The sequence below is a fragment of the Actinoallomurus iriomotensis genome, assembly GCF_030269445.1.
In the GTDB taxonomy this organism is placed as follows: Bacteria; Actinomycetota; Actinomycetes; order Streptosporangiales; family Streptosporangiaceae; genus Actinoallomurus; species Actinoallomurus iriomotensis.
In genome coordinates this window covers 227,498-283,825 of sequence record NZ_BSTJ01000008.1, presented here as the reverse complement: position 1 = coordinate 283,825, position 56,328 = coordinate 227,498, and the positions used below count along the sequence as shown (strand labels likewise).

At 72.7% G+C, this 56,328-nt stretch carries 53 protein-coding genes (1 of these 53 running past the window's edge); 27 read left to right on the top strand and 26 right to left on the bottom strand.

The genetic code is table 11. The features are described from left to right. The first annotated feature begins 10 nt into the window (after positions 1-10). From QSK37_RS30895 to QSK37_RS30885, 3 genes are read left to right on the top strand one after another with little or no spacing between them, the layout of a single operon-like run. Positions 11-265 (top strand): acyl carrier protein, encoded by a 255-nt coding sequence (locus tag QSK37_RS30895; RefSeq protein WP_285580133.1) that lies wholly within the window; start codon positions 11-13, stop codon positions 263-265. 44 nt (positions 266-309) lie between these two features. Next, complete coding sequence (gene fabF, locus QSK37_RS30890; RefSeq protein WP_285628190.1) at positions 310-1,572, top strand: beta-ketoacyl-ACP synthase II; 1,263 nt, start codon at positions 310-312, stop codon at positions 1,570-1,572. Beyond that, a complete protein-coding gene (locus QSK37_RS30885; RefSeq protein ID WP_285580137.1) occupies positions 1,569-3,017 on the top strand; it encodes an acyl-CoA carboxylase subunit beta in 1,449 nt (482 codons plus the stop codon). The genes fabF and QSK37_RS30885 overlap by 4 nt, the downstream gene beginning before the upstream one ends. 85 nt (positions 3,018-3,102) lie before the next feature. Here the strand turns inward: QSK37_RS30885 and QSK37_RS30880 are convergent, their stop codons facing one another. The 3 genes from QSK37_RS30880 to lnt all read right to left on the bottom strand — a co-directional run bounded on the left by QSK37_RS30880 (position 3,103) and on the right by lnt (position 6,265). Then, complete coding sequence (locus QSK37_RS30880) at positions 3,103-3,885, bottom strand: SDR family NAD(P)-dependent oxidoreductase (RefSeq protein ID WP_285628187.1); 783 nt, start codon at positions 3,883-3,885, stop codon at positions 3,103-3,105. A 200-nt stretch (positions 3,886-4,085) separates the two neighbouring features. Beyond that, positions 4,086-4,580: a DUF3145 domain-containing protein gene (locus QSK37_RS30875; RefSeq protein WP_285628184.1), complete on the bottom strand. Its 495-nt coding sequence runs from the start codon at positions 4,578-4,580 to the stop codon at positions 4,086-4,088. 143 nt (positions 4,581-4,723) lie between these two features. Then, positions 4,724-6,265, bottom strand: coding sequence for an apolipoprotein N-acyltransferase (gene lnt / locus QSK37_RS30870; protein ID WP_285628181.1), 1,542 nt, complete (start codon positions 6,263-6,265; stop codon positions 4,724-4,726). 111 nt (positions 6,266-6,376) lie between these two features. Between lnt and QSK37_RS30865 the strand changes: the two genes are divergently transcribed. After that, complete coding sequence (locus tag QSK37_RS30865) at positions 6,377-7,558, top strand: S8/S53 family peptidase (protein ID WP_285628178.1); 1,182 nt, start codon at positions 6,377-6,379, stop codon at positions 7,556-7,558. Between the two features lie 57 nt (positions 7,559-7,615). Here QSK37_RS30865 and QSK37_RS30860 read toward each other — a convergent pair whose 3' ends face one another. Beyond that, entirely contained in the window at positions 7,616-8,209 is a 594-nt protein-coding gene (locus QSK37_RS30860; RefSeq protein WP_285628175.1) for a hypothetical protein, read from the bottom strand. Between the two features lie 261 nt (positions 8,210-8,470). Here QSK37_RS30860 and QSK37_RS30855 point away from each other — a divergent pair, with 261 nt between their 5' ends. The 4 genes from QSK37_RS30855 to QSK37_RS30840 are packed head-to-tail and all read left to right on the top strand — an operon-like array spanning position 8,471 to position 12,324. After that, positions 8,471-8,995, top strand: a complete 525-nt coding sequence (locus QSK37_RS30855; RefSeq protein WP_285580145.1) for an RNA polymerase sigma factor — start codon at positions 8,471-8,473, stop codon at positions 8,993-8,995. Continuing rightward, positions 8,992-9,417: a hypothetical protein gene (locus QSK37_RS30850; protein ID WP_285628173.1), complete on the top strand. Its 426-nt coding sequence runs from the start codon at positions 8,992-8,994 to the stop codon at positions 9,415-9,417. The genes QSK37_RS30855 and QSK37_RS30850 overlap by 4 nt, the downstream gene beginning before the upstream one ends. Then, a complete protein-coding gene (locus QSK37_RS30845; RefSeq protein WP_285628170.1) occupies positions 9,410-11,905 on the top strand; it encodes a CHAT domain-containing protein in 2,496 nt (831 codons plus the stop codon). Before QSK37_RS30850 ends, QSK37_RS30845 begins: the two co-directional genes overlap by 8 nt. Positions 11,906-11,952: 47 nt before the next feature. Further along, on the top strand, positions 11,953-12,324 hold the full coding sequence (locus tag QSK37_RS30840; RefSeq protein ID WP_285580148.1) for a DUF2203 domain-containing protein: 372 nt from the start codon (positions 11,953-11,955) through the stop codon (positions 12,322-12,324). A 13-nt stretch (positions 12,325-12,337) separates the two neighbouring features. Here the strand turns inward: QSK37_RS30840 and QSK37_RS30835 are convergent, their stop codons facing one another. From QSK37_RS30835 to QSK37_RS30820, 4 genes are all read right to left on the bottom strand, one after another. Further along, positions 12,338-13,159 (bottom strand): sulfurtransferase, encoded by an 822-nt coding sequence (locus tag QSK37_RS30835; protein ID WP_285628167.1) that lies wholly within the window; start codon positions 13,157-13,159, stop codon positions 12,338-12,340. 50 nt (positions 13,160-13,209) lie between these two features. After that, positions 13,210-14,322: an alkaline phosphatase family protein gene (locus QSK37_RS30830; RefSeq protein ID WP_285628164.1), complete on the bottom strand. Its 1,113-nt coding sequence runs from the start codon at positions 14,320-14,322 to the stop codon at positions 13,210-13,212. Continuing rightward, positions 14,319-14,909: a DUF5998 family protein gene (locus tag QSK37_RS30825; protein ID WP_285580151.1), complete on the bottom strand. Its 591-nt coding sequence runs from the start codon at positions 14,907-14,909 to the stop codon at positions 14,319-14,321. The genes QSK37_RS30830 and QSK37_RS30825 overlap by 4 nt, the downstream gene beginning before the upstream one ends. A 270-nt stretch (positions 14,910-15,179) precedes the next feature. Further along, positions 15,180-17,564: a bifunctional acetate--CoA ligase family protein/GNAT family N-acetyltransferase gene (locus tag QSK37_RS30820; RefSeq protein ID WP_285628161.1), complete on the bottom strand. Its 2,385-nt coding sequence runs from the start codon at positions 17,562-17,564 to the stop codon at positions 15,180-15,182. A 140-nt stretch (positions 17,565-17,704) separates the two neighbouring features. Here QSK37_RS30820 and QSK37_RS30815 point away from each other — a divergent pair, with 140 nt between their 5' ends. Further along, positions 17,705-18,598, top strand: coding sequence for a carbohydrate kinase family protein (locus tag QSK37_RS30815; RefSeq protein ID WP_285580153.1), 894 nt, complete (start codon positions 17,705-17,707; stop codon positions 18,596-18,598). Between the two features lie 7 nt (positions 18,599-18,605). Here QSK37_RS30815 and QSK37_RS30810 read toward each other — a convergent pair whose 3' ends face one another. From QSK37_RS30810 to QSK37_RS30795, 4 genes are all read right to left on the bottom strand, one after another. Continuing rightward, positions 18,606-19,622 carry a GvpL/GvpF family gas vesicle protein gene (locus QSK37_RS30810; RefSeq protein WP_285628158.1) on the bottom strand — a complete coding sequence of 339 codons (1,017 nt, stop codon included), beginning with the start codon at positions 19,620-19,622 and terminating at the stop codon, positions 18,606-18,608. Between the two features lie 136 nt (positions 19,623-19,758). Beyond that, complete coding sequence (locus QSK37_RS30805) at positions 19,759-21,846, bottom strand: RecQ family ATP-dependent DNA helicase (protein WP_285628155.1); 2,088 nt, start codon at positions 21,844-21,846, stop codon at positions 19,759-19,761. Positions 21,847-21,888: 42 nt separating this feature from the next. After that, positions 21,889-22,218, bottom strand: coding sequence for an ArsR/SmtB family transcription factor (locus QSK37_RS30800; protein WP_285628153.1), 330 nt, complete (start codon positions 22,216-22,218; stop codon positions 21,889-21,891). Positions 22,219-22,254: 36 nt separating this feature from the next. Continuing rightward, positions 22,255-22,830 carry a TetR/AcrR family transcriptional regulator gene (locus QSK37_RS30795; protein ID WP_285628151.1) on the bottom strand — a complete coding sequence of 192 codons (576 nt, stop codon included), beginning with the start codon at positions 22,828-22,830 and terminating at the stop codon, positions 22,255-22,257. A 112-nt stretch (positions 22,831-22,942) separates the two neighbouring features. On the opposite strand from QSK37_RS30795, the gene QSK37_RS30790 reads away from it, so the two are divergent. Beyond that, positions 22,943-24,367 carry a DHA2 family efflux MFS transporter permease subunit gene (locus QSK37_RS30790; RefSeq protein ID WP_285628149.1) on the top strand — a complete coding sequence of 475 codons (1,425 nt, stop codon included), beginning with the start codon at positions 22,943-22,945 and terminating at the stop codon, positions 24,365-24,367. Here the strand turns inward: QSK37_RS30790 and QSK37_RS30785 are convergent. After that, positions 24,360-25,490, bottom strand: coding sequence for a lactate 2-monooxygenase (locus QSK37_RS30785; protein WP_285628147.1), 1,131 nt, complete (start codon positions 25,488-25,490; stop codon positions 24,360-24,362). The two genes, QSK37_RS30790 and QSK37_RS30785, sit on opposite strands and share 8 nt — an antisense overlap. 112 nt (positions 25,491-25,602) lie before the next feature. Here QSK37_RS30785 and QSK37_RS30780 point away from each other — a divergent pair, with 112 nt between their 5' ends. After that, positions 25,603-28,116 carry a DNA gyrase/topoisomerase IV subunit A gene (locus QSK37_RS30780; protein ID WP_285628144.1) on the top strand — a complete coding sequence of 838 codons (2,514 nt, stop codon included), beginning with the start codon at positions 25,603-25,605 and terminating at the stop codon, positions 28,114-28,116. A 73-nt stretch (positions 28,117-28,189) separates the two neighbouring features. Here QSK37_RS30780 and QSK37_RS30775 read toward each other — a convergent pair whose 3' ends face one another. The 5 genes from QSK37_RS30775 to QSK37_RS30755 all read right to left on the bottom strand — a co-directional run bounded on the left by QSK37_RS30775 (position 28,190) and on the right by QSK37_RS30755 (position 33,696). Next, positions 28,190-28,546, bottom strand: coding sequence for a hypothetical protein (locus tag QSK37_RS30775; protein ID WP_285580161.1), 357 nt, complete (start codon positions 28,544-28,546; stop codon positions 28,190-28,192). A gap of 654 nt (positions 28,547-29,200) precedes the next feature. Then, positions 29,201-29,857, bottom strand: coding sequence for a response regulator transcription factor (locus tag QSK37_RS30770; protein WP_285580163.1), 657 nt, complete (start codon positions 29,855-29,857; stop codon positions 29,201-29,203). Continuing rightward, positions 29,854-31,011 carry a histidine kinase gene (locus QSK37_RS30765; RefSeq protein ID WP_285628141.1) on the bottom strand — a complete coding sequence of 386 codons (1,158 nt, stop codon included), beginning with the start codon at positions 31,009-31,011 and terminating at the stop codon, positions 29,854-29,856. Before QSK37_RS30765 ends, QSK37_RS30770 begins: the two co-directional genes overlap by 4 nt. Beyond that, positions 31,011-31,487 (bottom strand): CcdC protein domain-containing protein, encoded by a 477-nt coding sequence (locus tag QSK37_RS30760; protein WP_285628139.1) that lies wholly within the window; start codon positions 31,485-31,487, stop codon positions 31,011-31,013. The genes QSK37_RS30765 and QSK37_RS30760 overlap by 1 nt, the downstream gene beginning before the upstream one ends. Before the next feature lie 115 nt (positions 31,488-31,602). Then, complete coding sequence (locus QSK37_RS30755) at positions 31,603-33,696, bottom strand: DNA gyrase/topoisomerase IV subunit B (RefSeq protein ID WP_285628137.1); 2,094 nt, start codon at positions 33,694-33,696, stop codon at positions 31,603-31,605. Between the two features lie 168 nt (positions 33,697-33,864). Between QSK37_RS30755 and QSK37_RS30750 the strand changes: the two genes are divergently transcribed. The 4 genes from QSK37_RS30750 to QSK37_RS30735 all read left to right on the top strand — a co-directional run bounded on the left by QSK37_RS30750 (position 33,865) and on the right by QSK37_RS30735 (position 37,021). Next, on the top strand, positions 33,865-34,767 hold the full coding sequence (locus tag QSK37_RS30750) for an ABC transporter ATP-binding protein (protein WP_285628134.1): 903 nt from the start codon (positions 33,865-33,867) through the stop codon (positions 34,765-34,767). Beyond that, complete coding sequence (locus tag QSK37_RS30745; RefSeq protein ID WP_285628131.1) at positions 34,764-35,828, top strand: ABC transporter permease; 1,065 nt, start codon at positions 34,764-34,766, stop codon at positions 35,826-35,828. Before QSK37_RS30750 ends, QSK37_RS30745 begins: the two co-directional genes overlap by 4 nt. Positions 35,829-35,961: 133 nt before the next feature. Next, on the top strand, positions 35,962-36,195 hold the full coding sequence (locus QSK37_RS30740) for a DUF7455 domain-containing protein (protein ID WP_285580169.1): 234 nt from the start codon (positions 35,962-35,964) through the stop codon (positions 36,193-36,195). Positions 36,196-36,298: 103 nt separating this feature from the next. Continuing rightward, positions 36,299-37,021: a YaaA family protein gene (locus QSK37_RS30735; protein ID WP_285628128.1), complete on the top strand. Its 723-nt coding sequence runs from the start codon at positions 36,299-36,301 to the stop codon at positions 37,019-37,021. 53 nt (positions 37,022-37,074) lie between these two features. Here the strand turns inward: QSK37_RS30735 and QSK37_RS30730 are convergent, their stop codons facing one another. The 4 genes from QSK37_RS30730 to QSK37_RS30715 form a co-directional block, all read right to left on the bottom strand. Further along, the gene (locus QSK37_RS30730; RefSeq protein ID WP_285628126.1) at positions 37,075-38,706 is read right to left on the bottom strand and encodes an RNA polymerase sigma factor; all 1,632 of its coding nucleotides are present in this window, start codon (positions 38,704-38,706) and stop codon (positions 37,075-37,077) included. Between the two features lie 189 nt (positions 38,707-38,895). Continuing rightward, positions 38,896-40,953 carry a SpoIIE family protein phosphatase gene (locus QSK37_RS30725; protein WP_285580174.1) on the bottom strand — a complete coding sequence of 686 codons (2,058 nt, stop codon included), beginning with the start codon at positions 40,951-40,953 and terminating at the stop codon, positions 38,896-38,898. A gap of 757 nt (positions 40,954-41,710) precedes the next feature. Then, complete coding sequence (locus QSK37_RS30720) at positions 41,711-42,277, bottom strand: HhH-GPD-type base excision DNA repair protein (RefSeq protein ID WP_285580176.1); 567 nt, start codon at positions 42,275-42,277, stop codon at positions 41,711-41,713. A 103-nt stretch (positions 42,278-42,380) separates the two neighbouring features. After that, positions 42,381-43,469 carry an MFS transporter gene (locus QSK37_RS30715; protein WP_349498005.1) on the bottom strand — a complete coding sequence of 363 codons (1,089 nt, stop codon included), beginning with the start codon at positions 43,467-43,469 and terminating at the stop codon, positions 42,381-42,383. A 200-nt stretch (positions 43,470-43,669) separates the two neighbouring features. Between QSK37_RS30715 and QSK37_RS30710 the strand changes: the two genes are divergently transcribed. The 9 genes from QSK37_RS30710 to QSK37_RS30670 all read left to right on the top strand — a co-directional run bounded on the left by QSK37_RS30710 (position 43,670) and on the right by QSK37_RS30670 (position 50,962). Continuing rightward, positions 43,670-44,359: a molybdopterin-dependent oxidoreductase gene (locus QSK37_RS30710; RefSeq protein ID WP_285628120.1), complete on the top strand. Its 690-nt coding sequence runs from the start codon at positions 43,670-43,672 to the stop codon at positions 44,357-44,359. A 65-nt stretch (positions 44,360-44,424) separates the two neighbouring features. After that, positions 44,425-45,060, top strand: a complete 636-nt coding sequence (locus QSK37_RS30705) for a cytochrome b/b6 domain-containing protein (RefSeq protein WP_285628117.1) — start codon at positions 44,425-44,427, stop codon at positions 45,058-45,060. A 75-nt stretch (positions 45,061-45,135) separates the two neighbouring features. Next, entirely contained in the window at positions 45,136-45,387 is a 252-nt protein-coding gene (locus QSK37_RS30700; protein WP_285628115.1) for a hypothetical protein, read from the top strand. 182 nt (positions 45,388-45,569) lie between these two features. After that, a complete protein-coding gene (locus QSK37_RS30695; RefSeq protein WP_285628112.1) occupies positions 45,570-47,060 on the top strand; it encodes a hypothetical protein in 1,491 nt (496 codons plus the stop codon). Between the two features lie 99 nt (positions 47,061-47,159). Beyond that, positions 47,160-47,936: a thioesterase family protein gene (locus tag QSK37_RS30690; RefSeq protein WP_285628111.1), complete on the top strand. Its 777-nt coding sequence runs from the start codon at positions 47,160-47,162 to the stop codon at positions 47,934-47,936. A 65-nt stretch (positions 47,937-48,001) separates the two neighbouring features. Beyond that, positions 48,002-48,796, top strand: coding sequence for a putative hydro-lyase (locus QSK37_RS30685; protein WP_285628109.1), 795 nt, complete (start codon positions 48,002-48,004; stop codon positions 48,794-48,796). Continuing rightward, entirely contained in the window at positions 48,793-49,536 is a 744-nt protein-coding gene (locus QSK37_RS30680; protein ID WP_285628106.1) for a LamB/YcsF family protein, read from the top strand. The genes QSK37_RS30685 and QSK37_RS30680 overlap by 4 nt, the downstream gene beginning before the upstream one ends. Then, entirely contained in the window at positions 49,533-50,132 is a 600-nt protein-coding gene (gene pxpB, locus QSK37_RS30675; protein WP_285628104.1) for a 5-oxoprolinase subunit PxpB, read from the top strand. Before QSK37_RS30680 ends, pxpB begins: the two co-directional genes overlap by 4 nt. Beyond that, positions 50,129-50,962, top strand: a complete 834-nt coding sequence (locus QSK37_RS30670) for a 5-oxoprolinase subunit C family protein (protein ID WP_285628101.1) — start codon at positions 50,129-50,131, stop codon at positions 50,960-50,962. Before pxpB ends, QSK37_RS30670 begins: the two co-directional genes overlap by 4 nt. 188 nt (positions 50,963-51,150) lie before the next feature. On the opposite strand, the gene QSK37_RS30665 is transcribed toward QSK37_RS30670, so the two are convergent. Continuing rightward, positions 51,151-51,414, bottom strand: a complete 264-nt coding sequence (locus QSK37_RS30665) for a BON domain-containing protein (RefSeq protein WP_285628098.1) — start codon at positions 51,412-51,414, stop codon at positions 51,151-51,153. A 440-nt stretch (positions 51,415-51,854) separates the two neighbouring features. On the opposite strand from QSK37_RS30665, the gene QSK37_RS30660 reads away from it, so the two are divergent. Next, positions 51,855-53,078, top strand: coding sequence for a glycosyltransferase (locus tag QSK37_RS30660; RefSeq protein ID WP_285628095.1), 1,224 nt, complete (start codon positions 51,855-51,857; stop codon positions 53,076-53,078). Positions 53,079-53,109: 31 nt separating this feature from the next. Here QSK37_RS30660 and QSK37_RS30655 read toward each other — a convergent pair whose 3' ends face one another. Continuing rightward, positions 53,110-53,727, bottom strand: a complete 618-nt coding sequence (locus QSK37_RS30655; protein ID WP_285628092.1) for an antibiotic biosynthesis monooxygenase — start codon at positions 53,725-53,727, stop codon at positions 53,110-53,112. A 45-nt stretch (positions 53,728-53,772) separates the two neighbouring features. Then, positions 53,773-54,624 (bottom strand): DMT family transporter, encoded by an 852-nt coding sequence (locus QSK37_RS30650; protein ID WP_285628089.1) that lies wholly within the window; start codon positions 54,622-54,624, stop codon positions 53,773-53,775. Positions 54,625-54,730: 106 nt separating this feature from the next. Between QSK37_RS30650 and QSK37_RS30645 the strand changes: the two genes are divergently transcribed. Both QSK37_RS30645 and QSK37_RS30640 read left to right on the top strand, forming a co-directional pair. Next, positions 54,731-55,693, top strand: coding sequence for an NAD(P)H-dependent flavin oxidoreductase (locus QSK37_RS30645; protein ID WP_285628086.1), 963 nt, complete (start codon positions 54,731-54,733; stop codon positions 55,691-55,693). Positions 55,694-55,707: 14 nt separating this feature from the next. Further along, positions 55,708-56,205, top strand: coding sequence for an HAD domain-containing protein (locus QSK37_RS30640; RefSeq protein ID WP_285628084.1), 498 nt, complete (start codon positions 55,708-55,710; stop codon positions 56,203-56,205). 12 nt (positions 56,206-56,217) lie between these two features. Here QSK37_RS30640 and QSK37_RS30635 read toward each other — a convergent pair whose 3' ends face one another. Continuing rightward, a protein-coding gene (locus tag QSK37_RS30635; RefSeq protein WP_285628081.1) for a TetR/AcrR family transcriptional regulator crosses the window boundary here: on the bottom strand, positions 56,218-56,328 show its 3' portion. 471 nt of this gene lie beyond the right edge of the window; the window shows 111 of its 582 coding nt (coding positions 472-582); its start codon lies off the right edge, out of view; the stop codon is at positions 56,218-56,220.

Here is a 56,328-nt window from a genome sequence, read left to right as displayed (position 1 = left end):
TAATAACACCATGGCATTGTCCGAGCAGCAGATCCTCAAGGGCCTCGGCAAGATCATCGAGGAGATCGCCGGTGTGCCGGCGGCCGACGTCACCCCCGAGAAGTCGTTCGTGGACGACCTCGACATCGACTCGCTGTCGATGGTGGAGATCGCCGTCGCCGCGCAGGACGAGTTCGGCGTCGAGATCCCCGACGACGAGCTGAAGAACCTCAAGACCGTCAAGGACGTCGTCTCCTACGTGCAGGGCAAGGACGTTTCCGCCTGAAGGGCACATCCAGCGACGAGACCACCAAGGGAGAGCGTGACCGAATGAGTACCTCCGTCGTCGTGACCGGACTGGGCGCGACCACGCCACTCGGCGGCGACGTGGCGTCGACCTGGTCCGCTCTGCTCGCGGGCCGTTCCGGCGTCAAGCCGATCGAGGCGGACTGGGCCAAGGACCTGCCGGTGCGGATCGCCGCGAGGATCGCGGTGGAGCCCTCCGAGGTCCTGCCCAGGCACCGGCTGCGCCGTCTCGACCGGTGCCAGCAGTTCGCCCTCATCGCCGCGCACGAGGCCTGGCGCGACGCCGGCCTCGCGTTCGGCGACGAGGAGTCGGCGGAGGGCTTCCGGGTCGACGGCGACCGCCTCGGCGCCGTCGTCTCCAGCGGCATCGGGGGCATCATCACCACCCTCGACAACTACGACACGCTGCGGGAGAAGGGCTGGAAGCGCGTCTCCCCGTTCGCCGTGCCGATGCTGATGCCCAACGGCGCCGCCGGTCAGGTGAGCATCGAGTTCGGTGCCCGTGCGGGTGCGCACGCGCTCGCGAGCGCGTGCGCCTCCAGTGCCGAGGCCATCGGCTACGGCATCGACATGATCCGCTCGGGTCGTGCCGACATCGTCATCGCCGGTGGCACCGAGGCGGCGATCCACCAGCTCAACCTCGCCGCGTTCGCGTCGATGCGCGCCATGTCGACGCGCAACGACGACCCGGAGGCCGCGTCGCGGCCGTACGACAAGAACCGCGACGGCTTCGTGCTCGGTGAGGGCTCGGGCATCGTCATCCTCGAGTCCGAGGAGCACGCGCGGGCCCGCGGCGCGCGGATCCACGGCATCGCCGCCGGCGTCGGATACTCCGCCGACGCCAACGACATCGTGCAGAACGACGCGGACGGCATGTCCAAGGCCATGAAGCGCGCGCTGACGGACGCGGGCCTCGAACCCGGGGACATCGTCCACATCAACGCGCATGGCACGTCCACCCCGATCGGCGATGTCGGCGAGATCAAGGCGATCAAGAAGGCGCTCGGCGAGGCGGCCGGGCAGATCGTCGTGACGAGCACCAAGTCGATGACCGGGCACCTGCTCGGTGGCACCGGCGCGGTCGAGTCCATCGCCACGCTGCTCGCGCTGCGCGAGGGCCTGGTCCCGCCGACGATCAACATCGACGATCTCGACGACGAAGTCGACCTCGACATCGCCCAAGGGGAGCCGAGAAAGCTGCCCGGTGGCCCCGCCGCAGCACTGAACAACTCGTTCGGCTTCGGTGGCCACAACGTGTGCGTCGCCTTTAGGAGGCATGAGTCGTGACCGTTGTCGACAGTCGTACCCCCGCTCCGGCGGCCGAGGAGATCCCCCAGCAGGCCGAGGCCGCACCGGACCCCCGTGACCCGCTCGTCCGCCTGGGGGCGCTCTTCGACGAGGGGTCGCTGCGGCTCCTCGCCGAACAGGACGACAGCGGCGCCGTCGCGGGCGTCGGCCGGGTCGAGGGCATGCCCGTCGTGGCGTACGCCAGCGACCCGCGCGTCCAGGGCGGCGCCATGGGCGCGGCGGGCTGTGAGCACATCGTGCACGCGTACGACCACGCGGTGCGCGAGCGGCTGCCCATCATCGGCCTGCTGCACTCCGGCGGTGCCCGCATCGCCGAGGGTGTGGAGTCGCTGCACGGCGTCGGCCGGATCTTCGCCGCGATGACCCACGCCTCCGGCGTGGTGCCGCAGATCTCCGTCGTGCTCGGCCCCGCCGCCGGCGGAGCCGCGTACGGCCCGGCGCTGACCGACATCGTCATCCTGTCCGAGGGCGGCCGCATCTTCGTGACCGGCCCGGACGTCGTCCGCTCGGTCACCGGTGAGGACGTGGACATGGCGACGCTGGGCGGCCCCGAGCCGCACAGCAAGCGCAGCGGCGTCGTGCACATCGTGACCAAGACCGACACCGAGGCCCTGCTCAAGGCACGCCGGGTCGCGGCGCTGCTCGGTCACCAGGGCCGGCTGCGGCCGGAAGAGGTGGCCGAGACCGACCTCGGCGGCATCCTGCCGGAGAACCCGCGGCGCGCCTACAACGTCAAGCCGATCGTGGCCGGCCTGCTCGACGAGGGTTCGGAGTCGGTCGAGCTGCACCCCAAGTGGGCGCCGAACATCACGACCACGCTGGGCCGCCTCGGCGGCCGTACGGTCGGGGTCATCGCCAACAACCCGATGCGGCTGGGCGGCTGCCTGGACTCGGCGTCGGCGGAGAAGGCGGCGCGGTTCGTGCGGATGTGCGACGCGTTCGGGGTGCCCTTGGTCGTCGTGGTCGACGTCCCCGGCTACCTGCCGGGCATGGGTCAGGAGCACGACGGCGTCGTACGGCGCGGGGCGAAGCTCCTGCACGCGTTCGCCGAGGCGGTCGTGCCCCGGGTGACGCTGGTCACCCGCAAGGCGATCGGCGGCGCGTACATCGCGATGAACTCCCGGTCCCTGGGCGCGACGCGCGTCTTCGCCTGGCCGACCGCGGAGGTCGCGGTCATGGGCGCCGTCGCCGCGGTCCGCATCCTGCACCGGCGCAAGCTGGCCGCCGTGCCGGAGGAGGAGCGCCACGCGCTGGAGGAGCAGCTCGCGGCCGAGCACGAGAAGGTCGTCGGCGGCCTCCAGCGGGCGCAGAACATCGGCGTCATCGACGAGGTCATCGAGCCCGCCAAGACCCGCCGCGCGATCGCCCAGGCGATCGCCGAGGCCACCCCGGCCCGCGGCGCGCACGGCAACATCCCTCTCTGACGGTCGTCGGACCCGGTACGCCCCGTCCAGGAGAGACTCCTGGACGGGGCGTCGCTCTTCCGGGTCCGGCGCGGCGCCCGCCGCGTCAGGCGGGCAGCTTGGGGCCGAGGTAGCAGCCTCCGCTGGCGTCGAGCCACTGCCCGGTCACCCACCCACCGTCGGGCGAGGCGAGGAACGCGACGACGGCGGCGATGTCGGCGGGCATGCCGGTGCGTTCGATCGCCTGTGCGGCGTTCATCTGCTCGGCGAAGCCCGGGATGTCGTACATCGCGGCGGTCCGGTCGGTCCTCGTGGTGCCGGGCGCAACCGTGTTGACCGTGATGCCGCGCCTGCCCACCGTGTTGGCCAGCGTCCGGCCGAGCGTGTCGACGGCGGCCTTGGTCATCGCGTACGACGTCTCCGCCGCCAGCGCGATCCGGGTCACGCCGGAACCGATGTTGATGATGCGACCGCCGTCGCGAAGCATCGGCAGAGCCCGCTGGATAAGGAAGTACGGCGCCCGCACGTTCACCGCGAACAGCCGGTCGAAGGCCGCCGGGGTGTCCGACTCGATCGGGCCCGTGCCGCTCAGGGCGGCGTTGTTGACCAGGATGTCCAGGGCGGCCTCGCCGGTGTACTCGCGCAGGCCGGCCGCGAGCCGCGCGACCAGGGTCTCCGCGTCGCCGTCGACGCCGAGTTCGGCCTGCACCGTGAACGCCCGGCCGCCGGCCGCCGTGATCGCCGCCACCGTGTCCTTGGCCGCCGCGTCGCCGCTGTTGTAGTGCACGGCGACCAGGGCGCCGTCTGTCGCGAGCCGCTCGGCGATCGCCCGGCCGATCCCCCGCGAGGCCCCGGTCACCAGCGCCGTCTTTCCGGTCAGAACGGTCATCTTCCACTCCTTGGTCGTGTCGCCTGTGGTGATGACCAAAGATTCGCCGGAGCCGCTGACCGTCCACGCACCATCGGCGCACCGGCCCGTGGTGGCGGCCCGTGGTGGCGGCGCTCCCCGCCGCCACGCGCGTACACGTCGCGGGTCGGATCCAGGGCACGCCGGACCGGCCGAGCCCTCTCCTCACCCGCGGGAACGGGTCAGCCGGCGGCGTGCAGCCAGCGGACCGGGGCTCCGTCGCCGGCGCGGCGGAAGGGCTCCAGCTCGTCGTCCCACGGCTTGCCGAGGAGCCGGTCGACCTCGTACTCGAAGGTCGCCTTGCCCGCCATGGCGTTGGCCATCGCCGAACGCAGGCGGTCTTCGGGCACGTGGACGTCGCCGTTCGCGCCGATCACGGCGGTGAAGACTCCCAGGGAGGGCGTCACGCTGTAGCGGACGCCGTCACAGCCCGGCGTGGCGTCCTCGGTCACCTCGAAGCGCAGCAGGCGCCAGTCGCGCAGCGCCGACACGATGCCGGCCGCTGTGCCGGGACGTCCTTCCCAGCACAGCTCGGTGCGCATCGTCCCCGGAGCCGCGGGCTGATCGCTCCACGGCAGGGAAACGGGCACACCGAGGACGCCTGCGGCGGCCCACTCGATGTGCGGGCACAGCGCAGGCGGCGCTGAGTGGACGTAGAAAACGCCACGTGCGGACACCGGACCTCCTGGGAGCGTTGCGAGGTTCGTCTTCCCCAACGTCCTCGCACCAGACCGACCGTATGACCGCATGGTCATTGTGCCTCATGGTCATCACTCGCACCAGACCGCATACCCCGTAGGTATGGGTCGGCTCTACCAGATCAGTCCCGTGGGTGTCGTCCGCGCCACGCCCAGAGCCCGGCTCCGGCCACGATCACGACGGCGAGCCAGGGCACGTAGTCGCCGTGGCGGTCGTACGGCGTGCGCCCCTGTGACGGCGTGACCTCCACGACGACGGAGCCCCGCCGCGGCGTGTCCAGCCAGGCGATCCGCCGTCCTCGCGCGTCGAACGCGGCCGACACCCCGGTCAGCGCGGCCTGCACCGCGGGCCGTCCCGTCTCCGCCGCCCGTACGGCGCCGAGCGAGGCGTGCTGCGGCGGCGCCCAGCTGCCCTGGAACGACGAGGTCGCCGACTCGTACACGAGGACCCGGGCCCCGCGGTTCACGACCGTACGGGCCAGGTCGGGGAAGGTCGACTCGAAGCAGATCAGCGGTCCGAAGGTGACGTCCGCGCGCATCATCACGACGCCGGTGCCGGGTACGCGGTCCTGCTTGGCCGCCTTGCTGACGCGGGTGAGCCAGCCGAGCGTGGTCCGCAGCGGGATGTACTCGCCGAAGGGCACGAGACGGTTCTTGACGTACCGGGCCTGCTCGCCGTCCGGCCCGATGAGCACCGCGCTCTTGGAGATGCGCCCGCCGGCGTCCCGCGCGTCCTCGTTGACGAGCAGCGGGCCGTGCGCGCGGGCGAGGGCCGCCAGCCGGGCCACCAGGTCGGGCCGCCGGCGCAGGTCGAAGCCCACGCTGCTCTCGCCCCAGACCACCAGGTCGACCTTTGGCAGCGCGGCGGTGAGCCGCTCCCCCGCCTCGAAGCGCGTGCCCGCGCCGACCACGACGCCCGGCTGCACGAGCGCGACCTTCAGCGGACGGCCGGCGGGCGCGGACCACGGCCGGTACGTGAGCGGTCCGGCCGCCGCGATCAGGGCGGCGAGCAGCACGGCGGTGACGACGCGGCGAGGCGACGGCCCCGCCGATCGGAACCAGGCGCCGGCCGCGCTCGCCAGCGCGGTGTTGACCGCCACGACGGCGAAGGTGACGAGCCACACGCCGCCGATCGAGGCCAGGCTCAGCACCGTCGGGTGCCGCCACTGGGTCGCGCCGTACAGCGCCCACGGGCCGCCGAGGGACTGCCAGGAGCGCGCCCACTCCGCCGCGAGCCACACACTCGGCACCACGACGACCGCGGCGACGAGGCGGCCGGGCCGCAGGAGCGCCCAGGCCGCGTAGCCCCACGGCGCCCAGAGCGCGCCGGCGGCCACGGCGAGCAGGAGCAGGCCGGGCCCGATCGTGGGGATCAGCCAGTAGAGCGCGGTGAGAATGAACCCGGCGCCGAACCACCAGCCGCGTTTGGCCGCCTCACGGCCGGTCGGCGCGGAGCGGGCGAGCAGCAGGCCGGGCACGAGCGCCACCCAGGCGAGCAGATCGAGCCCGGGGCGCGGGAACGCCAGCACCGGCACCGCGCCCGCGACGAGGGCCGGCGCCCGGCGGCGCAGGAGGGTCAGGGCGGCGGCGCGCCGGGTGGCGGGACGCCCGCCGCCCGCCGACGGACCTCCGCCCGATCCGATCAACTCCGCCGTCGTGCTCACTCCACAAGATTGATCGTCCGCGGGGACGGAAGGCAAGGGGGCTCGGTTCGCCCGTTCCGCTGACCGCAGGCGACATCTCGGGGCACACTGCGTAACAGTCAATCGCTCTACGTGAGCGACCGGAGGTGGGCGGTGTTCGACGAGACCGTTCAGGCGGCGCGGCTCGAACGCCTGCTCGCCCGCCATCGCGACGCCGTGGTCGCCGAGCCGGTTCGCGGGCGTCCGGCCCTTCTGCGCCGCGACCAGCTCCTCGTCGCCGGCCAGGACCTGCCGGCGACGGAGGACCTGGTACGCCGCTGGCACGACGTCACGGAGGACGGCCCGGGAGTGGCCCGCGTACGCCTGCGAGCGCGCGTCGACGTCTGCGAGCTGGCCGCCGAGCTGCACGGGCACCACGGGCTCGCGGTCGCACCCAACCACCTCGTGCACGGCCAGCCGATGTGGTGGACGGGCCCGGCCGGGCGTCCGCGGCCCGCCGCGCCGCCCGCCCCGCCCGGCGCCCCGGGCGCGGGACGGCGTCCGGTCACGGTCGCGGTGCTCGACACCGGCATGTCGCCGCACCCGTGGTACGAGGCGACGGACTGGTACGCCGCACAGCGCGCGGAGGTCACCGAGGTCCTCGACGCCGACCTGGACTACGAGCTCGACGCCCAGGCGGGACACGGGACGTTCATCGCGGGCGTGCTCCTGCGGCACGCACCCGGGATCCGGGTCCGCGCGTTCCGCGTGATCGGCGGCGACGGCGTCGGCGACGAGCTCGGCGTCCTGCGCGCGCTGGCCCGCCTGTCGGACCGGGAGCGGGCGGACGTGGCCAACCTCTCGTTCGGCTGTCACACGTACGACGACCGCCCGTCCCCGGTCGTCGCCCGCGCCGTCGCCGCCCTGGCCCGGCGCACGGTCGTCGTGGCGTGCGCCGGCAACCACGCGAGCGACCGCCCGTTCTGGCCCGCCGCCCTGAAGCACGTGATCGCCGTCGCGGCGCTGGACGGTGAGCAGCGGGCCTGGTTCTCCGATCACGGCTGGTGGGTGGACGCCTGCGCACCGGGAGTCGAGGTCGCGAGCTGCTTCGTGAGCTTCGACGGCCCACGCCCGCCGGTGCACGGCATCGACCCGGACGCGTTCGCCGGGTACGCGACCTGGAGCGGCACGTCGTTCGCCGCCCCGGCGGTGGCCGGGCGGATCGCCGACCTGGCGGCCGCCGACCGGATCTCCGCCTCTCTCGCGGCCGCCCGGCTCCTCGACCCGGCGGGCCGGCGGGTGTCACCGGACCTCGGCGTCATGTTCACGGCCTAGGTCCGGACGCCGCCCCTGAACCGGAGCAGCACGCGCACGGCCAGACCGTCGGCCCGATCAAGGCGATGGGACGTCCTCAGAGTCCGGGTGCCCATCCGTCTCGCTCCTCGTCGTGCCGACGATCGTGAACGGTGGCCGAACACCGGTGGAGAAATGGGCTGCGGCTTCAAGCGCGGCGGTGGCACGGGCTTCGAGAGACATGCCGGTATCACCGGTGGCGTGGAGAGCCCCGAGGGCGATCTCCGCGGCGCATCCGACGGCGGAGTATCCGTCCGCCAGCTCACCCACCTGGTAGTCCTCGCCGATTTCGAAGAGGCGCCCACGGACGCCGACGAGGAAGGATCCGCCCTCTTCCTGCTCGTTGTTCTTGCTGGCCCATCCGCCGTCTTTGAGTCCTTCACGGACGCTGTTGATGAAGCCGGTGCACATGAAGGCGTGAAGGCCCTCATCATCCTCGGGCGGCACCGGAGCCTTGAAGGCGTATCGGAGGATCTGGCCCATGCGGAACGAGCTGGTGTAGCCGATCACGTAAGGCCCGTTGGTGAAGACCTTGGCGTCCAGTCGAGGCTGGGTGACACCCCCGCCGACACCGGCGGAGTCTCCGGCGATGACAACGGTCCTGCCGTCAGTGATGCCGACGATCGCGGTCATGCAGGCGCCTTTTCCGTCACGCAGGAATGCGGAACCGTCAGGATATGGCGGGTTCGCCTCTCCACACTGGTCCGAAAGTGGCCGACCGCGGTCTCCGGCCGCTTGGGCGGCCCCCGCCCGTCGGTGCGCCCGCACGACGTGGAGCGGGACCTCCGTCGCCGCGCCCGCGGTGGCGGGTGCCGCTGGATCCCTTGACGCCATCTTCGCGACTTAGGGTAATCAGTCGATAACAGTGCGCTAATATCCCCGTTCGTGGAGGACATGAGCACAGGTGATCTCGTGCGGCGGGCGGGGCAGGGGGACGCGGAGGCGTGGCGGGTGCTCGTCGGCCGCTACTCGCGCCTTCTCTGCGCGATCGCTCGTTCGTACGGGTTGAGCGGTGCCGACGTCGACGACGTGGTGCAGACGACCTGGCTCCGGCTGGTCGAGCGGCTCACGTTGTTGCGCGACCCGGCGCGCGCCGGGGCCTGGCTGGCGGTGACCGCCCGGCACGAGAGCATGGCCACGCTGCGGCGGGCCGGGCGGGAGCGGCCGCTGAAGGGGGCCGGGCCGGCGGTGACCGGGCCGCACCATGTCGTGTTCGGCCGGGATCTGGCCGCCGCCGTCGGGGCCGCGCTGGAGACGATCCCTCCGCGCTGCCGTGAGCTGCTGGAGCTGTTCGCCGGTTCTCCCCGGCTCAGCTACGCGGAGATCTCGGCGGCGCTCGAGATGCCCGTCGGCAGTGTCGGTCCGACACGGGCGCGCTGCCTCACCCACCTGCGCCGTCGCCTCGGCGGTCGCGCGTGAACGGGCCCAGTGATCAGGAGCTGACCGTTGCGCTGCGTCGCGCGTTTCCGCCGGTGCCGGAGCGGCTGGTGGCGCTCGGGCATGCCGCGTTCGGCTGGTTCGAGCCGGCCGCCGCGCTCGCGACGCTCACCTCCGAGACGATCGCGGCTCCGGCGGGTGTCCGCGGGGGCGGCTCGCGGCTGCTCACGTTCTCCGGGGCGCGTGTCAGCGTCGAGATCGAGGTCTGCGGCCGGGAGATCGTCGGACAGCTCGCGCCGCCGTCGGCCGCGGAGGTGATCCTGCGTTCGCCCGGCGGGGAGCGGGGCACGCGGACCGACGACGCGGGGTCCTTCGCGCTGGCCGGGGTTCCGGCGGGCGTGGTCAGCCTGCTGTTCCGGCTGGCCGACGCGAGCTCGGTGGTCACGAGCTGGATCCGTGTCTGAGTCCCTGATAACGGCGGCGGCCGCCGACCCGCGGCGGGCCTACGACGCGGCCCTCGCGCTGGCGGACCACGGTGATCCGGCGCTCCGCGTGACGGCCCGGCGCGCGCTGGGCCTCGCCTGCAAGGAGCTCGGCCGGCTCGGCGAGGGTCGTGCGCACCTCGGCGAGGCGCTGCGGGTCGCCGAGGCCGAGGGGCTGGCGTACGCGTCGGCGCTGGTCAAGATGAACCTCGTCGGGCTGCTCGTCGCGAGCGGCGACGTGGCGGGCGCGCTCGCGGCGGCCGACGAGGCGGCGCCCGTGCTCACCGGGGCCGACGCCGACCGGCTCCTGGCGAACCGCGCCTGCGCCCTGGCCCGCGCCGGGCGCATCGAGGAGGTGGCGCGGATCGCCCGTACGTGCCGCGACCCGGAGGTGGCGATCGGCCTGCGGGTCAACGTCGGGCTGGCGCGGGTGTTCGCCGGGCGGCTCGGGCGCGGCGAGGCCGACCTGCGCGGCGCGCTGACGCTGGCCGAGCGCGCCGGTCTGCGGCACCAGGCGGCGATGGCGCGACACAACCTGGCGGTGGTCGCGTCGCGCCGGGGCGACCTGCCGCGGGCACTCGCGATCTACGACGACGTCGAGGCGCGGCTCACCGGGGTCGGCGAGCGGCTGTGCCAGCTCCACCTCGACCGCTCCGAGGCACTGATCGCGGCCCGGCTGCCGGACGAGGCACGCGTGCTGCTGGCGCGGACGCTCGAACGCCTCGACGGCGCCGGTTACCGCTGCGACACCGCCGACGCCCTGCTGCTGCTCTCCCACGCCGAACTGGCCGACGGCGACCCGCGTGCCGCGGCCGCGACGGCGGGGCGGGCGCGGGCCGCGTTCGGCGCCGGACGGCCGGGGTTCGCGCTGCTGGCCGAGCAGGTCGAGTTGCGGGCCCGCTGGGCCGACGGCGACCGGTCGGCCGCGCTGGCCGCCGAGGCCGAGCGCGCCGTGCAGCGACTCGAGCACGCCGGCTGGGCGTCCGCGGCGGCCGAGACCCGCGCCCTGGCCGCGCTGGTCGCGCTCGCGCGGGGCCGCCGGGAGCACGCGCGTCGCCTGCTCGCCGGGGCCTGCGACGGCGGCACGGTGAGCACGAGGGTCGCCGTCCGGCACGCCACCGCCCTGCTGCGGGTCGCCGACGGCGACCGGCGCGGCGCGGCCGCCGCCGTCCGCGCGGGCCTGCGGGCGGTGGACGAGCACGCCGCCGCCCTCGGCGCGGCCGAACTGCGCGGGCGCGCCGCCGGCTGGTCCGCCGAGCTGGCCGCGCTGGGCGTACGCCTCGCCCGCGGGCCACGGGAGCTGCTGCTCGCCGCCGAACGCGGCCGGGCCATCGCCGACCGGCCACCCGCCGTACGGCCGCCGCGCGACCGGCGGCTGGCCGGACTCCTGGCCGAACTGCGCCGAGTCAGCGCCGAGGTGCCGCACCGGCCCGCGCTGCTCGCCGCGCAGGCACGGCTGGAGGACGCCGTCCGCGCCCGTACCCGGCGGCTGACCTCCACCCGGCACGCGGTCCGCGGCTGGGCGTGGCTCGTGCCGGCGCTGTGCGACGCCCTCGGCGACCGGGTGTTCGCCGAGCTGATCCGCGACGGCGACGACCTGCTCGCGGTGACCGTCGCGGACGGCCGCTGCCGCCGTGTGCCGCTCGGCCCGTACGCCGACGCCGAGCACGACGTACGGCTGCTGCGCTTCGCCGTGTCGCGCCTCGCGCGGCAAGGGACCGGCGAGGCGGCGGAGCGCGGCCTGGCGTCCGCGGCGGGGCGGCTGGACGCGCGGCTGCTCGGTCCGCTGCGGCTCGGCGACCGGCCGCTGGTGCTGGCTCCGACCGGGGCGCTTCACGGCCTGCCGTGGGCCGCGCTGCCGTCGCTGGCCGGACGGGCGGTGGCCGTCACGCCGTCGGCGGCGGGCTGGCTGCGGGCCCGGCGGGCGCCCGCCTCGTCCGGGCACGTGACGCTCGTGGCCGGGCCGGACCTCGGCCATGCCGCCGGTGAGGTGGCCGCCCTGCGCGAGCGGTACCCCGGCGCGGTGGTGCTGGACGGCGCCGCCGCGACCGCCGACGCCGTCCGTACGGCCCTGGACGGCGCGGCGATCGCCCACCTCGCGGTGCACGGCGAATTCCGGGCCGGGAACGCCCTGTTCTCCGGCCTCCGCCTCGTGGCCGGCCCGCTGGTCGCCTACGACCTCGAACACCTGCGCCGGCCGCCCCGGCTGATGGTCCTGTCCGCGTGCGACGCGGGGCGAGCCGACGTACGGGCGGGCGAGGCGGTCACCGGCATGGTCGGCTGCGCCCTGGCGTACGGCGCCGCGACCGTGATCGCCGGCGTGACCCCGGTCGGCGACGCCGCCGCCGGCGAACTCATGGTCGGCCTGCACGCTCGCCTGGCGGCGGGCATGCCGCCGGCGGAGGCCCTCGCCGCCGCGCCCCGGCCGCCGGCCGCCCTCGGGTTCGTCTGCTTCGGCGCGGGCTGGTGAGGTAGGAGCTGCTGGGGCGCGGCGGGACCGCCAGGTAGCGTACGAGCGTGACCGAGCGGACCTTCACCCTCAGTGAGGCACGTGCGCTGCTCCCGGAGGTGCGCGCGCGGATCGACGCGATCGTGGCGGCACGCGCCGACCTCGCCGAGCTGTCGTACGCGCTGCGGTCGGGTCAGCCGACGCGTCTCGGCGGCAAGCCGGAACTGAAGGGGTACGAGGCGCGCATCGACGAGGCCGTGGGGTGGTTCACCATCCAGGGCATCGAGGTGAAGAGCCTGACCCCCGTGCTCATCGACTTCCCCGCGTACCACGGCGGGCAGTCCGTACGGCTCTGCCTGCTGGAGGGAGAGCGGGAGCTGACCTGGTACCACCGGACCGAACTCGGCTTCGCCGGCCGCCGCCGCCTGCCGGGCGCCTGAGCGGCCGCCGAACTCAGTCGCTCTTCTCCACCGGGCGGGCGGGGTCGGTGATCCAGTCGGACCACGAGCCCGCGTACAGGGCGGCCGGCACCCCGGCGAGGGTCAGGGCGAGGATCTCGTGGGCGGCGGTGACGCCGGAGCCGCAGTACGCGCCCACCTCGGCGGCGTCGGTCGCGCCGAGGCCGGCGAAGCGTTCGCGGAGCAGGCCCGCCGGCAGGAAGCGGCCGTCGACGCCCACGTTGCCGTGGGTCGGCGCGTTCACCGCGCCCGGGATGTGGCCCGCGATCGGGTCGACGGGCTCGACCTCGCCGCGGTAGCGCTCCGGCGCGCGGGCGTCGAGCAGCACGCCGTCCTTGGCCACGGCCAGCGCGCCGTCCGCGTCGAGCAGCGGCAGGTGGCCCGGCGCCGCGGTGAAGTCGCCCTCTTTCACCGAGGGGACCTCGGTGGTGACGGGCTGCCCGGCGTCCGCCCAGGCCTGGTAGCCGCCGTCGAGGACGCGCACCCGCTCGTGCCCGAAGTAACGCAGCGTCCACCAGGCGCGGGCCGCGGCGGTGGCGTCGGCGTCGTCGTAGACCACGACGAGGTCGTCCTGGCGGACCCCGGCACGTCGCATCGCCGCCTGGAACTCCTTCGCGTCGGGCAGCGGGTGCCGGCCTCCCGCGCCCGGCGGCGCCGCGAGATCGCGGTCGAGGTCGATGAAGACCGCGCCGGGCAGGTGGCCGCGCCGGTACGCCTCGATGCCGGGCGGACCGCCGAGGCGCCAGCGGACATCGAGGAGGGTCACGCCTCCCCGGGCCGCCCGGACGAGTGACGGGACGTCGATGAGAGGGTGCACACCGCCAGTCTGACCGTTAACCGCACCGTCCGCGAGAGGTGTCTCGTCGTTCATGACTCCGCCGTAAAGGTGAGCAGGGGCACGAGCTGTTCGGCCGGTACGAGGGAGCCGTGCATCCCGACCAGGGAGGACTCCAGCGGCTCGGCCTGGGTGGCGACGATCGCCAGGTCGGCGTACGGCACGGCGACCACATCGCCGACCCGGGCCGCCATGGTGGCCGAAACCGGCCCGAAAAGACCTGCCGTTATCGCCTCGTCACGTGTCATGACCCATGCGGCCCCCTCCAGGCGCTCACGCCACACGGCGAGCACGTCGGGGGCGGCGCCGTCCCGCGCGTACAGGTGCCGCGCCCGTGGCTCGCCGCCGAGCAACGCGATGCCCTCGCGCAGCGCGGGTTCGGCGTCCACGTCGACGCGCGTGGCCGGGTCGGTCATGCCGTGGTCGGCGGTGACGTAGAGGGCGGCGTCCGGCGGCATCGCCTCGGCCAGGCGCCGGACGAGCAGGTCGACGAAGGACAGGTGGTGCCGCCAGGCGGACGAGCGCGAGCCGTGAATGTGCCCGGTGGCGTCGAGTTCGCTGTGGTAGACGGTGACGAACGACCGCTCACCCTGGCGTACGGCCCGCTCGGCGCCGGCCACGAGCGGGCCGAGCGCGTCCGCCGGGACGTAGCGCGCGCCCCGGTACACCGCCCGGGTCAGCCCGCTGTGCTCGAACGCCCGGGTCGACACGTGCGCCGCCGCGACGCCCGCGGCGGCGGCCCGTTCGTACACGGTGGCCGACGGCTGCCAGGTGAGCGGGTCGACGCCGTCGTCCCAGCGCAGGCAGTTGAGCAGGCGGCCCTCCCCCGGGATCGCCACCTGATAGCCGAACAGGCCGTGGCCGCCCGGCGCCCGGCCCGTGCCGAAGGAGCCGAGGCTGGTCGCGGTGGTCGACGGGAAGCCCGCGGTCAGCTCGTGCCCGGCCAGGGAGGACAGGAACGGCGCCTCGCCGGCGTGTGCGCGCAGGAGTTCCCACCCCAGGCCGTCGACGAGGAGCACGCAGGCGCGCGGCAGCGCGGGCAGGCCGAGGACGTTCGTGTGCCCCGGGACGCCCAGCGCGGCGAGCACGGACGGCGTGAGGTCGGCGAGAGACCGGCGCCCGTACGCCGGAACGGGAAGGCTCATCGTTCGCGCTGCGCGATGACCTCCGAGAGCGCCTGGGCGAAGGCCAGTGCCTGCTCGACCGCGTCGGCGCCGTCGGCCGCCTCGCTGACCCGCAGCGAAAGGTCATCGGCGGTCAGAGTGCCGGTGTAGCCGTGGTCGGCCTCGCAGGACTCGTCGCCGCAGGAGGCGGGCTCCAGATCGACGTGAGAGATCACGCCCCAGCCGATCGTGACCATGACCTCGGTCGGCGGAACACCAGGGACGTAGGAGGCCGGTTCGGGGACGACGCGCGTCACCGCCACGGACTGGACCCGGCCGAGGCGGACCGCCTCCGTCGTGGTCGAGGCGTGCGGATGCGGCATCGCCTCGGTGGGCGGGTGCTCGTCGGTGTGACAGACGAGCAGGCGGGTGGGCGACAGGACGAGCACGGTGACATGCCGCCGTACCTCCATCGCCGGATCGAACGTCGCCTCGTGGTGGACGACATACGCGATCACGGACTCGGTGCCCAGAACCGACTCGACGGCGTCCGCGACGAGCGCGGGGTAGTAGCCGCTCCGCTCGATCGCCGTGCGCAGCCCGTGAGCCATCGCTCGGGTTTCCCTCATGACCCCATCCTGCACTGCCCGGGCGTCACACGCACACGTGCGGGTACAGAAGCGGCATGACTGGTACAACGGCCTCCCCCACTCCGCCGATGCCCGAGCCTCCGATGCCCCCGCCGGAGCCCCCGACCCCGCCGCCGGAGCCGCCCCCGGGTCCGGTGCCACCGGCGCCCGGACCGCCCCAGCCGGTACCCGAACCGACCCCGAGCCCGATCCCGCCGGTCCCCGAGCCCCTGCCCCCGCCGCAGCCCGAGGAGTTTCCTAACCAGTTTCCTAACTAGGCCGGAGCCGGCGGGCGTCCTCGGCGGGTCGTGCGTGCGGGCCGGCCAGGCGCAGGCGCGCGCCGCGTACGACGGCGCCCGCCGGGCCGACCAGCACCGGTTCGAGGTCCAGGCGGGCGACCTCGGGCAGGTCGTCGGCGAGCCGCGACGCCCGTAGCAGCAGGTCCTCCAGCGCCCCGGTGTCGACCGGCTCGGCGCCCCGGTGGCCCAGCAGCAGCGGTGCGGTGCGCACGGCGCGTACCATCTCGGCCGCCTCCACGTCGGTCAGCGGCGCCAGCCGGTACGCCCGGTCCTCCAGGAGTTCGGCGGTCACGTCGTCCAGCCCGAACGACACGATCGCGCCGAACGAAGGGTCCTCGGACGTGCTGATCCTGGTCGCGATGCCGTGCCCGGCGCCGCCGACCGCGATGCCGTAGCAGGCGAGCAACGCGGCGGTCCGCTCCGGTGAGGGCGTCTCCTGCCCGGCGAGTTCCTCGACGAGCGCGCGGGCCCGATCGCGGTCCACCCCCGGCAGGTCGGGGATCCGCCCGTGCGGGCGGCGGCGCCAGCCCGCGTACCGCACGGCGTACGCCAGGGCGCGCACCGCGCTCTCCGGCGCCGGGTACGACGGCACGGACCCGTGCAGCAGGCCGCGTTCGCCCAGGTAGGCCGCGATGACCGGCGTGTCCGCGCGGTCGGCGGCGGCCACGATCGCGGCGGCGACGTCGGAGGTCGTGCCGCCGTGGACGGCCGGGGCGAACACCGTGACGACGGCGTCGGTCCCCTCGTCGGCGAAGGCCTCCTCGAGCGCCGCGGTGAAGTCGGCGGGGCCCGCCTCGGGCCCGAGGTCGACCGGCCGCCGCGGGCGCAGGCCCGCGACGGTGGCCGCGTCCTGGACGAGGAGCCCGATCGAGTCGGAGTTGCCGACGATCGCGACCCGGTCGCCGCGCGGCAGGGGCTGGTACGCGAGCAGCTGCGCGACGTCGAACAGCTCGCCGAGCGAGTCCACGCGGACCAGGCCGGCCTGCGCGAACAGGGCGCTGACGGCGTGGTCGGGCAGGCTGAGGGCCTGGGCCGCGTGGCCGAGCGGCACGCCCTGGGTCGTCCGGCCGCTCTTGACCGCGACGATCGGCTTGCTGCGACTGATCCGGCGGGCCAGCCGCGTGAACTTGCGCGGGTTGCCGATCGACTCGAGGTAGAGCAGGACGACGGCGGTGTCCGGGTCCTCCTCCCAGTACTGCATCAGGTCGTTGCCCGAGACGTCGGCGCGGTTGCCCGCGGACACGAACGTCGACAGCCCGAGATCGCGCTCGGCGGCCCACTGCAGGATCGTGATGCCGAGGGCGCCGGACTGGGAGAAGAATCCGATGGGCCCGTGGCGCGGCAGCGTCGGCGCGAGGGTGGCGTTCAGGCCGTCGGCGTTGTTGGCGATGCCCAGGCAGTTCGGCCCGACCACGCGCATGCCGCCCGCACGCGCGAGGCGTACGAGCTCGTTCTGCCGCGCCCGGCCCTCCGGACCCGTCTCGCCGAACCCGGAGGACAGGACGACGAGACCGTGCACGTCCTTGGCGGCGCACTGCGCGACCACGTCGGCCACCGCCTCGGCGGGGACCGCCACGACGGCGAGGTCCACGTCGCCGGGCACGTCGGCGACGGTCTTGTAGGCCCGGACACTGCAGACGGCGGTGGCGCTCGGGTGCACGGGGTAGACGGGCCCGGCGAAACCGCCCGCGAGCAGGTTCCGCAGCGCGCTCTGGCCCACGCTGTGCTCCTCGCGGCTGGCGCCGATCACCGCGACCGAGCGCGGCGACAGCAGCCGGCCGATCGAGCGGGACTCGGCCCGGTGCTCACGCGCCGCCATGACCTCACGCGAGGTCTCGGTGGGTTCCAGGTCGAGGTTGAGGGTCAGGACGCCTTCCTCGTACCGCTGCTCGGCCTTGTAGCCCGCCTCGCGGAAGACCTTGCTCATGCGGCGGTTCTCGGGCAGCACGTCGGCGACGAACCGGGTGATGCCGCGTTCGCGGGCCGCGGCGGCGATGTGCTCCAGGAGCACGCTGGCCACCCCACGGCCCTGGTGGGCGTCCTCGACGAGGAACGCCACCTCGGCGGTGTCCGCCCCAGGGCGCAGGCGGTCGTAGCGCACGACGGCCACCATCGCGCCCCCGATGGTCGCGATGAGCGCCACCCGGTCGTCGTAGTCGACCGTGGTGAAGTGCTCGACCTCCCGGTCGGTCAGCCGGGGACGCGGGGAGAAGAACCGGTAGTAGATAGACTCCGGGGAGAGCCTGGCATAGAACTCGCGTAGCAGCCCGGCGTCATCGGCCCGGATGGGGCGAAGATGCGCCGTTCCCCCATCGGCGAGGACGACGTCGGCCTCCCATTGGTCGGGATACGGCACAGGTCGAGAGTAATGCGAGATACCAAAATCGCGTCTCGTTCGATACCCATCGGGGTACTCGGAGCTGTTAGGTTTTTGCTCCGGGTCGCAGCTCCCGCTCGCCCACAAGGGCGGCGACCGCAGAACAGGGTGGTGACGTCATGACGCGCGTGGTCGTGGTCGGTGATCTTATGACCGATGCCGTCGCGCGGGCAGCATACCCGCTGGCGAAAGGCGGCGACACGCCCGCCAAGGTGACGATGCACGGCGGTGGTTCCGGCGCCAACGTCGCGTCCTGGCTCGCCGTCGAGGGCGTCGAGTCCGCCTTCGTCGGGCGCCGTGGCGCCGACATCACGGGTCGCAACCGTGACATGGAACTCATGGGCTACGGCGTGGACGCCCGGCTCGTCATGGACCCCGAACGCGCCACCGGCACCTGTGTGGTCATGGTGACCCACAAGGGCGACCGCACCATGCTGTCCGATCCGGGCGCCAACGCCGCGCTGCTGCCCGAGGACATCCCGCAGGATCTGTTCGCCCCCGGCGCGCACCTGCACGTGTCCGGGTACTCCCTGCTCAACGAGGGATCCCGGAAGGCGGCTCTGCACGCCATGAAGCTCGCGCAGAACGCCCAGATGTCGATCACGGTCGACGGCGGCGCCAACTCTCTGCTCAAGCGGGCCGGCGCCGAGCCGTTCCTCGACTGGACCCAGGGCGCGCGGCTGCTCATCGTCAACTCCGCGCAGGCCGAGGCCCTGACCGGGCGGGAGAACCCCGAACAGGCCGCCAAGGTCCTGACCGCGTGGTACTCCCAGGTCGTGGTGAAGCTCGCCGACGAAGGCGCGCTCTGGTACACCAACGGCCGCGCCGAGCCCGTACGCGCTCCGGCGGAGCCGGTCGAGGAGGTCATCGACGGCACGGGCGGCGGCGACGCGTTCGTGGCGGGCTTCCTGCCCGCGTGGCTCGACGGCAAGCCGCCGGCGGAGGCACTGGCGGCGGGATGCCGCCTCGCGGCCCGCGCGATCGGCCACCTGGGCGCCCGGCCGATCCTCTGACGACCGCTCAGCCGGTACGGCCGTCCGGCGGTGAGGGCACGAAGTCGTACGGGGCCAGGGGGCCCTGCACGCGAAGCCTGATCCGGCCCGCCCAGCGATACCCGAGCTCGTCCACGGCCTTGCGGAAGCTCGCCCGATCGCCGTCGGCGACGAGGAAGGCCGCGTCCGCGGCGGTGTCCTCGTCGACCGGCGGGCGCGGCGCGACGGACACGGCGTGGGGCGACAGCGTCCGCACGAGTTCGTCGGTGTCGGCCTCGCGCTTGGCGTCGAGCGCGTGGACGATCAGCTCGCCGAGGCGGACGCGGTCGTGGTACGCGGCGTCGTCCGGGAGCCCGCGCAGGCTGTCCCTCAGCCGCATCACCTCCGGCTCCTCGGCGAGGACCTCGCGCAGCACCGTGTCCTGGACGTAGATTCCCGACACGCTGTACTCCGCCCGGCCCTCCAGCTCGGCGAGGACGCCGGTGAACCAGTCGTAGTACGGCTCGAGCATCTCCTCCACCGCGCCGGCGGCCGTGGTCACCACGGCGCTGAACCGCAGCGGCAGCATGGTGGTGTGCGCGGCCAGCGACGCGACGACGTTCTCGTGCGCGAGGAGTTCCTCGCGGGTGCCCAGCGCCCCGGTGGGCGGGATCTCGCTGATCACGGCGGCGAGGTCGCCGCACCGGACCAGGCGGACCCGGCCGCCGCCGGTGCCGCGCAGGCCGTCGGGCAGACGCGTGGACGCCGGGACGACGCCGTACACGTAGCAGACCCGCGCGTCCGGGCACTCCGCCTCGGCCTCCCGCGGTCCGGCCACGACCCGGCCTCCCCTCAGGGCGGCGACGTGCGGGCCGTCGAACTCGTGGCGCCCGTCGCCGGCGTCCTCCGTACGGGCGGGCGGACCGGTGCGCGCGGGAACACCCGTGCAGGTGACCGCTGAGGCATGCGGGAGCTCAGGCGCCGGGCCGATCGGCGCGACGGCCGGCCGCATCCACCGGGTCAACCCCAGCAGACGGGCCCCGAGAGCCGCTCCCGTGGTGTGCATCCCCTGTCCCCCGCGTCCAACGATCAGTGCCCGGCAGAACCGGACACCGTTGGTCACTCGCCGCAAACCTCACTTTACCTGCGAGGAAAGCGGCGAGAACGGTCGTTTCGGATTCGCGAATCGTGCGGGTCCGGGGTCAGGACGTCACCGCGAGGGCGAGCGGCAGCACCGCGGGTGCTCCGGCCTCCCGCAGCAGCTTCGCCGCGACGGTCATCGTCCAGCCGGTGTCGACCTGGTCATCCACGAGCAGCACCGGACCGGTGAGCTCGCCGAGCCCCTCCGGTACGGCCATGGCGGTCCAGAGCGTACGGACCCGCTGGGCGCTGTTGTGCCGGCGCGGCCCCGGGCCGCCGGCGGTGTAGGCGATCTCGCCGAGGTAGGGCAACCGGCCGATCGTCGCGACGCGCCGCGCGAGGTCGGCGATCATGCCGGGCCGGGTCGCGGACGCCATGGCGATCACCCCGGCCGGGCGCTGCTCCCAGTCCCAGGCGGACAGCACCGAGACGACGGCGGTGAAGACGTCGTCGGCCACCGGGGCGTCCGGCGCGCCGTCGGCCAGGAGACGGCGCAGCCGGGTGCCCCAGCCGAGGTCGGTGAGCCGCCCCAGCGCACGGCCGGGCGCCGCCTGCAGGCCCGGCGGGATCCGGCCTGCGATGCCCTCGTCCTTCATTCCCGTGGGCCACATGCGGCGCGGCGTCACCTCCACTCCCGGGCGGCTCAGCCGGTCGCGGGCGGACGCGGCGCCCGCGTCGGAGACCTCGGCGGAACGGCGGCTGCCGGTGCAGTTGTCGCAGCGTCCGCAGGGGGCGGCCTCGGGGTCGTCCAGCTCGCGGCGGAGGAACTCCATGCGGCAGGCGCCGGTCGCCTCGTAGTCGAGCATGGCGCGCTGCTCGCGGGAGCGCTCCGCCGCGACGCGCTCGTACCGCTCGCGGTCGTAGGCCCACGGCTCGCCGGTGGCGGTCCAGCCGCCGCGCACCCGGCGCACGGCGCCGTCGACGTCGAGGACCTTCAGCATCATCTCCAGGCGGCTGCGCCCGAGGTCGACGCGGGTCTCCAGGGCTGCCGTGGACAGCGTGCCCTCCTCCTCCAGCACGCGCAGCGCCAGGCGCACGACCTGCTCGGCGGGGAAGGCCAGGCCGGCGAAGTACGCCCAGATCTCGCGGTCCTCGGCGCCCGGCAGGAGGATCACCTCGGCCCGCTCGACACCGCGGCCGGCCCGGCCGATCTGCTGGTAGTAGGCGACCGGCGACTGCGGCGCGCCCACGTGCACGATGAAGCCGAGGTCGGGCTTGTCGAAGCCCATGCCCAGGGCGCTGGTCGCGACGAGCGCCTTGACCTTGTTGTCGAGGAGGTCCTGCTCGGCCTGCAGGCGCTCGGCCTGCTCGGTCTGGCCGGTGTAGGCGGCGACGGCGTACCCACGGTCGCGCAGGAACGCGGCGATCTCCTGCGCCGCCGCGACGGTGAGCGTGTAGATGATGCCGGATCCGGGGAGTTCGGCGAGCCGCTCGGCGAGCCAGGCCAGCCGGTGCTCGGCGCCCGGCAGGCCCACGACGGACAGGCGCAGGCTCTCGCGGTCGAGCGGCCCGCGCAGGACGAGCGTCTCGTCTCCGGTGCTGAGCTGGTCGGCGACGTCACGGGTCACGCGCGCGTTGGCGGTGGCGGTGGTGGCCAGCACCGGGACGCCGGGCGGCAGGTCGGCGAAGAGCGTGCGGAGCCGGCGGTAGTCGGGCCGGAAGTCATGGCCCCAGTCGGAGATGCAGTGCGCCTCGTCGACGACGACCAGGCCCGCACCGGCCGCGAGCTTGGGCAGGACCTGGTCGCGGAAGTCGGGGTTGTTGAGGCGTTCGGGGCTGACGAGCAGCAGGTCGACCGCACCGTCCTGGACGTCGGCGAAGATCCGCTCCCAGTCGTCGGTGTTGGAGGAGTTGATCGTGGCGGCGTGGATGCCGGCCCGCTCGGCGGCGGCGATCTGGTTGCGCATGAGGGCGAGCAGCGGGCTGACGATCACCGTCGGGCCGGCGCCGCGCTCGCGCAGCAGGGAGGTGGCGACGAAGTAGACCGCCGACTTGCCCCACCCGGTGCGCTGGACGACGAGGGCGCGCCGCCGCTCGACGACCAGGGCGCGGATCGCGGTCCACTGGTCCTCACGGAGCCGGGCGTGCTCCCCGGCGAGCTCGCGCAGGCGCGTCTCGGCGCGCTGCCTCAACTCGATGTCGTCGGCCATGGGTCCTTGGTATCAGCACCCACCGTCGGTTGGGGACGCCGTTCAGTGAAGCCGGGCGAGCTCGGGCTGGGTGACGGCGTCCAGCAGGCCCGGGAAGCGGGCGTCGAGGTCGTCGCGGCGGAGCGTGAGGAGGCGGCGGGCGCCCTGGACGCGGGACTGCGTGATGCCGGCCTCGCGCAGGATGCGCAGGTGGTGGGACATCGTGGACTTGCTCACCACCAGGCCGGCGTCGTGTTGGATCTGCCCGCAGGAGGACTCGCCGACGCGGGCCAGCGTGCGCACGGTGGCCAGGCGCGCGGGGTCGGCCAGCGCCGCCAGCACCCTGGGCAGGCTCAGCGCCTCCGCCGGGGGGTGGATCGCCTCTTCGCTCACCGGTCAAGCATAAGTCGGATCGACCTTACGTTCGACTCACGTCGAACCAGTGGGCAGGCGGAGGCCGTCGAGCATGGTCTGGATCATCGGCTCGAGGTAGTCCGAGTCGCCGTGGATCTTGGCGATGGCGACGATCATGTCGAAGATCTGCTCGAGCGTGAGATCGTCGCGGACCTCGTGGGCCTGCTGCGCCGCGGCCAGCAGCGGCCGGCCGGCGGCGAGTGCCCGTGCGCGCTGGCCATGGATGGCGGGGCGGTCGTCGTCGGAGTGTTCGAGCAGTTCGGCGACGATGAGGCGCTTGCCGGGGATGAAGGCGAAGACCCGGCGCAGCCAGGCGGCGAACGCCGCGCCGGGGGCCTGTCCGTCCGCGGAGCCGGCAGCCGCGCAGAGCGCGTCGACCTCGTCGACGTAGAGGGCCTCGAGAAGCTCCTGGCGCCCGGGGAAGTTGCGGTAGAGCGTGGCCATGCCGACGCCGGCGCGCCGGGCGATCTCGGCCATCGAGATGTCCGCGGCGGGGTCGGCGAAGGCCGCACGGGCGGCGGTCAGGATCCTGTCGCGGTTGCGTGCGGCGGCCGCCCGCCTGGCGGGAAACGAGGTCTGGTCCGATGCCATCGATCTCCTCTCAAGTGGACAGCCTATCCGGCATCGGCCTATCGTTGGCGGATAGCCTATCCGGCAACTCGTGGAGGAGCGTCTCATGCCGCACCATCGTCAACGTGAGGAAGTGGCGAAACCTCCCTCCCCAGGGCATGAGGCGCAGGATGTCGCCAAGCCGGGAGTGAGCCTGGCGATCATCGCCGTGATCGCGTGCGTGGCGCAGTTCATGGTGGTGCTCGACTCGAGCATCGTGAACGTCGCGCTGCCGTCGATGAAGACCGGGCTCGGCCTGTCGGTCGACGCGCAGCAGTGGGTCGTCAACGGCTACCTGATCGCCTTCGGCGGTCTGCTGCTGCTCGCCTCCCGCGCCGGCGACCTGTTCGGCCGCCGGCGCGTCTTCCAGCTCGGCCTGGTCGCGTTCACCGCCGCCTCCCTGTTCGGCGGTCTCGCCCAGGAGGGCTGGATGCTGCTGGCGGCGCGCTTCCTGCAGGGCGCCGGTTCCGCCGCGCTCGCCCCGTCGAGCCTCAGCCTGATCACGGCCAGCCACACCGATCCCGGCCGGCGCACGCGCGCGATGACCTGGTGGGGGGTCGCCGCCTCCAGCGCGGGAGCCGCCGGCATCGTACTCGGCGGGCTCCTCACCGCCACCCTCAGCTGGCGTTGGGTGATGCTGGTCAACGTGCCCATCGGCATCGGCCTGCTCATCGCCACCTTCACCTGCCTCAGGCCCTCCCCCGCGTCCGGGAGCCGCCCCCGCGTCGACGTCCCCGGCGCCGTCACGGTCACGCTCGCCGTCGCCGCGATCGTGTACGGCGTCTCGGCCGCTCCCGACCACGGCTGGACCTCGGGCCGGGTGCTCGCCGCGCTCATCGCCGGCACCGTGCTGCTCGCCGCGTTCGTGGGCATCGAGCTCCGCACCGACGAGCCGCTGATCCCGCCGGAGGTGTTCGCGGTGCACAACGTCCGGGTGGGCAACGTCCTGAGCCTGTTCGGGGGCATCGTGATCACCACGCCGCTGTTCTTCCTCTCGCTCTACCTCCAGCAGGTGCTGGGTGAGAGCGCGCTGCGCACCGGGGTGTCCCTCCTACCGATGGTGTCCGTGATCAGCCTCGGCGTCCTCGCCTCCCAGAGGCTGATCCCCAAGGTCGGCCCGCGACGTCTCGTGCTGGGCGGCGGCCTGGTCACCGCCGCCGGACTGGTGTGGCTCGCCCGGCTGCCGGCCCACTCGGACTACGTCGCCCACGTGCTTCTTCCCACCCTGGTCGTCGGCGCGGGAATGAGCGTGATGATGATGCCGGCCGTCGTCGCGGCGACGGCCGGCGTCGCCCCGCGCAACGCCGGGGTCGCCTCCGGACTGATCAACATGTGCCGCCAGCTCGGCGCCGCACTCGGACTGGCCGCTCTGGTCACCGTCGCGGCCACCGTCACCCGCCACGGCTCCGCGCCCGTCGTCGACGGCTACCGCATCGCCCTGCTCGTCGTCTCAGCGGCCGGCGTCGTCACCGCCCTCATCTCGTTCTTCCTGAAGGAGCGGGTCGACACGGCTAGGTGACGTTCTGCAGGATCTCCAGGGACGGTGAGGTCACGTCGCCGTGGCCGGACAGACGCAGTGTCAGCTCGGTCTCGGCGAGCAGGCAGCGCAGCACGTGCCGTACGCCCGCCTCGCCCGCCAGCGCCAGCCCGTACGCGTACGGGCGGGCCACCAGCACCGCCTTGGCGCCCAGCGCGAGGGCCTTGACCACGTCCGCGCCCGAGCGGATTCCGCTGTCGAACAGCACGTCGATCTGGTCGCCGACGGCGTGGGTGATCGGCGGCAGGGCGTCCAGGGCGGCGATCGCGCCGTCCACCTGGCGCCCGCCGTGGTTGGAGACGACGATGCCGTCCATGCCCGCGTCGACCGCGCGGCGGGCGTCCTCGGTGTCCTGGATGCCCTTGAGCGCGATCGGCCCGTCCCAGTGCTCGCGCAGGAACACCAGGTCGTCCCAGGTCAGTGACGGGTTTCCGAACAGAGAGGCCCAGTGCAGGATCGGGTCGTCGCCCGCCGCGGCGGAGAAGACCGGGTCGGCGAAGTAGTTCTGGTTGCCCAGGCCGCGCAGGAACGGCAGGTAGGCGTTGTCGAGGTCGTGCGGCCGCCAGGCGAGCATGAAGGTGTCCAGCGTGACGACGAGCGCGGTGTAGCCGGCCGCCTTCGCCCGTTCGAGGAAGCTGATCGCCAGGTCCCGGTCGTTCGGCCAGTACAGCTGGTACCACCGCGGCCCGGCCGCCTCCGCGACCTCCTCCAGCGTGTACGAGGCGGCCGTGCTCAGCACCATGGTGACGCCCATCTTCTCGGCCGCCCGCGCGACCGCCAGTTCGCCGTCCGGGTGCAGCTGGCGCAGGACGCCGACGGGGCCGAGGAGCACCGGAGCGGGCAGCGTCTCGCCGAGCACGCTGGTGGTCAGGTCGCAGGTCGTGTGGCCCGCCAGCATCCGCGGCACCAGCCGATGGCGCCGGAACGCCTCGCGGTTCTCCCGTGCCGTGTCACCCGTGCCGGCCGCGCCCGCGACATAGTCGTACGCCTCGCGGGAGAGCTTCTTCTCGGCCAGGGGTTCGAGCCGGGTCAGGTCGGTCGGCAGTGAGGGGACGATGTCGGTGAGGCCGTTGAGATAGATCTCGTTCTGGAAGTCGGCGTACATGCGGCACTCCCCAGTTCGTGGACGGGTCCGGTGCGACATCTTCCACCATGGGTCCGCGGCACGCCGACGTCCACGGCGCAACCTGTCGGGCCGACCCGTCACAATGACAGTTATGGCACGACGCGGCACGCAAACCCCTCCCCCGCCGGATTTCGAAGAGAACATCGTCGACGTCGATGTCTCGGAGGAGATGCGGGGCAGCTATCTCGAGTACGCCTACTCGGTCATCTACCAGCGGGCGCTCCCAGACGCGCGCGACGGGCTCAAGCCCGTACAGCGCCGCATCCTCTACTCGATGAACGAGATGGGCCTGCGGCCCGACCGGGGACACGTCAAGTGCGCCCGCGTCGTCGGCGAGGTGATGGGTAAGCTGCACCCCCACGGCGACTCGGCGATCTACGACGCGCTCGTACGCCTGGCGCAGCCCTGGGCGATGCGGATGCGGCTCGTCGACGGGCACGGCAACTTCGGCTCGCTCGGCGGCGACGACTCGCCCGCCGCGATGCGGTACACCGAGGCCCGCATGTCGCGCGAGGCCGCCCTCATGGTGGCGAGCATCGACGAGGAGACCGTCGACTTCCGGCCCAACTACGACGGCCAGGAGCAGGAGCCGGAGGTGCTGCCCTCGGCGTTCCCCAACCTCCTGGTCAACGGCAGTTCGGGCATCGCGGTCGGCATGGCGACCAACATGGCGCCGCACAACCTCGGCGAGGTGATCGCCGCCGCGCGCCACCTGATCAAAAACCCCGAGGCGTCACTCGATGACCTGATGCGGTTCGTGCCCGGCCCCGACCTGCCGACCGGCGGCAAGATCGTGGGTCTGGAGGGCGTCCGCGACGCGTACGAGACGGGCCGCGGCATCTTCCGCACCCGCGCCACCGCCCACATCGAGAGCGTCACGCCGCGCCGTAAGGGCATCGTCGTCACCGAGCTCCCCTACGCCGTGGGCCCCGAGCGCGTCGTCGCCAAGATCAAGGACCTCGTCAACGCCAAGAAGATCTCGGGCATCGCCGACCTGAAGGACCTCACCGACCGGCAGCAGGGCCTCCGCCTGGTCATCGAGATCAAGAACGGCTTCCACCCCGAGGCGGTGCTGGAGGAGCTCTACCGGCTGACGCCGATGGAGGAGACGTTCGGCATCAACAACGTCGCCCTCGTCGACGGCCAGCCGCGCACGCTCGGCCTGCGCGACCTGCTCCAGGTGTACGTCGACCACCGCATCGACGTCGTACGCCGCCGCAGCCTGTTCCGCCGCAAGAAGCGCGAGGACCGCCTGCACCTCGTCGACGGCCTCGTCATCGCGCTGCTCAACATCGACGAGGTCATCCGGGTCATCCGCGAGAGCGAGGACTCCGCCGAGGCGAAGACCCGCCTGATGGGCGCGTTCGAGCTGTCGGAGATCCAGGCGCAGTACATCCTCGACACGCCGCTGCGCCGCCTGACCAAGTACGACCGGCTGGAGCTGGAGAGCGAGAAGGAGCGGCTCACCCGCGAGATCGCCGAGCTCACCGCGATCCTGGAGTCGGAGGCCAAGCTGCGCGCGCTCGTCTCCAGCGAGCTGGCGGAGATCGCCAAGACGTACGGCACGCCGCGCCGCACCGTCCTCCTGGAGTCCTCGGGCCAGACGAAGACGGTCGCCGTGCCGCTGGAGGTCGCCGACGACCCGTGCCGGGTGCTGCTGTCCTCGACCGGCCTGCTGGCCCGTACGACGTCGATCGAGCCGCTGCCCGCGGAGGGAGCGCGCGCACCCCACGACGTGATCGTGTCGATCGTGGGAGCGACCGCGCGCGGCCAGGTCGGCGCCGTGACGAGCGCGGGCCGGATGATCCGGGTGGACGTCCTCGACCTGCCCGCGCTGCCGCCGTCGGCCGCCCCACCGTCACTGGCGGGCGGTGCGCCGATGAGCGAGTTCGTCACGCTGGAGAAGGACGAGACGGTGGTCGGCCTGGCGTCGCTCGACGCACCCGGCCTGACCATCGGCACCGAACAGGGCGTGGTGAAGCGGGTCGCCCCCGACTACCCCAAGAACGCCGACGAGTTCGAAGTGATCGGCCTCAAGGACGGCGACCGGGTCGTCCGCGCGCTGCAGCTGGAGTCCGAGGACCACGAGCTGGTGTTCATCACCAGTGACGCGCAGCTGCTGCGCTTCCCCGCGTCCAGCGTCCGCCCGCAGGGCCGCGCGGCGGGCGGTATGGCCGGCATCAGGCTGAGCTCGGGCGCCCGGGTCGTCTGGTTCGGCGCTCTCGACGGCGAGCTCGAGTCCCGCGTGGTCACGATCGCGGGCAGTTCCACCGCCCTGCCCGGCACCCAGACGGGCGCCATCAAGGTCGCCGACTACGCCGAGTACCCCGCCAAGGGCCGCGCCACCGGCGGCGTCCGCGCCCACCGTTTCCTCAAGGGCGAAGACATCCTGATCCTCGCCTGGGCCGGGCCGATCCCGGCCAGGGCCTCCGGCATGACGGGCAAACCGCTCGACCTCCCGACCGAGCTGGGTCGCCGTGACGGCTCGGGCGTGAAACTCCCGTCCCCGATCACCGCCATCGCCGGCCCGGTCGGCACGTCCGACGCGCCGGCTCAGCTGACGGAGCCGGCGGAGTCGGCGGAGTCGGCGGAGGAGCCGGAGTAACTCACCCGGTCGCGGGCCGGGGCACGCTCCCGGCGCCCCCTCCCCGGCGCGCGCCGGGGAGGGGGCGCCGGCATCAGCGGTGCAGGGGCTGCTCGCCGTCGCGCTGAGCGGGGATCTTCGGCGGCTCGGCCATGGCCGCGATCGCCTCGAGGAGGTCGTCCGGGCCGCCGCCCGGCTCCTCGTAGTGCCAGAAGCGAACGATGCGTTCGGCGGGCAGCGGGAGCCGGAACTCGCCGTCGGTGAAGGTGCCGGCCTCGCTGAGGCGATCGAGGACCGGCGCGTCGTCGGGCAGCTCGGCGGCGTACGCGGCGGCGTTGAGCAGCGCCACCGCACTCCGCGCGTTGCGACCCTCGTCATGGTCGTCGGAACGGTTGAGACGCCACCAGGCGTAACGGCGGAGGCATTCAGCGATCATGAAGGTCTTTCGCACGCCGGTTCTCCTTGAGAAAGCATTCACATAGCTTCATAACGCACAGTAGTCGACTGATCACTTCTTGTCCTCCCGCGTCGCCCGGCGTCGCAAGGATCTACGCGCTCTTGCCCATGACCGTACGGATCAGCGATTCATCCCTCCGACGGCCGCCGCCCTGTTCGGAGGACCCGGCGCAGGGATCCGGAACGGTGGGCGGTCGAGCCGGTGGCAGGGCGGGCGTCTCCGCCGGGACTCGGCGAGGCCGCGGACACGGGGCACCTCTGTACGGGTTCTTATGTGAGCGAAATTCTCTGCTCACATAAGAACGCTTCTACGCGGCCAGGGTGCGCGTCCAGGTTGGCGGTCTTCGCCGCCCGGCGACACGTCGCGGACCGCGGCAGCGGTCCGCAGAAACACCGGTCACCCCAGATCGGCCAAGCCCTCGCGGCACGCGTACGTCACGACCACGGGTACGCGCCCAGCTTGACGGTCCTCGCCGCCCGGCGGCACGTCGCGGGCCGCGGCGACCGTCCGCAGAAACACCCGTCAGCCCACGCCGGCCAAACCCCCGCGATACGCGTCCGTCACGGCCACGGGTACGCGCCCAGCTTGACGGTCCTGGGCGCCCGGCGGCACGTCACGGGCCCCGGCGACCGTCCGCAGGAGCACCGGTCAGCCCAGGTCGGCCAGGCCCTTGCGGTACGCGTACGTCACGGCCTGGGCGCGGTCGCGTAGGCCGGCCTTGGCGAAGAGGTTGTTGATGTGGGTCTTGACCGTCGCCTCGCTGATGAACAGTTCGCGGGCGATCTCGGCGTTCGAGCGGCCCGCGGCGATCAGGGTCAGGACCTCGGCCTCGCGCTGGGTCAGGCCGTCCGGGAGATCGCCTCTGCGGCGGCGGGACGGCTGGCCGCCGGTGGCGAGGGCGTCGACCAGGCGGCGCTGGACCGACGGGTCGAGCTGGGCGTCGCCGCCGCGTACCGCGTCGATCGCCCGGGCGATCTCGTCCGCGCCCGCGTCCTTGGTGAGGTAGCCCCGCGCGCCCGCCTGGAGGGCGGCGAAGACCGACTCGTCGTCGCTGTACGTCGTCAGGACGACGATCTGCACCGCCGGGTACTCCGTCTTGATGCGCCGGGTGGCCTCCACGCCGTCCACGCGCGGCATGCGGAGATCCATCAGGACCACGTCGGGGCGGTGTTCGGCGACCAGGCGCAGGGCCTCCTCGCCGTCTCGGGCGGACCCGACGACCTCCAGGCCCGGCAGCAGGCCGAGCAGCAGCACCAGCCCGTCGCGTACGACGGTCTGGTCATCGACCACCAGGACACGCGTCACAGCGGCACCCGCAGCAGCACCCTGAACCCCTTCTCCACCGGACCCGCCTCCAGTGTGCCGCCGATCAACTCGGCGCGCTCACGCATTCCGACCAGACCGTATCCTCCGCCGCTCCCCGCGAGCGGGCCGGGTTCGCCGCCCGAGTCGGTGACCTCCAGTTCGCACCACCCGTCGATGTAGCGCAGCGCGACCATGACCGCCGCGCCCGGCGCGTGCTTGCGGACGTTCGTCAGCGCCTCCTGCGCGGTGCGGATCACGGCGAGGCTCGCCTTCGCCTCCAGGTCCCGGGGTTCGCCCTCGACCTTCAGGTCGCAGACGGCGTCAGCGAGGAGCCGGTGTTCGTCGGTGAGCTCGCGCAGCACCACGTCCATCGGCGGGATGTCGCCGCGCAGGGTGGCCAGGGCGCGCCGTGTCTCCTCCAGACCGCTACGGGCCAGGCCGCGGGCGCGTTCGACCCGGTCCAGCGCCTCGTCCGTACGGCCGCTGACCATGAGCAGCCGCGCCCCCTCCAGGTGGACGAGCTGGGCGGACAGCGAGTGCGCGAGGATGTCGTGGATCTCCCGGGCGATGCGGGAGCGCTCGGCCAGGATGAGGTTCTGCTGCTCGGTCAGCCGCGCCGCCTCGCGCGTACGGCCGGCCCGGATTCCGGTGAACATCCCCAGCATGCCGACGATCGTCCACAGCTCGCCGAGTGGACGGCCCTCGGCCAGAACGCCGACCATCATCCCGACCGATCCGACCGCCGCCGTCGGGAGGGAGCGCAGCATCGACGCGCTCGAACCGGCGAACCCGACACAGGCGAAGATCAAGGCATTCCCCGGGCGCTCGGGCGCGATGGCGTACAGCGCGACTCCCGCGCCGGCCCCGGCCAGGTAGAAGATCCAGCTGCATGCCGGGACGCGGCGGGATGTCATCAGCGCGAGGAGGAGACAGCCGGCCCCGGCGACGCTCACGGCGGTGAGTGCCAGGTCGGCGCCGTGCAGCCCGGCGTGCGGGCGGCCGGAATGTCCGTGCTCGCGCAGCATCGCGTACAAGAACCACGTGGTCGCGGCGGCGACGATGGCGACGCGCAGGTACGGGCTGTCCCGGGAGTGAGGACCCGGCCGGCACGCCGGCCACAGCCGGGCGCCGAGCCGGCTTCGAAACTCTGCCATCACGGTTGCACGCTAACCCTGCCCGGGAGCTCGCGGGACCGCCAGCCGATGACCGCGTTCTGGGCGAGCAGCCACGCCGCGACCGAGATGAGCACCGTCCCGCTCCCCGGCCGGGCTCCGGCCGCGTGCCCGAGGGCGTACAGACCACCGCGTACGGCGATCGACGCCATGAACACTCCGAAGGTCGCCCAGGTCCCCCGGCTCCACAGGGAACCGTCCGCCTCCCGCCATACGTGCGTGGTCGCCCCGAGGCCGAGTCCGAGCAGCAGGGCCGCGGCGATCTCGGCGGCGAGCAGGCCGGTGCTGAGCTCGGCGTGATGCGCGTCGATCAGATGGCCCTGCGCGATGCCGACGACGCCGATGATGAGCGGAAGCACCAGCAACCGCCGTTCGTCGACCCGCCGCCGGGTGAACCGGCGCACGATCACGAGTACGACGACGGCGACGACGATCAGTGCGTTGAGAACCTCATGCATGGTCTCGACGGTAGGAAGCGCCGGGCCGGTGCGGATCGGCGCGCGGATGGAGCTTGCCCGGCTCCACCCCCGGGTGGAGCCGGGCCGCGACCCGGTCTACGGGCGACCCGTCGGGTCAGATGTCGATGCGGGCCTCATCCAGCTCGGCGGCGCCGCCCGAGATGAACTCGCGCCTCGGGCCCACCTCCGAACCCATCAGCAGTTTGAAGATGCTCGCGGCCTCCTCGGCATCCTCGATGCGGATGCGTCGGAGCATGCGGTGGCGGGGGTCCATCGTGGTCTCGGCCAGCTGGTCGGCGTCCATCTCGCCGAGGCCCTTGTAGCGCTGGATGGGTTCCTTCCAGCGGACCGAGCGGCGCTCGAACTCCACGAGCTTCTTGCGGAGCTCCGCGTCGGAGTAGGTGTAGACGTGCTTGTCCTGCCCCTTTTTGGGGTTGGTCAGCTCGATGCGGTGCAGCGGCGGCACGGCGGCGAAGACGCGGCCCGCCTCCAGCATCGGGCGCATGTAGCGGTAGAGCAGCGTCAGCAGCAGGGTGCGGATGTGCGCGCCGTCGACGTCGGCGTCGGCCATCAGGATGATGCGGCCGTAGCGGGCCGAGTCGAGGTCGAAGGTGCGGCCCGAGCCGGCGCCGACGACCTGGATGATCGAGGCGCACTCGACGTTTTTCAGCACGTCGGTCACGGAGGCCTTCTGCACGTTGAGGATCTTGCCTCGGATCGGCAGCAGCGCCTGGAACTCGGAGTTGCGTGCCAGCTTGGCGGTGCCGAGCGCCGAGTCGCCCTCGACGATGAACAGCTCGCTGCGGTCGTCGGCGGTGCGGCAGTCGACCAGCTTGGCCGGAAGCGCGGAGTTCTCCAACGCGCTCTTGCGGCGCTGGGTCTCGCGCTGCTGGCGGGCGGCGATGCGCGCCTTGGAGGCCGCGACGACCTTCTCCAGCACGGCGCGCATCTGCTGCTTCTGGCCGCGCTTGGGGTTGTCGAACGCGTCCTTCAGCTCGCGGCCGACGACCTGGGAGACGATGCGCGTCGCCGCGGAGGTGCCCAGGACCTCCTTGGTCTGGCCCTCGAACTGCGGCTCGGGCAGGCGCACGGTCACCACGGCGGTCAGGCCTTCGAGGACGTCGTCCTTGATGACCGGGTCGTCGCCGTTCTTCATCAGCTTTGTGGCGCGGAGCTGGTCGTTCAGCACCTTGACCATGGCCCGGTCGAAGCCGGCCACGTGGGTGCCGCCCTTGGGCGTGGCGATCACGTTGACGAACGACCTGGTGATCGTTTCGTAGCCGGTGCCCCAGCGCAGCGCGACGTCGACGTCGATGTCGCGCTCGACGTCGGTCGGCGTGAGGTGGCCCTGGTCGTCGAGAACCGGGACGGTCTCGGTGAAGTGGCCGCGGCCCTGCAGGCGCAGCACGTCGGAGACCGGCTCGTCGGTGGCCAGGTGGTCGCAGAACTCGCTGATGCCGCCGTCGAAGCGGAATTCGTGCTCGGCGACCTCATCGCCGCGCTCGTCCCGTACGGCGATGGTGAGGCCCGGCACGAGGAAGGCGGTCTGGCGCATCCGGTCGACGACGGTGTCGCTGCTGATCGACGCGTCCTTGAGGAAGATCTGGCGGTCGGGCCAGAAACGCGTGCGCGTGCCGGTGATGCGCTTGGCGACCCGCTTGACCTGGTGGAGCCCGTGCCGCTTGGCGGGCTTCTTGGTGAACTTGGCGTCGGGGCCCTCGCCGGCGAAGTCGCCGGGCAGCCCGCGCTTGAAGCTCATCGCGTGCGTGTGCCCGTCGCGGTCGACCTCGACGTCGAGGCGCGCGGACAGGGCGTTGACCACCGAGGCGCCGACGCCGTGCAGACCACCGGAGGCCGTGTAGGAGATGCCGCCGAACTTGCCGCCGGCGTGCAGCCGCGTCATGACCAGCTCGACGCCGGTCAGGCCGGTCTTGGGCTCGGCGTCGACCGGGATGCCGCGCCCGTCGTCGCCGACCTCCATCGAGCCGTCGGCGTGCAGCGTGACCTCGATGCGCGAGCAGTGGCCACCGAGAGCCTCGTCGACGGAGTTGTCGATGATCTCCCAGAGGCAGTGCATGAGACCGCGGCTGTCGGTCGACCCGATGTACATTCCGGGCCGCTTGCGTACGGCCTCCAGTCCTTCGAGCACCGAAAGGTGCCGCGCGGTGTATCCGTGCGGATCCTCAGCGGTGATTGTGGCGGCGGTCAACGGCTTTGCTCCTCGGGGGTAGGACGTGCGGCAGCAGGCTACCCGTCAGCGCCGACAGTAGCCGACCGGCGCGCCGTTCCGTCCGCCCTCCACCGGTGGTTGCAGATCGCGAAGCTCCACCTTTCGTAGGTGGTTACGCCCGGATATGCGCCTCTAGGGTCCTTGACCATGTCCAACACGATTGTCGCCAATGACCTGCGTAAGCGCTATGGCGACGTGAACGCCGTCGACGGTGTCTCCCTGACCGTCGAGGCCGGCGAGTTCTTCGGCATCCTGGGGCCGAACGGGGCCGGCAAGACCACGACGCTCGAGATCATCGAGGGCCTGCGGCAGGCCGACGCCGGGGAGATCTCGGTGTTCGGGCAGTCCCCGTGGCCGCGCAACCCCGCGCTGCTGCCGCGGATGGGCGTGCAGTTGCAGGCGTCGGCCTTCTTCGAGCGGCTCACCGCGCGGGAACAGCTGCGCACGTTCGGCTCCCTGTACGGCGTCCCGGGCCGCAAGGCGGACGAGATGCTGGAGGTCGTCGGCCTGAGCGACAAGGCCGACACGCAGGTGGAGAAGCTGTCGGGCGGCCAGGCGCAGCGCCTGTCGATCGCCTGCGCACTGGTGCACGAGCCGGAGCTGGTGTTCCTGGACGAGCCCACCGCCGCCCTCGACCCGCAGGCGCGCCGCAACCTCTGGGACGTGCTGCGCGCGATCAACACCGACGGCCGCACCGTCGTTCTCACCACCCACTACATGGACGAGGCCGAGGTGCTCTGCGACCGGGTCGCGATCATGGACCACGGCCGGATCCTGCGCAGCGGCGCGCCGGCCACCCTCGTACGGGGCCTGGACTCGGCCGCGCGCGTCAGCGTGGCCAGCGGGGTCATGAACGCCGACGAGGCCCGTACGCTCCCGGGCGCCGACGAGGTGACCGACGACGAGGTCTCGCTGACCATCTCCACGCGGGACGCGCCGAAGGTGGTCGCCGCGCTCGCCGAGCGCGGCGCCCTGGAGGGCGTGCAGATCAAGGGCGCCACGCTCGAGGACGTCTTCCTCGACCTGACCGGAAGGGAATACCGGGCGTGAGTAGTTTCAAGAGTCTGGCCTCGGCGATGTTCCTCGGGCTCCGGCGGGACCGGGGGGCGCTGTTCTTCACGATCGCGCTGCCGCTGCTGTTCCTGGTGGCCATCGGGGGGTTGTTCGCCCAGCAGTCGACGCCGAAGTCGAAGGTGCTGGAGATCGGCTCGGTCGGCGTGGTCGACCAGATGCCGGCCGCCATGCGGGCCGACTTCGGGAAGTCGTTCAAGGTCACCAGGATCTCGGACCGGAACGCGGCGCTGGAGAAGGTCAAGAAGGGCGACTACGACGCCGCGCTCGAACAGGTCGGCGACCAGGTCGTCGTCCACTTCTCCGCGGCCGACCAGGTGAAGTCGGGCACCGTTCAGGGCCAGGTCAACGGCCTCGTACAGGCCGCGAACCAGGCCGCCTCCGGACAGGCGCCGAAGTATCGGCTGCGGGCCGAGCAGGTCGAGGACAAGTCGCTGAAGGCGATCCAGTACATCACCCCGGGGGTGCTCGGCTGGGCGCTCGCCTCGGCGGGCATGTTCGGCGCGTCCACCACACTCGTCACATGGCGCACGAAAGGCATCCTGCGCCGTCTCCGCCTGTCCCCCGTGCCGATCCGCACGGTCTTCGCCGCGCGGGTCGCGGTCAGCCTGGGCATGGCGCTGGTGCAGACCGTGCTGTTCATCGGGGTGGCCACCCTGCCGTTCTTCGGGTTGAAGCTGTCGCACTACTGGTGGATGGCGATCCCGATGGTGCTGTGCGGGGTGCTGGCGTTCCTGGCGATCGGCATGCTGATCGGAGCGTGGGCGAAGACGCAGGAGTCCGCGCAGGCGGTCAGCCAGATGGTCGTACTGCCGATGGCGTTCCTCGGCGGGTCGTTCTTCCCCGTCGACGAGGCGCCAAAATGGCTGCGTGTCGTCTCGGAGATCTTCCCTCTGCGCCACCTGAACGATGGCATGCTGAAGGTCATGGCCCGGGGCGCCGGACCGGCCTCCGTCCTCCCGCAACTGGGGATCCTGCTGGCCTTCGCGCTGGTCGCGACGATCGTGGCGGTCCGGGTCTTCCGATGGGAACAAATCTGAACATTGATCGCGAGGGTGACCTTTGTCACCTCCGGGGCTATTCCGCTCTCGGCGTACACAGAACCCGCATGGGAACGCTCACGTCCGGTTAGATGTTGTCCTAAGCGACCGACCCCGAGACGAGGAAGGCGACGTGACTGGAGCTCTTGCCCCGACCAAGCCGCTGACGGCCGCGGACCGCTGCGACCGCTGCGGTGCCCAGGCCTATGTCCGCGCGATCCTCGCGGGCGGCGGCGAGTTGCTGTTCTGCGCCCACCACGGCCGCAAGTACGGTGAGTCCCTCCGTGCCGCGGGCGCCGAGATTCACGACGAAACCGACCGGCTGCTTGAGACCCCTGCCACCGCAGCTGCCGAAGAAGAGCGGTAGGCCAGGCGAGCCGTATTCATAACCGAGGAGACGGCGGTTGCCCATCCGGGCGGCCGCCGTCTCAGCTTCTGTTGGTGAGCCCTCCCGGGCTCCTGGGGGGACGATGCTGATCCTGCTGCCGCCGTCCGAGGGCAAGGCCGCCGAGGGAGACGGGCCGCCGCTCGACCTGGCCGGCCTCGCCTTCCCCGAGCTCACCCGGACCCGCGAACGCGTGCTCACCGCCCTCGAGCGGGTCTGCGCGGGCCGCGAGGCCCGAGCGCGCGAGTGGCTGGGCCTGTCGCCGGGGCAGACCGGCGAGATCGAGCGCAACACCCGGCTGCGGGACGCGCCGACGCTGCCCGCCGCCCGGCTCTACACGGGCGTGCTGTACGACAACCTCGGCCTCGCCGACCTCGACCCGGAGCGTACGGCGCGGTCCGTCCTGATCTTCTCGGGCCTCTGGGGCGCGCTGAGGACCACCGACCACGTGCCCCCTTACCGGCTTGCCATGGGGGCGCGACTGCCCCGCCTGGGCGCTCTGGCGGCCGTCTGGCGGCCGGTCCTGACCGCCGCCCTGCCGACGGAGGGCCTGATCGTGGACATGCGCTCGGCCCCGTACGCCGCGGCGTGGCGCCCGGAGGCGGTGAGAGTGCGAGTGTTCCGCGAGCAGGACGGCCGCCGGACCGTGGTGAGCCACATGGCCAAGGCCACCCGCGGCGCGGTCGCTCGCGACCTGCTCCGGGGCGCCGCCGATCCGGCGACGCCCGAGGAACTGGTGAAGACCCTGATGGACCTGGGGTACACCGCCGAGCTGAACGGCGCCGACGTGGACGTCATCGCCGGCTGAACCACCGATACGGCGAAGGGCCCGCCGGAAGCGGGCCCTTCGTCGTATGCGATCTAGTCGAGGTAGTCCCGCAGCACCTGGGAGCGCGACGGGTGGCGGAGCTTGGACATGGTCTTGGACTCGATCTGGCGGATCCGCTCGCGGGTCACGCCGTAGACCTTGCCGATCTCGTCGAGGGTCTTCGGCTGGCCGTCCGTGAGGCCGAACCGCATGGAGACCACGCCCGCCTCGCGCTCGCTGAGGGTGTCGAGCACCGAGTGCAGCTGCTCCTGCAGCAGCGTGAAGCTCACCGCGTCGGCCGGCACGATCGCCTCGGAGTCCTCGATGAGGTCACCGAACTCACTGTCACCGTCCTCACCGAGAGGCGTGTGCAGCGAAATGGGCTCACGGCCGTACTTCTGGACCTCGACCACCTTCTCAGGCGTCATGTCGAGCTCCTTGGCCAGCTCCTCCGGGGTCGGCTCGCGGCCGAGGTCCTGGAGCATCTGACGCTGGACTCGGGCCAGCTTGTTGATGACCTCCACCATGTGGACCGGGATGCGGATCGTACGGGCCTGGTCGGCCATCGCACGGGTGATCGCCTGCCGGATCCACCAGGTGGCGTAGGTGGAGAACTTGTAACCCTTGGTGTAGTCGAACTTCTCGACGGCGCGGATCAGACCGAGGTTGCCCTCCTGGATGAGGTCCAGGAACAGCATGCCGCGGCCCGTGTAGCGCTTGGCGAGGGAGACGACGAGACGGAGGTTGGCCTCGAGCAGGTGGTTCTTGGCCCGGCGGCCGTCCTCGGCGATCCACTCGAGGTCGTCCAGCACCTGGAACTCGAGGGTCTCGCGCTCGAGGGCGAGCTTCTCCTCGGCGAACAGGCCGGCCTCGATGCGCTTGGCGAGCTCGACCTCCTGCTCGGCGTTGAGGAGCGGGACCTTACCGATCTGCTTGAGGTAGTCCTTGACGGGGTCGGCGGTCGCGCCGGCGGCCGCGATCTGCTGCGCCGGGGCGTCCTCGTCGTCGTCGCCGATGACGAACGACTCGTCCTCGGACGTCGGGCCCTTCTTCTCCGCGGCGGGAGCGGGGGCCTCCTCGGGCTCGGACTCCGAAGCGGAGTCGTCGCCGTCCACACTCTCGTCGGAGTCGTCGCTCTCCAGGTCGGCGGCCTCGACGTCGTCGCCGAGGTCGTTCAGGTCCGCCTCGTCGATGTCGGTGACCTCGAGGTCGACGTCGCCGACGTCCTCTCCGTCCTCAGGCTCCTTCTCGGCCTTGGCGGACGGCTGGGGAGCGGCCTTCTTCGTCGGGGTGGCCTTCTTGGGCTTGGCGGCGCTCTTCTTGGCTCGGGCAGGCTTCACCGGCACCTCGGAGGCGTCCTCGTCGACGACCGCGGTCACCGAGTCCTGCTCTTTGGTGGCGGCGGTCGTCTTGGTCTTCTTGGTCGCGGGCGTCGCGCGCTTACTGCTGTTGCGCGCGCGCTTCGGCGCCGCGGAGTCGGCAGCGCTCACCATGACGGTCACACCCTCCTTGCTAAGACTCCGCAAGATGCTCGAGGCCTTCGACACGGGAATGTCGGCCTCCTCGAACGCACGGCGCACATCGTCAGCCTCGAGGTAGCCCTGGTTTCGCCCACGCTCGATCAATTGCCTGACAACGCTCTCGTGCAGCTCGGACGGCTTGGAGGTCGAACTCGCAGGCGACACAAACACCTCTCGAACGAACGTGTGGCTATGTTGACCCAGTGCTGTATCGGGCGCCGGCCCCTTCGGAGCTTTGCGTTGGGCAGCGTACCTCTCTCGATCTAGCATTCTGGCACGCCCGCCTATTCCGCACGGTGGAGTCCGGCCCGGTGACCACCACCTTAGAGGGCTCGGGGTGGTCCTTCGTACGTGCTACGCCGTCTTCGGTGGAACATGTAGGGCAAGTACGGTCACGTCATCATCATGGTCATACCCGGCCAGCATCCGATCCACCAGGAAGTCGACAAGTATCTCAGGATCCGCGAGCACCTCGGGCGGAGCATCGGCGGCGATGGCCACGATCTCGTCGAGGCCGGCGTCGAGTCCCCGTCTTCGGTTCTCCACAAGTCCATCGGAGTAGAACACCACAGTGTTGCCGGGTGGAACGGAAAACTTTGTCTGATGTCGCTGTGAGGGCCAGCCGAGCGGGGTGCCGGCCTCGGCCGTACTGACCTCGGGACGCCGGTCGGGGTAGATGAACAGGGGCGGCAGGTGCCCCGCGTTGCTGATCACGCCCTCGCCGGTGGCCGGGTCGATCACGGCGTACGCCAGGGTGGTGATCTGCTCCATGCCCTCGGTGGCCGAGAAGAGCCGGTCGAGGCCCGAGAGGACCGCGGCGGGCCGCGGATCGTTGAGCGCGAGCGCCCGCAGGGCGTTGCGCACGCGGCCCATTCCGGCGGCGGCCTTCACGCCCTTGCCCATGACGTCGCCGATCACGATCGCCACCCGGTCGTCCTGGAGCGGGAACGCGTCGTACCAGTCGCCGCCGACCTGTACGTGACGTGTCGCGGGCTGGTAGCGGGCGGCGAGCCGCATGGGCGGGAGCTGGGGAAGCTGGTCGGGCAGCAGGCTGCGCTGGAGCGCCTCGGCGGTCTTGTGCTCGCGCTCGAACAGCGTGGCGCGCTCGACCGCCAGCGCGCACTGGCCGGCGAGCGCCTCGAGGAAGACCCGCTCCTCCTCGGTGATCTCACGCGGCCGGGTGAAGGAGAACCGGAGGGCGCCGAGCGCGCGGCCGGCGGCCAGCAGCGGCAGGCCCACCCAGGCGCGCTCGTCGGTGACCTGGACGAACGCGTCGATCTCCTCGGCCTGGATCTGGAGGCGCAGGCTGGTGGGGTTCTCGGCGAGGAACGGGCGCCGTTCGCGTACGGCGACCGACATGACGCTCGGGTCCTCGACGCCGATCTCCTCGCGGGCCGGGCCCGGAAGCTCGGGGATGCCGCCCGGCGTGATCGTACGGAGCCGCACCTTGTCGTCGTCGAGCAGCGCCACCGCGGAACGGTCGGCGCCGATCGCGGACCGGCCGACCTCGGTGATCACAGCGACGACCTGGTTGACCGTCAGCGCCTCGGCCAGCATGGACGTGGCCTGCTGGAGCCGGGCCGTACGGAGCGCCGCGGCGGAGAGCTGCTCGGTGAGCCGCCCGCGCATCTCCTCGGCCTCGCGCTTGCCGGTGACGTCGGTGTTCGCTCCGACCCACTCGACGATCTCGCCCTCGCGCCGGATCGGCACCGCGCGTACGTCGTAGTTGCGGTAGCCGCCGGCCCGTGTACGGATGCGGTAGGTCGCCTCGAAGATCCGATCACCGGCCACGCAGGCCTGCCACGCCTCCTCGATGCGGGCGCGGTCCTCGCTGTGCACCGCGCCCAGCCAGCCGTCGGCGGCGTACTCCTCGTGCGTCTGGCCGGTGATCGCGCGCCACTCGGGCGCGTCGTCGACGACCTTCCCGGTCGGCATGGTCACCCAGACGACCTGGGAGCTGGCCTCCACCAGGGAGCGGTAGCGCTCCTCCTTGCGGCGGATCGCGGTCTCGGCGAGCACGCGGTCGGTGACGTCCACGACGACGAGGACGACACCGGTGATCTCACCGTCGGCGGCGTGCGCCGGCAACCAGGAGTACGCCCAGTGCCGCCCGCCGATCTCCAGATCGACGTCGAGCACCGGACGGTCTTCGTCGACGACCTTGCGCACGGCGGTCTCGACGATCTCGCCGAACTTCTCGGAGAGGACCTCGGACGGCTTCTTGCCCTCGAGGTCGGCGACGGCGACTCCGTGCAGGCGGGCCAGCGAGTGGTTGACCCGCTTGAAACGCAGGTCGGTATCGAAGAGCGCGAACCCGATCGGAGCCTCCCGTAGCAACGTGGCGAACAGCGCCGAGTCCGACGCGTCGAGACCGGAGAGCCGGGGATGCGGCACGGACGTATCGGCGCTCATGCTAGACACCTCCGTCGCGCGCCCGGCCCTACTGCTAGGCATTTCCGCATCACTATGGGTGAATGGGAGCAGGCTAGCGCTCCCGTCCTCCATCACAACACCGCTCGGAGTCAGGTTTTCATCATCTCGATGGTTCGCCGCCGACGGAAGTCCCGTTCGGCATCGTTATCGTCGGCCGCTGACGAACACGGCCCATACCCGCCCGGCCGGCGGCACGGCAGGAGACCGCGCATCCGGCGGAAGAGATGATAAGCGCCAGCAGGGGCCCGGCGGGCGAGATCTCCGATCTCGGCGAGTCACGCCTCCTCGTGGGGAGACGGCTTCAGCAGTGCGGATGCGGGTCCGATGTGGGCCGGATGTGGACCGACATGGAATACGGACGCCGTAATGGCGAATATCGGCAATTCTTAATTACCTCATCTTTTCGGCGATGGCCCTGCCCAGAGGCGGAATGCCGGGCATGACCATCGACGACGATGTTTGTACATGTGCTGTCGCACGTGCAAACGCACGTGCTTTGGCGGGGTCGCGTGGGTGCGGTGCCCGAACGGTGCGATCGGTGAAGATGGTGGGCGTGTCGCGGGGCTCGACAGGGCTCGTGCCGGGTATCGCCCTGAAGCCGGGCGCCCGGGACCGGAGCGACGGGGAGACACACCTCTTCTTGGTACGGGGACGACACGCGCAGCCGCTCGGCGGGGTTCGTGCCCGGTCCTGCTGGGCGTCCCGCCGCACCCGCGGTTCGGCTCGCTTGGGGCGGTTACTTCTTCGCGGCGGCCTTCAACTGCTGTTTGTAGCTGCGGACCAGGCCGAGCGACTCCTCGTCGACGATGTCGGCGACCGAGCGGTGCGAGGACTCCTCGCCGTACGGGCCGGCCGCCTCGCGCCAGCCCTCCGGGCGTACGTTCAGTCGTTTGCCGAGCAGGGCGACGAAGATCTTGGCCTTCTGCTCGCCGAAGCCCGGCAGGTCTCCCACGCGCTTCAGCAGGTCCGGGCCTGTCGTCGCTTCCGTCCAGACCCGGGACGCGTCGCCGTCGTAGCGGTCGACCAGGACCTGGCACAGCGCCTGTACCCGCGCGGCCATCGCCTTGGGGAAGCGGTGCAGGGCCGGGCGTTCGCCGAAGACGGCCACGAGCTTGTCCGGGTCGTGGTCGGCCAGTTCCTCGGCCGTCGGGTCGTGGCCCAGCCGGCGGGCCAGGTCGGCCGGGGCCGCGAACGCGCGTTCGAGCGGCACCTGCTGGTCCAGCAGCATCGCGATCAGCAGGGCCAGCGGGCTGCGGTTGAGCAGCGCGTTGGCCTCCGGCGCGATGGGCAGCGATACCGTCACGGCGTCCTCCAGAGTCCCCCGGCACCTCGCGTTCTCCCTCATCATCCTGGCAGAGGGCGCTCGGAGCCCGCGGCGGCGGCTCACCGCGGGATCCGGTTCCGGCTCACTCCCGGCTCCGCCACAGGATCAGCGCGACGATCGCGTACGGCACGGCGGCCAGGGCGAACAGCGGGCCGGCGGCGAGCCTGGAGGAGCCCAGCCCGTAGCCGACGAAGGTCAGCACCGCCACGACCTCGGTCCCAAAGCCCGCCACGGACGTGATCGTCGCCCGCGCGCCGTCGGAGATCTGTTCCTGCAACCTCAGGTCGGCGGCGACGATCGCCCACTGGAAGGCGCCGAACGCCACCGCGACCGCCACCAGCCCGGCCGGCCGGCCCGACCAGGCGCCCACCGCCAGGAGCGACGAGGCCGCGGCCAGGACCGGCCCCACCCACGTGGTGCCCCGGCCGCCCAGCCAGCCTCCGGCCGCGACGCCGGCCGTGACCACGAGCACCAGCAGCGGCACGGTCGCCGCCCCGGCGCCGGTCGCCTTCGCCAGCAGCGGCACGTACTCGTCCAGCGCGTCCACTCCGGACACCAGTGCGACGACGAGCAGGCGGCGCCGGACCTCCGGGGCGCCGCGCAGTTCGGCGAGGCCCGAGCGGAGCACCGCGCCGTACCGCTTTTCTTCCTGGTCCTCTTCCCGGGCGCCGTCACCGCGGGACTCGGGGAAGGAACGGCCCACGGGCACGCCCAGCAGGGCGACGGCCACGCTCGCCAGGCCCACGGCGCGGTATCCGCCCAGGTGCAGGACCGGGGACGCCAGGGCCGTCGCCGCCATGACGGCGGTCGTGCCGACGGCCCTCGACCGGCCGATGAGCCGCCCGTACGCGTCGGAGGAGCCGAGGCGGGTGAGTTCGTCGTAGACCAGGGCCTGCAGGGCCCCGGAGCGCACGGCCCCGCCGGCGCCCCACAGCACGAAGCCGAGCGCGAAGAAGGGATAGGACGGCAGGAACGTCCACAGGGCGTAGCCGGCGGCGGTGAGACCGGGCGCCAGGGTCAGCAGCAGGCGCCGGGAGAAGGCGTCCGCCCAGATCCCCGACGGCACGTCGATCACGAACGAGCTGACCGACCACAGGATGAACAGGGACGAGATCTCCGCCGCGGACAGCCCGGCGTCGGCGAACAGCACCGCGTACACCGGGTAGAACAGGACGAAGTCCTCGAAGAACGCGTAGGCGTAGAGCCTGCGCGCGAGCCGGGACTCAGGTGAAGATCAATGTCGCCACGTCATGCCCGCAGGCTACGACGGCGGCTTGGAGAACGCACGCGATTTATGACGGTTTCCTGACGGCATCGCGCGATCCATGGGCGTACGGCCCGGCGAGTGCTCGAATAGGAGACGTGAGCAGCGTGAGCAGCGAAGGATCACCGGTCGGGCGTCGTGTCGTCCTCGGCATGGTCGGTCTCGGTGCCCTCGGCGTCGCGACGGGCGCGTGGGTGCAGCGGGGCGTGAACCGCGCGCTCGGGCCGGTCGGCTCGGGGATCTCCGGCATCGTGCCGGCCGCCGGCGGGTTCCGGTTCTACACCGTGACCGGGCCGGTGAAGCGGATCGCGCCGGCCGACTACAACCTCAGGGTGCGCGGCCTGGTCGAGCGTCCGCGCTCGTACAGTTTCGCCGATCTTCAGCACGCGCTTCCGCAGACGCGGATGACCGACACGTTCCACTGCGTCACGGGCTGGAACGTGCCGAACGTCGCGTGGGAGGGCGTCGCGCTGCCGGACCTGCTCGACGCCGTCGGCGTACGGCCCGGCGCGAGGGGCGTGCGGTTCACCTCCTTCGACGGCACGTACACCGAGAGCCTCACGATGGAGCAGGCGCGCCGCCGCGACGTGATCGTGGCGACCGGCATGCTGGGCGGCCCGGTCAGCCACGACCACGGCGGTCCGGTGCGGATGTACGTCGCGCCGATGTACGGCTACAAGTCGACCAAGTGGCTGAGCGGCATCGAGGTGGTCGGCGACGTGCGGCCGGGCTACTGGGAGGAACGGGGCTACGACGTGGACGCCTGGGTTGGACGCTCGAACGGGTACACCTCGTGACCGAGCGCAGCGAGGGAACCAGAGAGCACAGTTCCCCCGGTCACTCCTCCGACGAAGGAGGGCCCGTGATCCAGGTGAGCCGGTTCGCGCGGTCGGTGCGGTGGGTCCACCACACGACGGCCCTGTTCATGCTGGCCTGCCTCGTGACCGGGGCGGTGCTGTACGTCCCGGCGTTCGCCGAGACGGTCGGGCACCGGCACCTGCTCCGTACGGTCCACGTCTACGCGGGGTTCGCGCTGCCGGTGCCGGCGCTGCTGGGCTGGGCGTCCCGGGCGTTCCGCGACGACCTGCGCCGGCTGAACCGCTTCTCCCCCGACGACTGGGCGTGGCTGCGCGGACGCGACCGCCGCGCCACCGCCGGCGGGCGCGGCATCCACCCGGTCGGCAAGTACAACGCGGGCCAGAAGCTGAACGCGGCGTTCGCGGGCGGCGCGATCCTGGTGATGCTCGGCACCGGTCTGATCATGACGTTCCCGCACCCGTGGCCCGACTCCTTCCGCGGCGGCGCGACGTTCGTGCACGACTGGCTGTTCGTCGCGACGGGGATCGTCGTGCTCGGCCATCTCTGGTACGCGCTGCGCGACCGCGGCGCGCTCGGCGGCATGTTCCTCGGGCACGTTCCGGAGGACTGGGCGGCGCGTCACCACCCGGCGTGGCTGGACGAGCGGAAGGGACGGGATCGTGTCGCCGGGAAGTCTTGACACCCCTGACGTCAGAGTCGAGATTCGGAGCCGACGCGCACGTACCCGGATCTTCTGTGGCGGGAGGGTGTCCGCATGCAATCGACGCAGCTCATCTCACGTCTGGACGTCTCACCGGCGATCGTGAGGCGGCTCTGCCGCGACTTCACCGAGCTCTCCCCCGAGACCGTCGAACGCTGTATCACGGACGTCGGTCTGCGCGGCCGGCATCTGGGCGTGGACCTGACCCCGGAGGTCGTCGAGTCCCTCGCACGCGAACACCTGGTGAGCATGGTGAAGTCCGAACCACCCTCCGCACGACGAGCCGAACCTTCTTCGGGCGAGTAGGGTAAGTGGCCGGACACCGGACCACTCCTCCCTCGGGCGCCGCTCCCGGCCGCGCCATGGGACGTATTGCGAAAAGGCACCCACGTGAGCGACCTGCGCGAGCCGCTGGATGCGCGAGCATCGCTGGGAGGGCGCATGAGCGAACCGACCGGCGTGCGCCCGTCCACACGTGGTGAGGTTGCATGACACGGCGCCGTGCACAACCTCCGGAAGCCGTGTTCCAGGAGATGCTCCGCGCCGCCCGCGAGCTGCTGGCCGTACGCAGTCCCCTCGACGCCGAGCTCATCGTGAGCGAGATGCTCGGCGCCTGGTGGGGCAAGCGGCTGCTGCACGACGACGTGGAGGAGCTCGTCGGCGAGGCCCTGGTCGACTACGCCGCGAAGGCCGGTACGCCGGCGGCGCTGGCGCTGCTCACCGGCATCGCCTATCTCGGCACGCCACGGCAGGCGGCCAAGGCCGAACGCGCCGCGTTGCCGCTCATGGAGGCGGGGGTCGCGCGGCCGGGCTGGGCCGGGCGCGTCGGCATGGTCGAGCCCGATGACTGCTACGTCTCCCGCGACGTCTACGGCGACCAGGACTCCATCGTCTGCACCTACACCTACGGCGGTGAGGAGCGGCACGCGCTCGTGGTCGTCATCGACCACAACGAACGCGGCATGGTGGTCGACGCGTGGGTGTCCTCGCAGGTGGAGAAGTTGCTCGGCTACTGCCGCCAGGAGGCCGAGGACAACCCCCTGATGCTCTTCGACCCGCTCCCGGCCAGCCGCGCCCGCGCGATGCTGGAGAAGGCCCTCGCGATCACCGACGACACCGAAGAACCGCCGGTCAAGGACACCTTCGGCTCCTACCACGCGTTCGTGCGCGCGCGGATCCGCGCGCTGCCGCCCGGCGGGCGGCGGCCCGCCCCGCCGGTGCACAGCCGCGACCGGCGCGCGACCATGGCGGCGCAGTTCCTCGCCTCCGACGAGGCCGAGGGACTGTCGGACCGCTCGGCCGCGAGCCGCTGCGTCGACCGGATCATCGACTACGGCTGCGATCACGACTTCGGCCGTCCGCTGCGCGTCAGCCCCATCAAGTGCGAGACGTTCTTGCTGCACTACCTGCCGCGCAAGGTCATGCTGTCCCCGGGCGAGCAGGACGCCATGCCGCACGTGCTGGCCGCATGGGTCCGCTGGGCGAGCCAGCGCACCCGCCTCCACGAGGAGGGCGTCCGCCAGACCCTCGACAAGGTCTGGGACATCACCGGCAAGTTCGCCGAGGCCTATCGCGACCCGACGACGTTCGGTCTCGACCGGGAGCTGGTCGAGCGGCTGCTGCCCGACGGCGACCTGGAGGCCCTCGCCCGCCGGGCGTTCGCCTTCCCGTTCCTGACCGCGGGCAACGCCGAGATCGACCTCACCCGGCTCGACCCGGCCGACGACCACGACCGGCACCGGCTGCTGGAGTTCGAGCACCCCGACCCGGACCGGGAGCACATCGAGGCGCACCTGCGCCTGGCCCGGCGCCTGTGGGACGGCGACCCGCCCCAGCTGTGGGGGATCGCCGAGTACCTCCTGGACAAGGGCCACGACCGCCACGACATCCTCCACCGGCTCATGGCGATCGTCGACGAGGTCGGCGACGACCCGCGCGCGCTGCGGGCCGCCCTGCGAGGCCTGCGCGACGAGGTCTGAGCGCACGGCGGGGATCCCCGATTCGGCCCGAATCATGGTAGAGACGTGACGTGCCCGTTCACCCCCGCACGGGCGTCCGGACATGCCGAAGGGACTCCCATGGCCGACAGCCTCTACCGTCCGCTCGGTGACGGTCGCTTCCAGGCGACCGAGCTGACCCAGGGGCCGTGGGATCCGCGGCACCAGCACGGCAGCCCGCCGGCGGCGCTGCTCACGCGTGAGCTCGAACGCACCGACCCGCAGCCCGACATGGCCGTCTCGCAGCTCGCCATCGACATCCTCGGGCCGATCCCGGTCGGCGAGGTCGTCGTGCACACCGAGGTCGTACGGCCCGGGCGGCGGGTGCAGTCCGTCGCCGCGGAGATGGTCGCCGACGGCCGCCCGGTCGCGTACGCGCGCGCCTGGCGCCTGCGGCGCGCCGACACCGAGGTGATCGCCTCCGAGACTGCGGCGCCGCGGTTCCCGCTGCCGGATGCCGCCCTGACCGAGTCGCCGCTGCCCGACTTCGGGTACTTCCACGCGCTGGAGTGGCGGTTCGCCGAGGGCGGCGTCCTGCTCAACGGGCCGGCCGTGCTGTGGACCCGGCTCGCCGTTCCGGTGCTGCCGGACGAGGAGCCCACGCCGCTGCAGCGGGTCGCCGGAGTCGCCGACACCGCCAGCGGCATCAGCTCCGAGCTGAGCTTCGCGGCGTACACGTTCTCGAACGTGGACTTCACCCTGCACCTGCTGCGGCCCCAGGCCGGCGAGTGGACCTGTCTCGACGCCGCCACGACGATCGGCCCGGCCGGAAGCGGCCTGTGCCGGACGCGGCTCTACGACGAGCGCGGTGACTTCGGCAGCGTGGCGCAGACGCTCTTCGTCGACCGGCGCGACTGACCGCCCGCAGCCGATTCGGCGCTCGCGGGCGGCCTGTCCGCGCTTGGATCGGGCATGACTGTGGCATGACCGCTCTCGAGCAACCCGGCATCCTCACCCCCTCCCAGGCGCGCGAGGTCTTCCGCACCGGCGAGGTGCCCGAGACCACGAGCGGCTGGTGCCGGGGACACGTCCAGGCGAACCTGCTCGCCGTGCCGCGCGACCTGGCCTTCGACGCGCTGCTGTTCGCCCTCCGCAACCCCGGGCCGTGCCCGCTCCTGGAGGTCACCGATCCCGGTGACCCGCACGCCCGCGAGATCGCCACCGCCGACCTGCGCACCGACCTGCCGGCGTACCGGGTGTACGAGCACGGGCGGCTCGTCGCCGAGGTCCCGGACGTCACCGAGTACTGGCGCGACGACCTGGTCGCGCTGCTGCTCGGTTGCAGCTTCACGTTCGAGACGGCGCTGGCCACGGCCGGCGTGCCGCTGCGCCACGTCGAGCAGGGCCGCAACGTGCCGATGTACGTCACCTCCCGGCCGTGCCGGCCGGCCGGGCGCCTGGCCGGGCCGCTCGTCGTCTCGATGCGGCCGGTGCCCGCCGGCCTCGTCACCACGGCCATCGAGATCACGGCGGGCCATCCTCTGGCGCACGGGGCGCCCGTGCACGTGGGCGACCCGGCCGAGCTGGGCATCGCGTCGCTCGACCGGCCCGACTTCGGGGACGCCGTGGAGTTCGCGGACGGCGACGTCTCGGTGTTCTGGGCCTGTGGCGTGACCCCGCAGGCCGTCGTGATGGCCTCGGAGGCGCCCTTCGTGATCACGCATTCGCCCGGCCGGATGCTCATCACGGACCGGTCGGATGAGAACCTGGCGCAATGATCGACTTGAACGCGGATCTGGGTGAGGGGTTCGGGCCGTGGCGGCTCGGCGACGACCTCGCCCTGCTGTCCATCGTCACCAGCGCGAACGTCGCCTGCGGCTTTCACGCGGGCGATCCGCTGATCATGCGGCGCACCTGTGCGGCGGCGGTGGAGCGGGGCGTGGCGATCGGCGCGCAGGTGTCCTACCGCGACCTGGCGGGGTTCGGCCGCCGGGAGATGGACGTCGCGCCGGAGGAACTGACCGCCGAGATCCTCTACCAGATCGCCGCGCTCGACGGCATCGCGCGCGCGGAGGGCGGCCGGGTCCGTTACGTCAAGCCGCACGGCGCGCTCTACAACCGCCTCGTTCGCGATCCCGCGCAGGCGGAGGCGGTGGCCGCGGCGGTCATCGCGTACGACCCGTCGCTGCCGCTGCTGACGCTGCCCGGTTCGGCGCTGCACGACGTCGGGGGCGTCACCGTGGTCGACGAGTGCTTCGCCGACCGCGCCTACAACCCCGACGGCACCCTGGTGTCCCGCCGCCGGCCCGGCGCGGTGATCGAGGACGAGCAGGAGGTCGCGGCCCGCGCCGTACGGATGGCGGTCGACGGCACGGTCGAGTCGATCGGCGGCTCGGTGGTACGCGTGGCCGCGCGGTCCATGTGCGTGCACGGTGACACGCCCGGCGCGGTCGGGCTGGCCAGGGCCGTCCGCACGACCATCGAACGCGCCGGCGTCCGCCTGGGGCCGTTCGCGTGAAGGTGCTCCGGGCGGGCGACGCCGCCCTGCTGGTCGAGACCGAGACGCCGCACCGGCTGCACGCCGCCGTCCGGGCGCTCGGCCGGACCGAGATCGTCGACGTCGTCCCGGGCGCCGGCACCGTGCTGGTGACGACCGCGCCGGGCACCGACCTCGGCCCGCTCGGCGCGCTGCTGGGCGACCTGCCGCTGCCGGAGACGAGTACGGCGGGCGGCGAGCCGCTGCGCGTGCCGGTCGTCTACGACGGCGCGGACCTGGACGAGGTCGCCGCGATCACCGGGCTGACCCGCGCGCAGGTCGTCGAGCGGCACGCGGCGGCCGAGTACGTCGTGGCGTACCTGGGGTTCTCCCCCGGGTTCGGCTACCTGACCGGCCTCGACGAGCGCCTGCACGTGCCGCGCCGCGACTCCCCGCGCACCGCGGTCCCGGCCGGGTCGGTGGCGATCGCCGGGCCGTACGGGGCGATCTATCCGTCGTCCTCGCCCGGCGGATGGCGGCTCCTCGGCCGTACGACGCTGCGGCTGTGGGATCCCGACCGTGAGCCGCCGTCGCTGCTCCAGCCCGGCACCCGGGTGCGTTTCGAGGCGCGCGCATGATCGAGGTCGTGCGCTCCGGGCCGCTCGCCACCGTCCAGGACCTGGGCCGCGCGGGCTACGCGCACCTGGGCGTGCCGCACTCGGGCGCGGCGGACCGGCCCAGCCTGTGCCTGGCGAACCGCCTGGTCGGCAACGACGAAGGGGCGGCCGGGCTCGAGCTGACGTTCGGGGGCGCCGCGCTGCGGTTCGACGCCGGGGCGTGGATCGCGGTCACCGGCGCGCCGCTGCCCGTACGGCCGGGGACGATGAACGCGCCGTTCCACGTCCCGGCCGGCACGGTGGTGGAGTTCGGCGCGCCGTCCTCGGGGGTGCGCACCTATGTCGCGGTCCGCGGCGGCGTCGAGGTGGAACCGGTGCTCGGCAGCCGCTCCACCGACGTGCTCTCGGGGCTCGGCCCGCCGCCGCTGTCCGCCGGCGACCGCCTGGGCCGCGGTCACGCGACGGGCCCGATCACCGTGGACGTCGCGCCGGTGCCGGAGCCGGAGACCGAGCCGGTGCTGCGGATCGCGCCCGGCCCGCGCGACGACTGGTTCGAGAGCCTGGAGCCGCTGACCCGCGCGGCGTACGAGGTGACGGCGCAGAGCAACCGCGTCGGCGTGCGGCTGGAGGGCCCGGCGCTGACCAGGCGCCGGGAGGGCGAACTGCCGAGCGAGGGCATGGTCACCGGCTCCCTGCAGGTGCCGCCGAACGGGCTGCCGATCATCTTCCTCGCCGACCATCCCACGACCGGGGGTTACCCCGTCGCGGCGGTGCTGGCCGCCGACGACGTGCCGCGCGCGGCCCAGCTACGGCCCGGCCAGCGCGTACGATTCCGCCTCACCGGGCCGTGACCGGCAGGGTCACCACGAGGCACCGTCCGCGCGCGGCCCTGCTACGGCCCGACCAGCACGTACGATTCCGCCTCACCAGGACGTGACCGGCAGGGTCACCACGAGGCACCGTCGATGTGCCGCGCCCGGCCCAACCGCGGGCCGGCCGGCGCGTACGGTCCCGCCTCACCGGGCCGTGACCGGCACAGTCACCACGAGGCGCCGTCGACGCGTCGTGTCTGGTGTGGAAGTTCGACGACGGTGACGTCGTTGGCGATGCGCAGGCCGGAGGCGGCCTCGCGGGCGACCGCCTCGATCAGCGCCCTGCGCCGGGCGGTGGCCACCTGTCCCCGCAGGACGACCACGTCCTCGCGGACGACGACGTCGATGCCGAACTCCACCGTGCGGGCATCGGAGGCGAGCCGGTCCCTGATGTGAACCGCGAGAGGATGCGAGGCGTTGTCGGTGGCCATGCGCCGCTCCCTTCCCGGGCTCATCGTCTTCCGCACGATGGCACAACCGGGCCGGTTCCGCGCTCCGGACCGAGAAAGGCACTGCAACTTTCACGCGCGACTCCGGCCTCGCCGTCTGTGCCCCGACGTACGCCCGTCAAACGCGCTCGCACCTGCGCCACACCCCTCAGCGGCGTTTCCCGCACGTTAATTCATCGTCGCGCAAATAGTAATAATTACCCCATTATTACGGCAATCCAGGCAGCCATCGCCGCAGCTCAGCAGGCGGATCATGTTTGAGCACTGCCGAGCGGTGCGACATGGGGTTGAGGCGGCGCATCGCGAACCGCGCCCGCCGGAAACGACCGCAGAATAGCTGATTTTGCCTAATCTGTGGCGAGTTTGGCGACATTGTCGCTGTGGCAAGGCTCTTCCGTAGGCCACCGCGTAGAGGAGCACTTTTGAGAATCGACATGGTCTCCGAGCACGCCAGCCCGCTCGCGACGCCCGGCGGCGTCGACGCCGGCGGGCAGAACGTCCACGTCGGCGCCCTCGCCACCGCGCTGGCGCGGCGCGGCCACGAGGTCACGGTGCACACCCGGCGCGACGACGTCGCGCTGCCGGACTCGGTCGGCTACGCGCCCGGCGTCACGGTGGAGCACGTACGGGCCGGGCCCGCGCGGCCGGTCGCCCGGGACGAGCTCCTGCCGCACATGGCCGAGTTCGCCGAGCGGCTGGCGCGGCGATGGGCCGTGGACCCGCCGGACGTCGTGCACGCGCACTTCTGGATGAGCGGGCTGGCGGCGATGGGCGGAGCACGGGACCTCGACGTCCCGGTGGTGCAGACGTTCCACGCGCTCGGCAGCGTCAAGCGCCGCTACCAGCGGGACGCGGACACCAGCCCGCCCCAGCGGCTCCGCGTCGAGGCCCAGGTGGGCCGGGACGCCGCCGCGGTGATCGCCACGTGCGCGGACGAGGTACGGGAGCTGGAGTCCTACGGCGTCCCGCCCGGCGCGGTCCACGTGGTGCCGTGCGGGGTCGACGTCGAGCGCTTCCGCCCCGACGGGCCGGTCGCCCCGCGCGGGGACCGGCCGCGCCTGCTCACGACCGGCCGCCTCGTGCCGCGCAAGGGCGTGGACACCGTCATCGAGGCGCTGTGCCACGTGCCGGACGCGGAGCTGGTCGTGGCCGGCGGCCCCGGCCACGCGGACCTGGGACGCGATCCCGAGGCGCTGCGGCTGCGGCGCCTGGCGCTGGCGCGGGGCGTCGCCGACCGGGTGCTGTTCACCGGCGCGGTCCGGCACGACGACATGCCGGCGCTGATCCGCTCCGCCGACGTCGTCGTGTCCGTGCCCTGGTACGAGCCGTTCGGGATCACGGCGATCGAGGCCATGGCGTGCGGCGTGCCGGTGATCGTCTCCTCGGTCGGCGGCCACCTGGACACGGTCGTCGACGGGGTGACCGGCCTGTACGTCCCGCCGCTGGTGCCGAGCGCCCTGGCCGGGCGGCTGCGGCGGCTGCTGACCGACCCCCGCCTGGGCCCGTCCCTGGCGGCCGCGGCCGCGGTGCGGGCGCGCGAACGGTACTCCTGGAGCCGGATCGCGGCCGAGACGGAGACGGTCTACAACCGCGTGATCGACGGCCGGGCGGACGCGATGGCCACGACCGGCGACGCACGATCGTGAGCCTCCCGGCGGCAGGCCCGGGCCGCGGCGCTCACGAAGGCCGGTGTGAGACGTTCCCGGTCTCGTGCCGGTCCGTGCGCCGTGCGGGGCGGTGCGTCCGGTGCGGCGGGTACAGCCAGCCGCGGAACGCGCGGCTCAGCCCCGGCATGAACGCGTACGTGAGCGTGGGCACGACGACGAGGGGGAACAGCGCGGCGCGGAGCGGCAGCGGCCAGCTCTGCGTCCACGGCGCGACGAGCCCCTGGAAGAAGAGGCTGAGCGGGTAGACCGCCAGGAGGGTGACCAGCACCATCTTCGTACGCGCCGGCGGAGGCACCGCCTCGCCCGGCAGACTGAACCAGGTCTCCAGGCCCGTGGTGTGGTGACGGTGCTCCTTGGCGATGCCATCGAGCCGCTCCAGCCACTCGTCGCGCTCGTCGGAGTTCATCCAGGCGTCCAGGCGCTCCTCGTCGACGAAGTTGAGCACCGTGTAGTAGCGGTGCCGCGACCCCTCCGCGCGCAGCCAGGTCGCCCCGCGGTGACCAGGGAAGTCCGTCGCGGTGTCGTTGACGCCGTGCGCCCACGTCTCGAACTCCGCCTCGCGGCCCGGGGTGACGTCCCAGGTGAACACGACGGTGGCAGGGTGGGCATCCTGCTCGGAACCGTTCATTCGGGTCACTCTCACCGCTCACGCGGCGTCGAAACCGCGGGCAGGTCAGTGCACGTTGATGAGCGCGACGCCGACGACGACCACGCCGGCGGCGGCGAACCGCGGCAGGCCCATCCGCTCGCGGAAGAAGACCGCTCCGATGACGGCACCACTGATCACGCCGGTCTCCCGCAGGGCCGCGACGGCGGCGAGCGCCCCGCGCGTCTGCGCCCACACGACGATGCCGTAGCCGAGCACGGAGATCAGGCCGCCGGGCAGGCCGAGCCGCCACTGGGCGGCGACGCCGCGCCACACGGCCGCCCCGCGCGCCAGGTACACCCAGGCGACGACCGGCGGGCCCATGCAGAAGAAGAGCCATCCGCTGTAGCCGACGGCCGTGCCCGCGTGCCGTACGCCGACGCCGTCGATCAGGGTGTACCCGGCGATCGAGACGCCGGTGAGGAGCGCGGCGCCGATGGCGCCGGCCTGCCGCCGCGACACCCCGCCCGCGAACGCCAGGGCGCCGAGACCGCCGCAGACCGCCGCGACGCCCGCGAGCTGGAAGACGGAGAGGCTCTCCCCGAGTGTCGTGGCGGCGACGAACGCCACGATCAACGGCCCGGTGCCGCGGGCGAGCGGATAGACCTGGTTGAAGTCGCCCAGCTCGTACGAGCGGGCGAGCAGGGCCGTGTAGACGACGTGCAGCGCGACGGAGGCGGCGATCCAGGGCCACGAGGCGCGCGCCGGCGTCCCGGCCGCGAGCACCATGAGCAGCCCGGCCGCGCCCTGGGCGGTGCCGATGAGGGCGAACCCGGCGTACCGGTCGGGCGCCGCCTTGGCCAGGGCGTTCCAGGTGGCGTGCAGGACACCGGCGAAGATGACGGCGAGGGCGGGGACGAGGGGAAAGGCGTGGCTCACGGCTCCAGCTCAACGGACGCGCGCCCGGCCGGGTAGAGATTTAGCTCTCGTCTGAATCGTCGAAAGCGCCGGTCCGCCTGCCGGACGGCGGGCGGATGATGGGGCGATGACGTTGTCGACGGCGTTCACGGAGTTGTTCGGTGTGCGGCATCCGATCGCGCTCGCACCGATGGGCGGGTCGGCCGGCGGGGCGCTCGCGGCGGCCGTCTCTCGCGGCGGCGGGCTCGGGATGCTCGGCGGTGGGCGAGGCGATCGGACCTGGCTGGACCGCGAGCTGCCGATCGTCGCCGAGAGCACGGACGGACCGTGGGGCGTCGGTTTCCTGGCCTGGTCGGCCGACGCCGGGGCGGTCGAGCGGGCGCTGGAGTACGGCCCCCGCGCGGTGATGCTGTCCTTCGGCGACCCGGGCCCGTTCGCGGAACTCATCCGCCGGGCGGGGGCGGCGCTGGTCGTCCAGGTCACCGATCTGGAGGAGGCCAGGCGGGCCGTGGACCTGGGCGCCGACGTCATCGTCGCCCAGGGCACCGAGAGCGGCGGGCACGGGGCCCGGCACGGACGGTCCACCCTGCCGTTCGTACCGGTCGTGGTGGATCTGGCGGCGCCGGTGCCGGTGCTGGCGGCCGGCGGGATCGCCGATGGCCGCGGCGTGGCGGCGGCGCTGGCCCTGGGCGCGGCCGGGGCGCTCATCGGCACCCGGTTCCAGGCCACCGCCGAGGCCGTGGTCGCCCCCTCCATCAGCAAGGCGATCGTCGAGGGCGGCGCGGAGGACACCGAGCGCAGCAGCGTGCTGGACATCGTCCGCGGCTCCCCCTGGCCCGCGAAGTACACCGCCCGCACCCTCGGCCATCCTCACCTCGACCGATGGCGCGGCCGGGAGGCCGAACTCGCCGCCGACCCCTCCGCGAGACAGGACTACCGGGACGACGTCGCACGCGGCGCCGTTCCCCCGCTGCCGGTGTGGGCCGGCGAGGCCGTCGACCTCATCACCGACCTGCCCTCGGCGGCCGATCTCGTGACCGCTCTGGCCACCGAGGCCGAGCAGGCACTGGCCCGGGCGGGCCGGCGTTGATCCGGACCGCTCGGGTGGCAGATCTCGAACGGCGTCCGCTGCTGTTCCTCGACGTCGACGGGCCTCTCATTCCGTTCGGCGCGGGGCCGTACCCCGTCCATCCGGCGGATCGCCCCGAACCCCATCCGCTGCTGACCAGGATCGATCCCGCACACGGGCCCCGGCTGGCGGCGCTGCCCTGCGAGCCGGTGTGGGCGACGACGTGGATGGACGACGCCAACGAGTGCGTCGGCCCGCGGCTCGGCCTGCCGCGGCTGGCCGTGGTCGCCTGGCCCGAGCCCTCCGACCTCGACGAGCGGGACGAGCGCGACGGCCTGCACTGGAAGACCCGCACGCTCGTCGCCTGGGCGGCGGGGCGCGCCTTCGCCTGGGTGGACGATGAGATCACCGACGCCGACCGCGCCTGGGTGGCCGCCCGGCATCCAGGGCGGTCCCTGCTGCGTCGCGTCGATGCCCGGGTGGGCCTGGACGACGACTACCGCGCGCTGGAGGAGTGGTCGCACGGGGCGTGACCCTGCGCCGGGCTACGACGGCGGGGTCGCGCCCCGGCGCACCAGGTCCAGCAGCCGGCGGGACCGCGAGTCTCCCGTGCCGGTCAGGGCGATGCCGTTGGCGAGCGCCAGCAGGTCGGCCGC

What these genes read in the sequence shown, in the direction of transcription:
- QSK37_RS30680 (WP_285628106.1), top strand. Translation starts at nt 48,793, where the DNA reads ATGATCGACTTGAACGCGGATCTGGGTGAGGGGTTCGGGCCGTGGCGG.
- fabF (WP_285628190.1), top strand. Translation starts at nt 310, where the DNA reads ATGAGTACCTCCGTCGTCGTGACCGGACTGGGCGCGACCACGCCACTC.
- QSK37_RS30810 (WP_285628158.1), bottom strand. Translation starts at nt 19,622, where the DNA reads ATGCACACCACGGGAGCGGCTCTCGGGGCCCGTCTGCTGGGGTTGACC.
- QSK37_RS30895 (WP_285580133.1), top strand. Translation starts at nt 11, where the DNA reads ATGGCATTGTCCGAGCAGCAGATCCTCAAGGGCCTCGGCAAGATCATC.
- QSK37_RS30860 (WP_285628175.1), bottom strand. Translation starts at nt 8,209, where the DNA reads ATGACCGCGATCGTCGGCATCACTGACGGCAGGACCGTTGTCATCGCC.
- QSK37_RS30655 (WP_285628092.1), bottom strand. Translation starts at nt 53,727, where the DNA reads ATGAACGGTTCCGAGCAGGATGCCCACCCTGCCACCGTCGTGTTCACC.
- QSK37_RS30795 (WP_285628151.1), bottom strand. Translation starts at nt 22,830, where the DNA reads ATGGCATCGGACCAGACCTCGTTTCCCGCCAGGCGGGCGGCCGCCGCA.
- QSK37_RS30815 (WP_285580153.1), top strand. Translation starts at nt 17,705, where the DNA reads ATGACGCGCGTGGTCGTGGTCGGTGATCTTATGACCGATGCCGTCGCG.
- QSK37_RS30665 (WP_285628098.1), bottom strand. Translation starts at nt 51,414, where the DNA reads ATGGCCACCGACAACGCCTCGCATCCTCTCGCGGTTCACATCAGGGAC.
- QSK37_RS30695 (WP_285628112.1), top strand. Translation starts at nt 45,570, where the DNA reads ATGACACGGCGCCGTGCACAACCTCCGGAAGCCGTGTTCCAGGAGATG.
- QSK37_RS30700 (WP_285628115.1), top strand. Translation starts at nt 45,136, where the DNA reads ATGCAATCGACGCAGCTCATCTCACGTCTGGACGTCTCACCGGCGATC.
- QSK37_RS30725 (WP_285580174.1), bottom strand. Translation starts at nt 40,953, where the DNA reads ATGAGCGCCGATACGTCCGTGCCGCATCCCCGGCTCTCCGGTCTCGAC.
- QSK37_RS30760 (WP_285628139.1), bottom strand. Translation starts at nt 31,487, where the DNA reads ATGCATGAGGTTCTCAACGCACTGATCGTCGTCGCCGTCGTCGTACTC.
- QSK37_RS30880 (WP_285628187.1), bottom strand. Translation starts at nt 3,885, where the DNA reads ATGACCGTTCTGACCGGAAAGACGGCGCTGGTGACCGGGGCCTCGCGG.
- QSK37_RS30645 (WP_285628086.1), top strand. Translation starts at nt 54,731, where the DNA reads ATGACGTTGTCGACGGCGTTCACGGAGTTGTTCGGTGTGCGGCATCCG.
- QSK37_RS30685 (WP_285628109.1), top strand. Translation starts at nt 48,002, where the DNA reads ATGACCGCTCTCGAGCAACCCGGCATCCTCACCCCCTCCCAGGCGCGC.
- QSK37_RS30830 (WP_285628164.1), bottom strand. Translation starts at nt 14,322, where the DNA reads ATGAGCCTTCCCGTTCCGGCGTACGGGCGCCGGTCTCTCGCCGACCTC.
- QSK37_RS30765 (WP_285628141.1), bottom strand. Translation starts at nt 31,011, where the DNA reads ATGGCAGAGTTTCGAAGCCGGCTCGGCGCCCGGCTGTGGCCGGCGTGC.
- QSK37_RS30825 (WP_285580151.1), bottom strand. Translation starts at nt 14,909, where the DNA reads ATGAGGGAAACCCGAGCGATGGCTCACGGGCTGCGCACGGCGATCGAG.
- QSK37_RS30735 (WP_285628128.1), top strand. Translation starts at nt 36,299, where the DNA reads ATGCTGATCCTGCTGCCGCCGTCCGAGGGCAAGGCCGCCGAGGGAGAC.
- QSK37_RS30780 (WP_285628144.1), top strand. Translation starts at nt 25,603, where the DNA reads ATGGCACGACGCGGCACGCAAACCCCTCCCCCGCCGGATTTCGAAGAG.
- QSK37_RS30805 (WP_285628155.1), bottom strand. Translation starts at nt 21,846, where the DNA reads ATGGCCGACGACATCGAGTTGAGGCAGCGCGCCGAGACGCGCCTGCGC.
- QSK37_RS30690 (WP_285628111.1), top strand. Translation starts at nt 47,160, where the DNA reads ATGGCCGACAGCCTCTACCGTCCGCTCGGTGACGGTCGCTTCCAGGCG.
- QSK37_RS30855 (WP_285580145.1), top strand. Translation starts at nt 8,471, where the DNA reads ATGAGCACAGGTGATCTCGTGCGGCGGGCGGGGCAGGGGGACGCGGAG.
- QSK37_RS30670 (WP_285628101.1), top strand. Translation starts at nt 50,129, where the DNA reads ATGATCGAGGTCGTGCGCTCCGGGCCGCTCGCCACCGTCCAGGACCTG.
- QSK37_RS30785 (WP_285628147.1), bottom strand. Translation starts at nt 25,490, where the DNA reads ATGTACGCCGACTTCCAGAACGAGATCTATCTCAACGGCCTCACCGAC.
- QSK37_RS30750 (WP_285628134.1), top strand. Translation starts at nt 33,865, where the DNA reads ATGTCCAACACGATTGTCGCCAATGACCTGCGTAAGCGCTATGGCGAC.